Source organism: Neoroseomonas terrae, assembly GCF_018129025.1.
Taxonomy (GTDB): Bacteria; Pseudomonadota; Alphaproteobacteria; order Acetobacterales; family Acetobacteraceae; genus Neoroseomonas; species Neoroseomonas terrae.
In genome coordinates this window covers 56,125-111,331 of the sequence record NZ_JAAEDI010000009.1, presented here as the reverse complement: position 1 = coordinate 111,331, position 55,207 = coordinate 56,125, and the positions used below count along the sequence as shown (strand labels likewise).

The following is a 55,207-nucleotide window of genomic DNA, read 5'->3' as shown; positions in this document are numbered from 1 at the left end:
GCGACGGGGGCAGCAACCGCACGGGCCGGACGCGAGAGGCATCGCCGGGGTTCGGGGCTGTTGGGTTGCCGGGGCGGCCGGGACCCTTCGGACGATCTTGATCCTTCAGCGATCGAGATTGGAGGGGCTTTGCCCCTCCAAGCCGCCCCAGCAAAGGCCGAAGGGCCTTTGCAAACCTTCACTTGGCGTTGGGCGCCGCTGCCGGAATGATGCCCGAACCCGCCTTGTGCACCGCGCGCGCCTGGAGGGGTCAATGAGGCAGGGATGCCCGGCACAAGGAGATTGCGGTCCAGGTGCTCCAAGCACCTGGCGGGGTGGTTCGGAGGCTCATACTCCTTTATACCGAACTGGATTGTAGGGGAGATCTTAGCTCATACGAGCGAGCGACGGTGAACTTGGTCACCTTTCATTAGGCGATGGATGGTCAACGCGGGGCATCCGTCCCACGGATCTTTGCTTATGTTCGTGGTGGCGGATCGTCGTCGGCCGCGTCGCCTCGCTTACGGTGCAACCGACCTTAACGGCAACCGAGACGCTCGTTGCCCCAGCACTATCCGTGCGGCTCGCTCACGAACCTCCGGCGAAACCTTGTTGTTGGAATTTCCGACAATCCCCGAGCGGTTCACAACGGCTGCTGGGGCGGACGTCAGCAGCGGAGATTGGTGGCGATGCCGACGGTTTGGCGCTTGCGTCCCTCGATCGTCTTGCCTGAGCCTGAGCCGCGCGAACGGCCGCCTTCGGCGGTCCTTCACGCTTGTCGCCGCTGGCAGATGCGGTGCGATGAATCAGCCGTGGTCCTTAGCTCCGCAATGTCGGCCGCGACCATCTCTGATGCCAGTTCGGGGAGCTTGACGGTGTGCGACCAGTCGAGCACTCGCTTCGCCTTGGCGGCATTGCCGATCAGCAAATCGACCTCGGTAGGGCGGAAATAAGCAGGGTCGACCCGCACGACAACCTTCCTGGCCTCCTTGCCGGTGCCGGTCTCGCTCACGCCTTCTCCGCGCCAGTCGATGGTTATGCCGACCTCCGCGAAGGCGAGTTCACAGAAGTGGCGCACCGTGTAAGTCTCGCCGGTGGCGAGCACATAATCATCGCCCTGCTCCTGCTGGAGGATGCGCCACATGCCGTCCACAAAATCCCGCGCATGGCCCCAGTCGCGCCGCGCATCGAGGTTGCCAAGGTAGAGGCAATCCTGCTGTCCGAGACTGATCGCTGCCACCGCGCGCGTGATCTTGCGGGTGACGAAGGTCTCGCCGCGGCGCGGGCTCTCATGGTTGAACAGGATGCCGTTGGAGGCGTGGATGCCGTAGGCCTCGCGGTAGTTAACTACGATCCAGTAGCCATAAAGCTTCGCCGCGGCATAGGGGCTGCGCGGGTAGAAGGGCGTGGTTTCGTCCTGCGGCACGGCCTGCACCTTGCCATACAGCTCCGAGGTCGAGGCCTGGTAGAAGCGCGCCGTCTTCCCCATGCCGAGGATGCGGATCGCCTCAAGCATGCGCAGCGTGCCGAGCGCATCCGAATTCGCCGTGTATTCCGGCGTCTCGAAGGACACAGCGACGTGCGACTGCGCTCCGAGGTTGTAGATCTCAGTCGGTTGCACCTGGCCCATGATGCGGATCAGGTTGGTCGCGTCGGTGAGGTCGCCGTGATGCAGGCGGAAGGACGCACCCGGGACGTGCCGGTCATGGTATAGGTGGTCGATCCGGCCGGTGTTGAAGGAGGAGGAGCGGCGCTTTATGCCATGCACCTCGTACCCCTTCGCCAGCAGCAGCTCGGCGAGGTAGGAGCCGTCCTGGCCGGTAATGCCGGTGACGAGGGCGACCTTACGGTGATCTGACATCCTATTCCTCCCGTTGCGAGCCGCTTACGCGGTATCAATATTAAACCGTCTGTGTGCGGACTTTGACCCGCCAGCAGGCTTATTCAATCTGCTTTTTTTGAGATCAAAGCTATCTACCGCGCCGCCGCGCGAGATCGGCCTCGACCATCGCCGCGATCATCGCTTCGAGGTCGGTCTCTGGCGACCAGCCGAGGTTGAACGCGCCCGCGACGCATCGCCCGCCGTCACATCCAGGTCGGCAGGGTGTAGGAAGGCGGGATCGACGATGATGTGGCGGTCGTAGTCCAGCCCGACATGGCCGAGGCGGTCCGTCGCGCAATCCAGCATAGTCCAGAGAGCGTGAGGCCCTGGGCCGCCGCCACGGCGTCAACCCCAAGACCATCGCGAAGTGGCGGGCGCGAGCGGTGTTGCCGATCGGCGGACCGGGCCGACTGAGCCACGCTCCACTACCCCGTCGACCGAGGAGGAGGTCATCGTCGTCGCCTTCCGCCGTCATACCCTGCTGCCGCTCGACGACTGCCTCTATACCCTCCAGCTCACCATCCCGCATCTGACGCGCTCGGCGCTGCATCGCTGCCTCCAGCGCCACGGCATCTCACGCCTCCCTGACACCGATGGCGACAAGCCCAGTTCGCAGGCGCTTCAAGTCCTACCCGATCGGCTACCTCCACATCGACATCGCAGAGGTCAGGACCGAGCACGGCAAGCTCCACCTTTTCGTCGCCATCGACCGCTCGTCGAAGTTCGCCTTTGCCCAATTGCACCAGCGCGCCACCACGCGCATCGCCTCTGACTTCCCCCGCGCGCTACGGCAGGCCGTGCCTTACCGCGTGCACACCGTGCTCACCGACAACGGCCAGAACTTCACCACGCCCGGCAACTCCGCCTCCGCCGCACCGCTCATCCGTGAGGCGATGGACCGTGGCGAGATCTTCCGCGCTCACTCCTTCGAACTCGCCTGTGCCCAGAACCGCATCGAGCACCGCCTGACCAAGCCCTATCAACCGTGGACGAACGGCCAAGTCGAGCGGATGAACAGGACGCTCAAGGAAGCCACCATCCAGCGCTACCACTATGGCAGCCACGACGAGCTTCGCAGACACCTCGCGCTGTTTCTCGATGCCTACAACTACGCCAGGCGCCTTAAGACCCTGAAGGGCCTCACCCTACGATCTGCCGATCATGGGCCGCAAAGCCGCAAAGGTTCACGGCAGATTCGAACCACCAAATGCCGGGACCAAACACCTAAAGCCTGCTACCCCGCTCTGCAGCGTGCCAAGTCAGCCTCCACCATCTCCGCGATCATGGCTTCCAGGCTGGTTTCCGCCGTCCAGCCGAGCTTGTCCTTCGCATGCGTTGGATCGCCGACCGTCACGTCCACATCCGCGGGGCGGAGGAAAGCGGGATCGACGCAGACATGCTTCTCGAAGTCCAGCCCGACATGCGCGAAGGCGATGCGGCACAGGTCGCGGATCGATGCCGCGCGTCCGGTCGCGACCACGTAGTCGTCTGGTGCGTCCTGCTGCAACATCAGCCACATCGCCTGGACGTAGTCGCGCGCATGGCCGAAGTCCCGCCGCGCATCGAGGTTGCCCATCGGCAGATCGGTCGCGAGGCCCAGGCTGATGCGCGCCGCGCCGTCGGTAATCTTGCGCAGCACGAACTCGATGCCACGCAGCGGGCTGTCATGGTTGAACATGATGCCGTTGCAGCCGAACAGGCCAAAGGCGTCGCGATAATTCTGCACCAGGCAATGCGCGAAGACCTTGGCGGAGGCGTAGGGGCTACGCGGGTGGAAATGCGCGGCCTCGCTCTGCGCCGCGCCCTGGGCGCGGCCGAACATCTCCGACGAGCTGGCCTGGAAATACCGCGCCTTGGGTGAGGCGATGCGCACCGCCTCCAGCACGTTCGCCGTGCCAATCGCTGTCACGTGCGTCGTCAGCAGCGGCTGGTCCCACGACATGCGCACGAAGGACTGGGCAGCAAGATTGTAGATCTCGTCCGGCTTCACGCGATCGAGCAGGCGGATCAGGGATGACAGGTCGATCAGGTTGCCGTCGACCATGGTGACGGACCCAGGGCAGTTGAGCCGCCGGAGCCGCTCCTGCACTGCCTCCGAACCGCCATGCCGATGCAGCAGCCCGTAGACCTCATATCCCTTCCCGAGCAGCAAGGCCGCCAAATAGGCGCCGTCCTGGCCTGTAACCCCGGTGATCAGCGCGCGCGTCATCTCGTGAGCATCCGGCTTAGACTGGAGCACAACTCGCATCCGCCCAGGCTTACGCTGTCGCGGCCGTCACGCCCGAGACGTCGCGGCACAAATGAGCGATTGGGCTCGAGCGTCACTAACCGAACCACAAGTCGAAGTTCGTGGCGACCGCGATGGCCCAGCGAAAGGCGTGGTGGATCGATCAAGCGTTTCTGATCCTGCGCCGGACTTGGAGCGGTGATCCCGCTACGGAGGCGCTGGCGGCAGAGCGAGGCCCGAAGGTTCGCGCCCCAATGAGTGGCGCCCAGCGTCGCAAGCGCAAGCAGGTGACGCTCTCAGCGGGCTTAGGCGCCAATACTCCTTCCAATGAGATCTCCATCTCGCAGCGCACGCCGACAGACTCTACATCGGAAGCCACGACCCCTCCCGCACGCGCATCGATTGTCAAGACCCGCCACCCGCGCCCATTAAGCGCTCGTCAGCCGAAAGGGATATCGCAGCCGCGCCAGCCCGCCGCATGTCGCTGCTCCGCCGTCCAAGCCATCCGACTATCCTCACGAATCGTCCGTAAGGACAGCGAATCACAACTGATTCAACCCACGCAATCCCTTTCCGGATGGGGTTCAAGCCGAAGAATACCGCAGAAGATTTAGATAGTCTGGCACAGGGAAACGAGCCTGCGGTACGTGTGCCGGCTTCTGGGCCAGACTCCTCAGGATCGACGCCGCTGTTCCGACGTCAGGTTCAGCCCAGTGAGCGCCGCCGACCGCATAGGTTTCCTGCGGATCATATGTCGGAACGAGACTGTAAGGCACAGCGTAGGTACCCGGCCCGTGCATGAAATCCATATTGCCGGACCAACCGGTCGCTATTACTGCGCGGCCGACGGCCATCGCTTCGGCGATCGTGAATCCGAATCCTTCAGCGCGGTGTAACGAAATTAGGACATCACTGGCCAGCATTAGAGCCCACAGATCACGACGAGGGATGACATCGGTCAGCAGTCGAATATTCGGGCGCCCCGATATCGCCTCACGCACCTGTTGCCACGCCGATCCTGCGCTTCGGGTGTTGTGCGTCTTGATGACGAGGATACGGTCGGGGCGATCGTCGAATGCCACCCGATGCGCCTCAATCGCAGCAAGAGGATTCTTGCGGGCCAGCGAGGAGGTCGCATCGAATACGGATAGCACGACGAAGGCATCCTCGGGCAAGCCGAAATCGGCGCGGGAAAGCGGGGCCGGGTCCGGTTGCGGGACGTAATGGGGACAGATGCGGACCGGGGGCGAACCGGGACGCGAAAAGGCCGCGCCGGCGAAATGGCTCGGCGCCCAAATGGCGTGGCATGCGCGGAAGCCGCGATCCCAGTCGCTCGGAAGCACCGGAAGCTCCCAGTTCCAGTGCGCGATGATGCGCTTGCCGCGAAGCCGTCGTCGCCCCAGGACCAGCAGCGCCCAAGGAAGCATCGGCCCATTGACCGCGACGATGATGCTGCCTGGTCCTTCCTGGACGTTGGACGCCGACGAGGCAGGACCTTGCCAGAGCGCGCTGGTCAAATCCACTTCGTCGGGATCGAGCCCTGCCTTGCGCAGCCCCGTGCTCAAACGCCGCGCAGCGGCGCCGAGACCCGTCGACGCGCTCAGATAGCCCGCGACCGTCAGCGACCCGTGGCCATCGGGCTCAGGGCGGTCCGGGCTTGGCGCCAGGGTCGCCATTGTCGAAAACAGGGCCTCTCGTCGGGCACGACGCGGCAGTCGGCGCCAGAGCGCGTGCAATGGGTTCACTGGCCAGCCTGTTTCGCTGAATTCATCGGGAATGCACGAAACGGCGGTCTCGCTTGGCCATTACTGCCGCACGTCGTCACCACCCCAACGACGCGTAACGGAACGGAACCAGGATCGACGACATTCTTCATCTCCCGAAGTAGACATCAAAACCCGTATCAGGTTTGCCGGTCAAGGCCTCTCACAGAAACGAAAGCGCGCCGGACAATCAACGAGGCGACCGGCGGACCGAAAATCGTCTGTTAGACACAAAACCGACTGGTTGCGAGCATCAAAGAAGGACGATAGCAATATCATATGGCTTCATTCAACTCTCTCACCGAGATCAGACGGCATGGCGAGCGGTTGGTGCGGCTGTATCGCGTCGCCCTCGGACGCGACCCCAATAGGACAGAACTTCAGTCGGGCGTAGAGCGGCTGCAGGCGGGCGAAGTATTGCGCAGTCTTGCGGCCGATGTCATCTCGACTGCCGAGTCCACGCAACGCGCGGAACCGTCAGCGGCGCCGAAGAACATCTCCCTGGAGGTCAGCCTTTCGAACGCCGGACTTGACGGCGACCAGCGCATTGCCGCGATGAGGTTGCTTCAGGCGGCGATCGACTTTGGCGCGGACGAGGCGGAGGCCATCGCGATGCTTGCGGATTCGCCGCCGCTTCGCGCGTCGCTGCCGTTGCTGCCGGGCCTCGCACCCGGCAGCCCGCCGGATGACGATACCGCCTATCACCTGTGGGTTGCCACCTACGATACGCCAGCACCTGCCGGGATCGCTCCGCCGCCATCCCAGACGGGACCGGGCGTAATCATCGTCATGACCGCGAGCGACACGAGCATCGAAAGCGCGCTGCGGAGCGTGGAAAGCCTGTCGGGCCAGAGCTATCCCCATTGGCAACTCCACCTTGCCGCCAGGACGCTGTCACCATGGGCCGCCCAGGCCCTGGCCGCCGCTGCGGCGGCCGAGCCGCGGCTGGTCCTGAAAGCGCCGTCGCCGGACGGCCAGCCCTGGCCGCCTCCCGCTGCGGATGAGGCGCTGATCTGTTTCCTCGAGCCGGGCGACACGCTCGCGCCCTCCGCACTCCAGGAAGTGGTTGCGACGTTTCAGTCAAGCCCCGAACTTGAACTCGTCTACAGCGACGAGGATGTCGGCCGCGGGATCCACCGCCGCGCTCCGCGCTTCAAGCCGGATCTCTCGGCAGATCTTCTGCTCGTAGGCAATGCCATCGGCCAGTTGGCGATGTATCGCGCGAGCCTGCTGCGGCGTGTCCGGCGGCCGGTCGCCGCGCCCTTCGCCGCCTATGACCTCGCCTTGCAGGCGGTGGCTCTGATCGGGGTGGACCGCGTCGGGCATATCCCCGCCGTTCTTTGCCACCGGTCCGCGCCGCCGACCGATTGGCCGGCCCCCGCCACGACACCGCCGCGGCAGGCCCCCGGCCTCGTCTCGATCGAGCCGGGCGAGTGGCCCCGTCTGCGGTTCCGCCTGCCGGAGCCGCCGCCGCTGGTCAGCACACTGATCCTGACCCGCGATCGGCCGGAGCTACTTGCCGCCTGCATCCGCGGCCTGCTGGAGGCGACGGATTACCCGTCGCTCGAACTCATCATCGTCGACAATGGCAGCACCGACCCGCAGGCCCTGACGCTGCTCGACCGGCTTGCGGCGACAGCCCGCGCCTCGGTCCTGCGCCGGCACGAGCCCTTCAACTTCGCGGCGATGAACAATGTCGCCGCCGCCCGCGCCACCGGCGAGGTGCTGCTGCTCCTGAACAATGATGTGGAGCCGCTGCACCCTGATTGGTTGCGGGAAATGGTCTCCCACGCGATGCGCCCCGATGTGGGAGCAGTCGGTGCCAAGCTGCTCTATCCGGACGGCAGGCTTCAACATGCCGGATTGCTGCTCGGGCCCAATGGGTCGGCGACCCATGTCGGTCGCCACGCAAGGTCGGACGATCCGGGCTACGACGGACAACTCGCCTGCACGCGCGACCTTTCGGCCGTGACGGGCGCCTGCCTGGCCATGCGCCGCTCGGTGTTCGAACAGATCGGTGGCATGCAGGAGAAGCTGGCCGTCGCGTGGAACGATGTCGACCTCTGCCTGCGCGTGCGCGCCGCCGGCCTGCGGGTCGTTTGGACGCCGCATGCGACCCTGACGCATCGCGAACTGTCGACGCGCGGCGACGAGGCGCTCGACGCGACCAAACTGGCGCGCTTCCGCGCCGAGCAGTCGCTGATGCGGGAGTTGTGGGGACGCGCGCTCGATGAGGACCCCTTCCTCAATCCCAATCTGCTGGCCACCGAGGCCGGGCCGCTCGTCCTGACCCGTCCGCGCCGCGCGCGGCCGTGGGAAGCGTGAGGCATTGACCACGACATCGTCCGACAGCGGCGCGTGACAATCCCGGACCGAAAGCCAAGACCGATGCCAAATGCCGACACCGTCCCGCGCGAATCCGGCCCATCCCTGATGATGGACCTGCGCCCGTGCTACGAGGGCTTTGCAGGGATCCCGCAGGAGGCGCGCCTGCTCTTCGCGATGTTCTCCGAATTCCCGTTGCGGCGTTTCGCCGGGCTGGCCTCGGGCATCCACTACACCTCGCGCCGGCCGAAGATGCGAACCCCGTACGAGAAGGTGCTCGCGCAGACCCAAGTGCTGATCAGCCAGGACACCAAGAGGCAGCATTGGGCAAAGGGATTCGCCCAGCTGCCGGGCTTCGTCCGGCGCCGCCTGTTTCGCCCGTACCTGGCGCTGACGGAGGCGTTCCGGCGGGAGAAGCTCGACCTGCGGATCGATCCGGAGGTTTTCGACGACTATCTCTGGGTCAAGCTGTTCGACCGCACGCTCGCGCCCCAGGACCGTGCCATCCTTCCGCGCGCGGAGTACTACGCGACCGAGATGGGGCATGAATACGCCCGGTCGCTTACGCTGCTGCCCCGCGTTTTCGAGCGCAGGATCGAAAGTCATGAGTGGGACGTGTTCTTCGCCGCCACCGTCTCCCCCTACGCGCTCGCCCCGAATACCGCCAAGCTCGTTCGCTACTATGATGCACTGCCGCTAATCAGCCCCCATACGATCGGGGAGCCGTGGCCGCATGCGCTGAGCCATGGCCGGATGCTACAGCGGAACATCGAGGACGGCGCGATCCTCTACTGCGACTCGGAACCGGTCCGAGGAGACGTCCTTCGCCTGTTCCCGGAGGCCGAGAAGCGTGTGCACACCATCCCGGCCGTCGTCGCTCCGGAATACCGGCCGGATGTACGGTCTCAGAACGAACTGCGCACCATCCTCTCCCGCCGCGCCAGCGCCGCCACCGCGGCCAGCCGCCGCCCCGGGCCGGAGCCCGCCGAGTTGCCGCGGCTGTTCATCGCCGTCTCGACGCTGGAGCCTCGGAAGAACTACCTGAAGCTGTTCACTGCGTTCGAGATGGCGAAGCGCATGACGAAGCAGCCGATTCAGCTCCTGATCGTCGCCAATCCCGGATGGCGTTCCGACGCCGAACTCGCCGAACTGAAGATGCTTGTTCGGGAGGGAGCCTACCACCTGGCGGGCGTGCCGCTACCGGAACTCCGCGTGCTCTACTCGATGGCCCATTGTGTCGTCGCGCCAAGCCGGGCCGAGGGCTTCGACTATTCCGGCGTCGAGGGAATGGCGTGCGGCGCTCCGCTCCTTGCGTCGGATATTCCCGTGCATCGCTGGGTGTATGGCGAGGCCGCCGACTATTTCAATCCCTACGACGAGACCGAACTGGCGGCGCTGCTGGCCCGCAGCGCCGAACTCCCTCGCGACCAGGGGCATCTCGGCGAACTGGCGGAGCGTGGGCTCAGGCAGGCGGCGCTCTACACCCCGGCTGCCCTCGCGCCACGCTGGCAGGAAGCCATCGAACAGGTCGCGCGAGGGCATCCGAAAACCCGGCGATAGTGTCCTGCCAACGAAGTTCGCTGGATTGCCAACGAACGAAGCGGACAAGCAGCCCACTCAAAGAAAAGGTCAGTGGCCGGTGAGCGCAGGCCGCAGGACTTCGCGATCAGGACACCCGAGCAGCTCCCGATCAGATGGAATCATCTGATCGCGAACGACAATACGGACGGCCGCCATGGGGACCGTTGGCATCGGCTCTTCGTGCCCTCATGAGCCAGTCGTAAACCCCCTGTTAGCTGGGCTTTCGCCGGACCGCATTGGCGGCCCCTAACCGGCCAGGTGGCTGGTCCGTTGAGATTAATCGAATCGGCCACCTGCCCGGGTTTTCAGTCTGTTATAATTCGAAATCGAATCTATCATGATTTCAGTTTCGGCGCAGGAGGCAACTGGTGTCGGCCATCGACAGGTATTGGCGTGAGGGCTTTCCGCATGTCGAGGGTTGGGTTCATGGGGGCCTGCTCGCCTATCTCAAACTGGTCGACCAGATTCAGGCGGATGCCGGGATTGCCGGGCACGGAGCGGAGATTGGCGTTTTTCACGGCAAGTTCTTCATTGCGCTCGCCAGCCTGCTGCCGCCAGACGGGAAAATGACGGCGCTCGACGTGTTCGATGACCAGAGCAAGAACATCGACGGCGCCGGCGAGGGAAGCCTCGAGAAGATCAAAAGCAACGTTGCCGCCTATGGCCGGTGCGACATCGACCATGTCTACATCGCGACCGACAGCACGGCGCTGACGGCGCTGGATCGCGTCAATCTGGTCAGGGATCGCGGGCCGTTTCGTCTTTTCTCGGTCGATGGCTGCCATACGGTCGAACACACGCTCTCGGACCTGCGGACCGCAGAGGATTGCCTGTCGTCCGGCGGCGTGATCATCCTGGACGATTTCATGCATCCGCATTGGCCTGGTGTCACGCAAGCGGCCAGCCTTTTCTGTGCCGGCGTCCCGAGGGTCGCTCCGTTCCTCTATGCGCACCACAAGCTGTTCATGGTCGGCGTCGGCTGGCACGCGCATTTCGTCGACGCTTGCCGGAACACGCTAGCCCACCACGATTCGATGAAGATGACGACCATGTTCCACAGCAAGGTCGTCTCGATCTATCCCTGAACCGATCTACCGGCTCCATGATCACGCGGGAGGTGGGGGGCGTCCCTCGTGAGTGCTCGTGTTGTCATCAACCTGGCGGAGGGCCGGCCGGCTTGATCGCCTCGAAGACACGCAGGGGCGCGCGGCTGTCGCCGCCGAACACGCCCTGCTCATGCTCAACGAGCTGAAGACCGGCGCGGGCGACCAGCTCCGGCAGGTCGCGGCCGTACTCGGTGAAGACAAGGGCCCCCTCGGAGCGCACCGGATCGCCGTGATATTCCGGCGGAAGCACGTGCACCACGCCGTTCGGGCCGAGCGTGGCGCGGGTGGCACTCCGATCGAGATCGGGATCAAGCGGGACCGTGAAAAAATGCGAACCGCCAGGACGCAGCACCCGCGCCGTTTCGGCGAAGCCCGAGACCGGGTCCGGCACATGCTCCATCACGTCCTGGCTGACAATGATGTCGAAGCTTTCGTCATCGAAGGTCAGGCGCGTGACATCCTCGCAGCGCACGCCGCCGGGGCCTGAGGTGCCGACCGGCACATCCGAGAAGAACTCCGATTCCGAGTAGTTCGGAAGTCCGCGGAGGCTATCAGCGATGCCCCCGACGAACCCGAGCTCGTGCATGCGCAATCCGGGATGCGCCGCCATCAGCTCCGGCAGGCTCGTTTCGCCTTGCCGGGCAAAGCGCGCCAGGATCACCCGGGCCAGGGCCTCGCAGCGCGCCAGGGCGAAGCAGTCATGGCAGAAGAAGGATTCGCGGCCATCGCCCGTCGCGGGCGGTGGTGCGAGCTTCGTCGAGCCGCAGGACGAGCAGCGCCGCACGCTGAAAAGCGAATCCACCGTGGCGCGTGCCGCAGCGAGCGAGAAGCGCCTGGCGACCAGTGCGGCGCCAGCCGCCGACATTCGGGTGCAGCGCGCCGGATCGTCAAACAGGGCGAGGACGCCGGCGGCAAGCCCGGCCGCATCCTCCGCAACGATCGCTTCCTGATCCGGCACGATGCCGATGCCCTCGGCGCCGACCGCGGTCGTCACGACGGGAAGGCCGGCGCGCATCGCCTCGACGACCTTGCCCTTCACACCCGCGCCGTAGCGCAGCGCCGCAAGCATGACGCGGGAGCGCTCGAACCACGGCGCGAGGTCTGGAACCTGCCCGGTGACGACGATGCGGTCGCTGGCAAGGGCCTGGACCTCGGGTGGTGGCGCGTAGCCGACCAGGAGCAGCCGCGCGTCAGGCCGGACGCGCCAGACGAGCGGCATGACTTCCCGTGCGATGAAGAATGCCGCATCGACGTTCGGCGGATGGGGAAAGCCGCCGACGAACAGCACGTCGGTCAGGCCATTGAACTCCCCTGCGCTGCGCGCGCGGATTTCATGATCCTTGTAGGAGTAGGGCGGCACAGTCGTGACCTTGGCCGCCGGGACCAGGCGCACGATCATGTCGCCCTCCTCCGCACTCGGCGTGAGGACGCGATCGACGGACCGGAGCACGTCCAGTTCCATCGAGCGCATTCGCTCGGCGGCTTCGGCCATCTCCGCGCTGTCGTGCAGATCGGCCTCGCGCTTCATCCGCAGGAAATGCAGGTCGTGCGTGTAGTACGCGATGGGCGCATTCGTGGCACCTCGAATGGTGGCGAGCAGGTCGATCGCCAGGTGAGGGCGGCTGATCCACACCTGCCGGAGATGCCGCCCATGCGCCGCGAGCCAGCCGGCGATGGTCTGCGGCGCCCGGATCATCTCGATGCCGATCGCCTCGAGCGCCTCGCAGGGCAATCCTGCGGCGACGCCGCTATGCGGTCCGAAGACGACGCGCCATCCGGCATCGACGAGAATGCGCAGATAGCCCGCCATCGTCACGTCGCCCGCGTGCTGTTCGGGTACAGGAACGTCCTGGTCAATTACCAGGATGGTCGGCCGCTCCGGGCCGGCATGGCGAATCGTGAATTCGTCGGACAGATCGTTGGGCTGCTTGCGCAGAACGTCGGCGAAGCGCGCGGAGAACGTCGCGTGGTTGATCGTGGACAGCGCATCCCGCCGCTCCGCCCCGTAGGAGGCGCTGCCGAGATGAACAACACGGCTGGCCGGCTCGTAGATGACCTTGAGCCCTTTTCGCTTCGCGCGAAAGGCGAGGTCGAACTCCTCGTAGAACGCGGGCGCATAGGCGGTGTCGAAGCCGTCGAGGTCCTCCCATACGGCGCGCGGCACGCAGAAACACGCGCCGGTGACACAGTCGACGGCGCGGCGATGCGTGTATGCGCCATTCTGGGCATCGGTGCCGCGGCCGAGCGGGTGCCCCCAGCCGTTGCCCGCGATACGCCAGCCGGCATCCTGAATGGTTCCGTCCTGATTGAGCAGCATGCTGCCAGCGAGCGCTGCGCGCGGCGTTTCCTCCAGGGCCCGCACGAGGTGATCGAGCCAACCCCGCGTCACGATCGTATCGCTGTTAAGGAAGCAGAGGATGCGGCCGCGGGCCTTGGAAGCCGCGCGGTTGCAGCTCAGAAGGAAGCCGAGATTCTCCTCGTTCGCGATGCCGAGGAGGCCGCCGCTTCGCGGCACTGCCCACAGCACCGGATACTCGGGGCAGTCATCGATGACGATCACCTCGAATGAGGGGCTCCCCTGGCGAGCGGTGCTGATCGACCGCAGGCACGTCAGCAACTCGTCCAGATGCCGGTAGGCGGGGATGATGATGGAGACTTCAGGCTCGGCGACCGGGGGAAAGTAGATCGCGGCGGTGCCGTGGAGCGTCTGGAAGGCCAGGCGCAGATCCTTCGCCGCCATCGGCGTGGGGTCGGGGCTCAGCGGCGCCGCAGCCGCGCCGGGCAGCATCGGGAGCGCCGGCATGGGGGCCTGCGGCGCGTTCCGGTGCCGCCGCCAGAGCATGTATCGATAACCGATCTGCATCGACAGCGTCCACCAGACCACCTTCAAGCCGCGGCGCAGCAGGCGCGCGGTGGAAGGAAAGCGCCTGCCGGCGCGGCGGAACGGACCCAGAATGCGCCACGAGGTGCTGGACCACACCGCATTGAGGGCCTGCTCGGTCTGCGCCCGGCGTGCCTCAGACGCCGCGAGTTGGCGCTGCGCCTCATCGCGATCGTTGGCGATGCTGGCGGCCTGGGCGGCCGCCGCCGCATGCATCCCGACGGCGGAATCACGCTCCTTCAGGGCCATCTCCAGGTCGCGGTCGAGGGTGACGGCACGCGCGCGGCTCGCATCCGACGCCTGCAGTTCAGCGTGATGCGCGTCGCGAAGGCTTTCGATCTCGGCACGCGACGCCCGCAGCGCCGCCTGCTGGACGTTCCGGGCGTCCTCGATCTCCGCGCGAGCAGCCTGCAGCGCGCTCTGGTGGAGACGCCGCACTTCGTCGAGTTCCAGGCGGGCGGCTTGCAGCTCGTCCCGATCGGCTCGCCGGGCATCGTCGAGCCTCGCCTCCGCCGCTCCGAGTTCCGACTGGGCGGCAGCGAGCGCATGGCGAAGCGATGGGACGCTCAGAGCCTCCTGCACGACCTCATGGACGCGGCGCCGATCCGCGTACATGGACGGTCCGATCTCCGGCAGCGGCGCGTCGCTGGCGAGCGCCACGAGGTAATGGGCGCGCGACAATCCCGCCGTCGCTTCGATTCGATCCGCGCTCCGGCGTTCGAAGCTCCGCCAATTCTCCCCCGTTCCACCGGCCATGAGGGACCCGAGCAGCGGGCGTTGCTGCAGCATCGTATAGTTGCGGAAACTGGCGCCCAGCAGCCCGGCCAGTTCAGACGGCGTCAGCTCCAGGACGTGGTACGGGTTCGGTTCGCTGCCGGGAGCCGAGTATACCGTGCGATCCGGCGTGCTGACGATGAACAGGCCGCCGGGTCGCAGCACGCGCCGAACCTCGCGGATGAAGCGCGGCTGGTCGGAGAGGTGTTCCAGTGTCTCGAAGGAAATGACGGCATCGACGCTCGCGTCGCCGATCGGCAATGCCAAGGCGTCGCCCGGCAGGAACTGGAGCGTCGGGCCGCCATAGGCCGATTGAGCATGCGCGACGGAAGCAAGATCGATCTCGACCCCAACGACGCTTTTCGCGACGCCTGCCAGGAGCGCAGACCCGTATCCTTCGCCCGACGCGACATCGAGGACATCCAGCCCGTCGCAGAGATCCCGCGCCAGGCAGTACCGGTGAAAGTGCTCGAACTCGATCTGACCCTCCATAACGGAGGTCATGCGTTCGCCGGTGAAGGGCAGATCAACGCTTGGGCGGGGGACGACGAAGTTGCCGTCGGTACGTGCGCTTCGGCGCGCAATGGCGTCGGTCATCTGTTGGCTCACTCAGACGGAATGACGTGGATCGAGATGATGCGGTCCCCCAGCGTGCCGAAGCGCCTGGCCGGCCGGGCGGCAGCTCCGCCGCCCGTCATCGTTGCGGCGCCTTCGCGGCATTGCGAGGGAAGTAATCGGCCGCAGACAGCAGATCGTCGTCGGGAAGGACGATCGTATCCGGCGGTGCGGCATCCGCCTCGGCCCGGTCGGCGGGGATCAGGATCAGCGTGCCGATACCGGCTGCGCGCCCCGCCAGCATGTCGGTGGCACGATCGCCGATCATCAGCGACGATCGTGCATCGATCCTCATCCGGGCGCAGGCGTCCAGGATCATGCCCGGACCAGGCTTGCGGCGCGGGTTGTCTCTTCGGTAGGCGCCGATGCCGTGATCGGGGTGGTCGGGGCAGAACTCGACGCCCGCCAGCGCGATGCCGCGGTCGCGGAACTGCGCCAACATCCATTCCGTCAGGCGATGGAAATCGGCCTCCGTGTAGTAGCCGCGCCCGATGCCTGCCTGGTTCGTCACTACGACCAGCGACAACCCGGCTGCCTGCGCGGCCGCGCACAGATCGAAGATGCCGTCGCGAAAGCGGAAATCCTCGATACGGTAGACGTAGCCTGAATCGTCATTGATCACGCCGTCGCGATCCAGAAAAAGCGCGACCCGGCCGGTCATGATGCAGCCCAGCGGGGGATCAGTTCCTGCGCCAGGTCGAAATCCTCCGGCGTGCCGATATCCAGGAACGGCGCCGCGGTTCGATGCACCCGGATATCCAGCCCTTTCGGCTGCGCCAGCACATCCTGCTCCAGCGCGAAGGCGGATGGCATGGGGCGCCGCCGTGGCAGGTCGGTTCGGACGAGATAGGCGCCGCCATTCACGAGGCCCGGCCCGAGCAGTCCCTTCTCCTCGAGCGCCAGCAGGCGGTTGCCGTCGGCCTGCACGCTCCCGTAGCGCGCGCGGTCCGCGACGTCGCGGATCGCCAGGACGATGTCCGCCTGCGGTGCCTCGCCCGCGAGTGCGGCGATGTCGAGGCCAAGCCAGGTATCGCCGTTGAGCACGGCGACCCGGTCTTCCCGGCACTGGGCGAGCGCCGCCCAGAGCGCGCCGCCGGTGCCGAGCGGCGTGGCCTCCGGCGAGTAGGCGAGATCGATATCGGCATGGCGATCGCCGAGGCATTGCCGGATGAGATCCGCGCGATACCCGGTGGCGAGAACGACCCGCCTGATGCCCTGCTTCGCTAGCCCGCCGAGCAGCCAATGGAGAAAGGGCCGGCCGGCCACTGGCGCGAGCGGCTTCGGGACCTCCGTGACCACCGGCCGCAGCCTGGTGCCGAGCCCGCCGGCCAGTATGACCGCTTCCTGCACCATCACACGGTCTGCCGGGGAAAGATCGCGGCCTCGATCATCGCGCAAAGGGCGTGCCCCAGCACCTCATGCCCTTCCTGGATGCGGGGCGTGCTGCCGCTGGGGATCTGGATGCAGATATCGGAGAGCGCCGGCATGCGGCCGCCATCGCGGCCCGTGAAGCCGACCGTCGCGATGTCCTTCGCGCGCGCTGCCTCCAGCGCCGCGAGCACGTTCGGCGAGTTGCCGGACGTCGAGATCGCGATCAGCACGTCGCCCCGCGTGCCCAGCGCCTCGACCTGGCGCGCGAAGAGGCGATCGTTACCATAGTCGTTTCCGATGGCGGTTAGGATCGAACTGTCCGTGGTCAGCGCGATAGCCGGCAGGCCGGGCCGATCGTAGCAAAAGCGGGAGACGAGCTCGCCCGCCCAGTGCTGCGCATCGGCGGCGCTTCCGCCATTGCCGCAGAGCATGATCTTGCCGCCGGTCCTCAGCGCGGCGATGCAGGCGTCGACGGCGCGCGCCGTGGCCGCGCAGAGCGCGTCGTCGCCCGCCATCGCGGCCAGGAGTTCGGCCGTCTCCGTGATCGCCGCGCGGACGAACGTCACACCCGCCATGCGGTGGCCCCCTCCGCGGTGTATCGCACGGTCTCGGGTCGGAAGCCGGCCGCGTTCAGCCCATCCCATACGGCGCGGCGCCGGTCGAGCGGCACCAGGAACATGATGAAGCCGCCACCGCCGGCGCCGGAGACCTTGCCGGCGGATGCACCATGGAGGAGGGCCGTCTCGAGAGCACGCTCGATCCCAGCATTGCTGATACTGCCCGCCATGTCGCGCTTGTTCAACCAGCCCTGCGAGAGCGTGCGCGTCACGCCGTCGAGGTCGCCCTTGAGCAACGCATCCTTCATCTCGATCGCCGCATCCTTGAGGCGATGCATCGCCTCTATCGGCTTCGACTCGCCGTGCTGCACATTGCTCGCTTGCTCCGCGATGATGCTCGCGCTATCACGGCTGACGCCCGTGAAGCAGAGGATCGTGCGCGATTCGAGCTCGTTGATGATATCGCGCCGGATGCGCAGCGGGTTCACGATGACGTCGTCGTGCCCGCGGAATTCCATGAAGTTGAAGCCCCCGAAGGTCGCCGCGAACTGATCCTGCCGACCGCCCGCCAGGCCGAGATCCTCGCGCTCGATCATGTAGGCGAGGCGCGCGACGTCATACTCCCCGAGCGGAAGGTGAAGCAGTTCGGCCAGCGCCTGGACCATCGCGACGACGAGGGTGGAGGATGAGCCGAGGCCGGATCCCGGGGGTGCTTCGGAGAATGTCTTGATGCTCAGCGGGATCGGGCGCGCACCGCAGTAATCCGCGATGACGCGGTTGCACGTGGCCCTGTGGAGGCCGAGTGGGCCGTCGAGCGGCAGCAGCGTCGTGGCGGGAACGGTCTCAGCGTAACCTAGGTCGTGGCTCTCAAAATGCATTTCGCCGTCTTCGGCGATGGCGACGCTCGCGTAGATGTAACGATCGATGGTCGCGTTCATCACCGCGCCGCCATACAGCTCGGCGTAGGGCGAGACGTCGGTTCCACCGCCCGCGAGCCCCAGGCGTAGCGGCGCGCGGGCTCGGACTGAGGCACCGGCCGACACGCGTCGGCCCCGTTCCGATACCGAAGTGTTCATGCTGGAGCTTCAGCGCAACGCACCAAAGCCGGGTATTCCAACATTATACTACAATGGTCTATTTCGGACGTCATTGTAGCCCCTCACGTTACCGCGGAAGTATGCCGATCAAGCCGCATCGTGTGAAGTAACCAACGTGTCCTACGCGTCGTGCTGGACGTGCTAGGGTCTGTACCGACTGGACGCAAAGGTGAAGAGGTGATTCACCCTGCCGAATGGCGGGGTATGAACAGTGTGGCGTCTGTTCTGGCTGAACGACGCGCCGTGGGCGGCGATCGCGCCGCATCTACCGCCGGTCCACACCGGACCGCGGTGCGTGGACGACCGGCGGGTGATCAGCGGCATCGTCCATCGGCTGCGCGAAGGGTGCCGGTGGCATGCCCTGCCTCCGGAATACGGGCCGTACACAACAGTCTTCAATCGCTGTAACCGCGGCGGTCGTCGCCCGATCCACAATCCCCCTGCAAGCCATGCCATCCCAAAGAATCATTGTGCCTTCGGTTCCATTCCCCTGCAAGACCGACCAAACGGGTCGCGCGTGTCGGGGTGTTACAGGAAGATTTCCGGGCATGAAGGTATTCACAGGTACGCCGCCCCGGCATGGCCCTTGAACAGTCCTGGCCGGCGCCCGTAACCGCTGGTCCTATTCCATTCTACGGTGAATCAGCTGCAGCGCGGTCGATAGACAGGCAATGCGAACTGCGCCCCGCCCGATGTCGCCAAAGCGTCGTTCCTCCACGGCTATCGGACCGCCAAATCGGCCGATGCCAAAGAACACAAGGCCTGGCTCCCCGTCACCGCTGTCGTCGGTGTAGCCGGTTATCGACAGCGCGATATCGGCGTGCGACCGGGCAAGGGCGCCGAAGACCATTGCCTCCGCTACCTCTCTCGAGACGGCGCCGACCCGGTTCAAAAGATCCGGGGGTATCTCCAGCATCTCAGCCTTGGCCTCATCGGTGTATGAGACGAAGCCCCGCTCGAAGGCGTGCGAGCACCCCTCAATGTCCGTCAGCAGGGCTGCGAGCAGTCCGCCCGTGCAGCTCTCGGCGGTCGCAACCCGCAGGTTGCGGTCACAGGCTGCTTTCAGCACCTCGTACGCCATGTCTGCAATGTCCGACGGGATAGCAGGCGAGATGGTCTTAGGCGATGCGTTCATGGCAGCAGCTTACGGGTTCAGAAGCGGGGAGGAAGCCTCCTCCCCGCGCATCGTCTTCAATCAAGCAGTGGCCTTCTTCATGTCCTGCGCCCGCCGGTTCGCACCGTTCTTCGCGAGGGCGCTCAGATCCTTGTCCGTCTTGGTTTCCTCCTGGAGCGTCTCGTCGAGCAGCGCCGCCGCTTCAGGCTGCCCCAACTCCATCGCCCAGGCCTTCAGCGTGCCATAGCGGGTGATCTCGTAGTGCTCGACCGCCTGCGCGGCGGCGATCAGGCCGGCGTCCAGCGCCGGCGTGCCGGCGTACTCCTCCATGATCTCTTCGCCCTCGGCGACGATGCCCTCGATGGCATCGCAGGTTTTGCCGCGGGCGGGCTTTCCGATCGCCTCGAACACCTGCACGAGCCGGTCGATCTGCCCCTGCGTCTCGTCGCGATGCTTCAGGAAGGCTTCCTTCAGTTCCGGGGCTTCCGCCGCCCGAGCCATCTTCGGGAGTGCGCGGAGGATGCGCTTCTCGGCGTAGTAGATGTCCTTCAGCGTATCGAGGAACAGGTCATCCATCGTCTTAGTCTTAGCCATGGTGGCGTCTCCATTGAGGGTGGAAAGGTGGTCACGCGGTGTGAGCGGAGAGCTATGCAGAGGTGGCTTCAGCAGCGAGGAACTGCTCGACGATCTCCGGCGCCTTCTCTTCGAGCCAGGCCGCCATTTCGTCTTCCTCCAGCAGGATCCTGGAACAGATCTCGACGGTTTCGTTGTCACCGAGCCGGCGGGCGGCGGCGACGATGATGGAGTAGGCGGCCACCTCCATATGTTCGAAGGTGATCCCGGCCATGAGCCCTTTCACCACCTCGTCGGAGACGAACAGGCCGCTGACGCTTTGAGCTAAGGCGGTCGCCTTGCCCGCCATGTCCTTGAGGGCGGAGTTGCTCGTCTCGTATCGAGCGAGGCAGCTCTGAATGAGGCGCGCTTGGTCTCGCGTCTCGGTCTGGTGTTGCAGCAGGCGTTGCCGAAGCTCCGGGTACGCCTCCACGCGCTCCGCCGTGGAGCCGAGCATTTGCTCCGCCTGCTCCTCCATCGCGTGGGCATCGCGGAGCCATTGAGCCAAATAGTCGGCCTTGGTCGTCGCCATGCGCCTCTCCTCCGGCCCGCGCAGCGGGCACCGGACAGCGACAGAAGCGTCCGCAAGGGCAAAAGGTTCCTCGGCCGCGGGGACACGACCCCGGCAAGACTGGTGAGCGGGTGCGGTGAAGCTCTCAGGCATAGCCGTTTCAGAGCAAGTCTCCACTCACGTCTCGAACCTCCTCTCGCAGCGCTCCTCCAGGTTCATTCGGGCGGTCCGGGCACCTTCAGTCGCGCGGATCAACCCATCGCGCTTGACCTGTAGCGTCGGGGTTTCCCGGTTCTGCGACGACTGGATCAAGAAGACTGTCGGAAAGGTCACGATGCTGGTGCCGGTGTAAGTCCCCACCTGCCAGGGACGATCACGGCGAAGAGCCCCAGGGCAACGGTCTTGGCGCTGCCCGCCTGGCACCAGGCCCAGGTCGCGCGCCGTGTGAACACGTGGCGCTTTGTGGGCTGCTCCGACCTTGCCGCGCGATCCGAACCAGTAGCGTCGGGCTGCGTCAAAGCTGACACGGGAACCTCCTTGTGCGGCCGGGGCGAAGGAAACGGCTCTTTACGTGAGCCGGGTTGCAATGCCGCACGGGACAAATCTCCGCGCCGCGGCGCTCGCCCGTTGGACGAGAGGGCCGCAAGGCCTCGAAGCAGACCGGCCATCCACTCGACGCTCAGCCGGACAATCAACAGGCCGAAGTTCAATCAGGACGTCCATACGAGAACGGCCGAAGCGACGAACGGGTGTCCGGGAACACCGATCGCCGGGACAGCGCGCTGCATGGCCTGGGCGTGTGGGGCGTTGCCGTTGCCGTCTCCGCGCTGCTTGCAGGCATGGCCGCCGCCGGTTCGGCGACCGTCGCGACGAATGCGGCGGGCAACATCCTCGGCGGCGCGCTGCGGGGTGCCGGGGCCGCCGCCGGCGCGGCGACCCAGCAGGTCGATCCCAATGCGCTGACGCAGCGGGTCCGTTCCGCGCTATCGGCTCCCAATGACGTCGGCACCATGACCACAGAGCAGCGCGCCGCCGAGATCACCGCTATCGTCGGACGTCGCGTGGCCGATGGTTCCTTCGCTGCCGGCCAGCGGGATCGCCTGGCGGCCCTGACCGCGGCGGAAGCCGGGATCTCTACCGCCGAGGCCGATCAGCGCATCACCGCCTATGAACGGCAGGCACGAGAGGCGGCCCAGCAGGCCGAGCAGCGGGCCCGCGAGGCTGCCGACGCCGCCGCGACGGCCGCCGCCATTTCGGCCTTCTGGATGTTTGCCACGCTGTTGATCGGTGCCGCGGCGGCGGTACTCGGCGCAGTTCAGGGGGATCGTGACATGGCCGTGCAGCGCGCCGTCACGCGGCGGGTAGGAGTCTCCTCATGAAGGCCCTCACTTGGCACGGGCGCGGCGACATCCGCTGCGAGACCGTCCCCGACCCCGAGATCAAGGACGGCCGCGATGCGATCATCCGAGTGACCTCCTGCGCCATCTGCGGCTCGGACCTCCACTTGTACGGCGGCTTCGTTCCGCGGATGGAGAGTGGCGATATCCTCGGCCACGAGTGCATGGGCGAGGTCGTCGAGGTCGGCCGCGACAACAAGAAGCTCAAGCCCGGCGATCGGGTGATTGTGCCCTTCACCATCTGCTGCGGTGCATGCCGGTACTGCCAGGCCGGGCAGTGGTCGTTGTGTGAAACGACCAACCCGAACGCCAGCGAGCAGGCGCAGTCACTGGGCTATCCGACGGCGGGCATGTTCGGTTACAGCCACCTTACGGGTGGCTACAGCGGCGGCCAGGCGGAATATCTTCGTGTCCCGTTTGCTGATGTCGGGCCGCTAAAGGTACCGGCGGGTGTCCCGGACGATCAATTGCTGTTCCTGTCAGACATCCTGCCCACGGGCTACATGGCGGCCGAAAATTGCGACATCCAGCCGGGTAACATCATCGTCGTTTTTGGCTGCGGCCCCGTGGGTCTCTTCGCTATCATGTCAGCGTTCCTTCTGGGCGCAGAACGGGTCATCGCGATCGACGCGGTGCCGGAGCGCCTAGCGCTCGCGCGTAAGCTGGGTGCGGAGACGATCGACGACGGCGAGGAGGAGGTGCAGGAGCGGATCCTCCAGCTCACTCGGGGCTTAGGCCCTGACGCTGTCATCGAGGCAGTCGGAATGGAAAGCCATGGCCAGCAAACAATGATGCAGAAGGCGGCATCGTTTGTGGCCTCGCACACGGCGTCAGTCGAACGACCGTTCGCCTTGAATGCAGCGATCCTTGCCTGTCGCCCAGGGACGGTCCTGTCGGTCCCGGGCGTTTACATGGGCTCGGTGCCAGTGGCGTTTGGCGCCCTCATGAACAAAGGTCTCATCCTGCGGACCGGGCAGACCCACATGTTGCGGTACATGAAGCCCCTGCTCGATCGCATCGAAAGGGGCGAGCTCGATCCTTCGGTCATCATCACGCACCGCTTGGCGTCACTCGATGACGGTCCTGAGATGTATGACACTTTCCGGGACAAGAAGGACGGTTGCATCAAGGTGGTGATGCGGCCGCACGGCTAAGGCGCGTGTCGGGCGCTGATGTTTTGTGGCTGCTTCGCCCCTGTCTGCTGGCGCCAAAGCTGACACACGATCCCGTCGTTTCACCCGGTGCATAAGACGGGTGCCGACAGGGCCGAGTTGCTGATGCCGCAGGGGGAAAACCCCCGCGGCGCGGGAGCGTTTTGTCGCTAGAGGAACAGGTCTCGCCGGGCTTAGGAGCGCCAAGATGAGCGGTCGCGACGAAAGCACGGTCGGTCCTGCGACGACGCCGAGCGGCTGGTTCAAACGCTACGCCTATGCATGGATCACCCTGGCGTTCTTCCTCGTGTCCTTCGGGCTGCACTGGTGGTTCGGATGGAAGGCCTACCTGAACGACCAGGCGCAACACGGCGCGTCGCCTGACATCAATGGCTATCTCGTTGAGATGGCTCGGGACACCTTCGAGAACTGGCAGTCTGAGTTTCTGCAATTGCTGTGGCAGGTCGTCGGCCTCGCCTACTTTCTGTACATCGGCTCTCCCTCCTCAAAGGAGAACGATGATCGCATGGAGGCGAAGATCGACGCGCTGGTGCGGTTGGTTGGCAGGAGAAGGGCGCCGCCATCATCGCGGAGATCGACGAGCGGTACCTTCGGACCGGGGGGCCATCCGCAGCCACACGCGCACCAGGACACGTTGCGGCGCCCCTGAGGGACCTAGTGGACCTTGCGATCACCCTTATCGCCCTGGCCAGGCTTCGCGACCGTCTTTGCTTTCTTCCGGCGGTCGGCTGAGAGAGAGCGGCCAACATCGTCGACTTCCTTGAAGCGCCCTTTGTCGTCGCGGCGCACATAGCGCTTCTGGCTGCCGGTATCGATCAGCTCGCGCTTAGCGGGCATGGCGGCTCTCCCTCAAGGTTAGCCCCGTAACGTCGCAGTGTGGCTGAACGTTTCCGTTGAAAAGGCCAGGAAGGAACGGCGCCGAGCAAGGGACCCCCGCTGCTCGAGCGCGCAACCTGTCGCTAATCGTTGGCGTTCGCGCTTCGACCGACAGTTGCTGAAGGCCTCCCGCCGTCGAGCACTGTCGGCATTTCCTCAAGCAGGGAAGAAATGCCATGCGTGCCACTCTCCTAGCCAGCGCTCTGTTGGGCTCGGCGGCTCTCGCAAGCCCAACGCTCGCTCAAACTTCCCCGGCGCCGACAACGCCCTCCACAGTGTCCCCGTCCGCGCCGCCTGCAGCGGCTCCATCTCGCGGCAACGAACGCGCGACGGACGGCCGTGCGGAACGGACCGATGACCGGCCCGAGATCGTCGCGCTGTCGGCACTGGAGCAGGGCGCAAACAGCTTCACTGAAGGCCAAGCGCGCGGACGGTTCGAAGCAGCCGGGTTCACTGGCATAGATGGCCTCCGCAAAGATGATGCAGGGATCTGGCGCGGCCGCGGGATGCGGAATGGAGCGGCAGTAGAACTGGCGATGGACTTCCGTGGAAGGATCGCGCTTGCAAGCGGCGGTACGACCGCGCCGCCCGCGACCGTCGCGCCGTCCACGCCGGCCCCGGCGCAGCCGGGTGGTACGCCGCGGGCAGCAACGCCACCCGCTCGCTGATCGCCGAACACGAAACAGACCGACGCCGCCATCGCGCTGCGTCGGCAACGCAAGGGATTGGTCATGCCTATGCAAACCCGGACTTGGCTGTTTGACACTCATGCGGCGGCTACCGCCGCGGTTCGCGATCTGGAAGCCGCGGGCTTCACTGCAAACGAGGTCAGCATCGTCGCGAAACGCCCCGAAAGCGTAGGCACCACGGAAGTCGTGGATGATGGCACGAGCGGAGCAGGCGTCGGCGCATCTGTCGGCGGGGTTATCGGGGGCGGCGCGGGCCTCCTAGCCGGGATTGGGGTAATGGCCATCCCTGGCATCGGGCCCCTGGTCGCAGCGGGATGGCTTGCGACGGCTCTGGCCGGCGCCGCCGCTGGCGGGGCGACCGGCGGGATCATCGGTTCATTGACTGGCTCTGGCGTCGATGAGCGTGAGGCGCATGTGTATGCAGAAGGCGTAAGCCGCGGCGGTACCATCGTCACCGTCCGGGCAGAGGCCGCGCGGATTGCGCGTGCGGCAGACATTCTTGCGTCCCATGCCCCCGTGAACACCGTGACGCGGGAGTCCGACTATCGGGCAGCGGGGTGGAGCGGCTACGTCGATCGTGAGATGGCCGTTTCCGGGTCGCCCCCGGATGGTGCGCCGGGCAATCCGCCCGGCACCATGGCCAGCCGTGCGGTCGATGACATCGCCGGCACGAACATCAGCGGCGCACGGCCAGAGAACGAGTTACCCCGCCGTCGCTAGGACGCGCTGGGCGCCGGTTCAAAGAAACCCGGCGCCTGCGTGATCCTAGAAAAGCTCTGCGCGGCGCACGTAGCCGCGCAGGGTGTGGGGGGCACCTCCATCAGCTTGAACAGCGACGCGCCGCGCTCGGCGCTGGAGGTCGGGAAGCCGCTGCGCAGGCTGTGCCCGGCGAAGGCGGCGGGGTCGAGGCCAGCAGCCTGCGCGTGCTGCTTCACCACCAGCACGACAGCCTCGCCGGTTAGCCGGCCTCCAGCACACGATCGGCCTTGCTGATTCGGCGAAAATTGGGCCTTCCTCGATGCAGGCCGCGGCGAGGCATGCCTTCACCGCCTCCATGGGGTGGATGCGGCTGACGGCGGGGATGGCGATTTCCTGCGCGCTGCATTCCTGGTCGCTCTTGGAGTGCGCGATCCGCATCCGCAGCCCGTCTGGCGTCTCGATCAGATCCTCGACATTCAGTCCGACCAGCTCGGCGAGTCATCAGCCGTTTGGCATGGGCGGGCGGCTCCGCTTGAATCCGCTCGAACAACGGCACGGCCGGCGAGACGAGGGCGCGTGTGGCTATGCTGCTGGTGCGGGTGCTCGGCGCCGCCTGCGGGGCGAGGCAACAGGATGCGCGCGGCTGCCCGCCCGGGCAACCGACAGTCACGCCCGGCGATGAGCGCTGCGGCTGCGTGCCGGCCGGGCCGTCTCCCTGGTCGCCGCGCGCGGTGCCGGCACAAGACGCGGCAGCCGCCACCAGGTAGGTCGGCCGCTAACCGAGCTCCAAACGCGAACAAGGCGCGGGAGACCCCCCGCGCCTTGCCCGATCTTGCCGTTGTAAACGGCGACTAACGGCGCTGCTGCTGCTCCCGCTCGTTCTGGTTCTTGTTCTTCTCGTCGTTCTGCTGGCCGGGCTTGTCCTGCGTCTGCTGCCGTTGCTCGTCCTGACGCTGCCCGCCCTGCTGCTGATTCTTGTCGCGCTGGTTCTGGTCAGGATTCTGGTTGGGGCTCTGATTCTGGTTCTGGCTCATGTGTTGGTCCTCCGTGGGGTTATCGCGAAAGAACAACCCCGCGGATGCGCAGAAGTTCGCTTGCGGCCAGCGACTGAAACATCACGTTGATAGCATCGGGCCACCGGCCGCCGCTGCCAGGGATTGTGAAGGGGGATGCTGCGTTTGCCTCCAAACTGCTCGTCGACGCTCCGCGTTGGGCAGTCTCGATCAGACTGCTGATGGCGATGACACAGGGTGATCAAGAGGCCAGTGCGCTCGTTCGCGCGATCGAGCAGAAGGCTGCCGACTTTACCGCGAACCCCGCGAAAGCGAACCGGCTCGGCTACTTCCGCGGGCACGATCCAACCGCCGCAATGAGTGGAGAGAGCCCGCGAGCGAGTATTTACGATGAGTATGCCGCGTGGCTTCGCGCCGTGGCCGAGCGGGATCTGGCCGGCCGCGACTACCGGTTCGACGAAGCGCAGGGCGCGCCGGGCAGGATACGATTGGTACTGCTGCGGTAAGGCCGTCGAGTTATCGCCTTCTGTCCTGTATCGTGCTGCGCGGCCGCACGTGGTCGTCTAGGAGCACCATGGAAAAGATCGACGCGAAGATCCTCGGCATGGTCTCGGTGACGCTGCTGACGCGGCTCACCGGGCACCTGGAGCGCGAGGGGGGTGTTGCCGCGCGGATGGACTGCGACCGAACTGCGTGACATCGCTGCGACCGCCGAGACGAACATCCTCCGCGGCAGCGATCCTGAGTTCCACCACGCATTCGCCCGAGCGCTCCAGCGCATCGCTCAAGTGTGCCTGCAGCCGGTGCCGGAAGGCAGCCCTGAGGCGAAGGAGCCGGCCTAGGCAGCCCGCCGCCGCTCTGCCAACCTCACCGAACCGCGCGGTCACCCGTACCCGGGACCGGGACGGTCAGTCCAAACTTGCCCGCCGGCCTCCACCGCTCGGCGGGCTTTTCTTTCCCGGGCATATCACCCTCTTGCGAACCTCAGCCCCTTTGGCCGGCCTCCAGCGTTTGACCGCTAGCTGCGGACCGTTCCGACGGGAGGAGGGCGCAGTGAAAACCGTATCCGAACTGGAGTTCGAGCTGCTGCGGCACCAGGACGTTCTACGCCGCCTTGTCGCGGACGGTGAAAGCGGAGCGCAGCTTCATCGGGCCCTGGACAGCGTGCAGGAAATTCTAGCAACCCTCGAGGCGCATCGGCGAAAGGAGCTGAAGCCTGCAACGGGCAGAGTTCCAAGGCCGCCCGAGGTTTAATGCGACAACGGGCGCGAGCCTTCGGCGTTTTGATGCTCATGCGCAACGCTCCGCGCGATGACGCCGACTACCACCTTGAAATCGAGGCCCGCCGTCTTGCAAACGAAGCTGCGCGCGAGGAATACGGGGAGGGGGGTGTTTGCCTGCAGCTGGCCCGGATCGAAGGAACTCGCCGTTTTCGAGCATACATCGCCTATGAGGATGGGAATCCGGGCGTGCTGCTAGGGAAATCGATCGTTGTGTCCGTAAAAGTTTGATCGTCTGCGGCCATGGACAACCCATGGGGACTAGGCGCCGTTCTCCCAATTGGGCAAGGTGCTGGAACCGCATGGTTACCAAGCCCGGTGACCGTCACGGACAACCAACTTGCCCGCCGGCCTCATCCGCTCGGCGGGCTTTTTGTTGCGCCTGACAAAAAAGGCGCCCCGCCGCTCTGGCAGCGATCGGACAGCGGCGGGCAGAGTTCTGCCAAGCTATATGCCCACAGGGGGCACATGAAGAACGCGCCACGCCCCTTGAGGTTCGCATCACCGCCTAAGCCGCGTTAACCTGGGTTATTTCGCGGTGGTTCCAAATCGTCCAGTTTGCTGGTGCCTCGTCCCCTTTCGAGGCCATCTCAACCAGCAGCCCGCCAGCATTTGCCCCCGCTGGCGGGCGCACTTTTCCCCATCCTCCGCCAATCGGCCCCCTGCACGCCCCTTCATCCTTGCCGGAAGATTTGACGCGACGGCAGTCGCCGGCGAGGTAGAGTGCCGACGTTCGATCGCTAGTGACGTGATGTTTCACGGTATCAGACTCACCCGCCAGAGATGACTGGCGGGTTTTTTCTTTGTGCTGATGTAGTGTCATGCGTGCACCTTCTCGGCATACCGTCGAATAGAATCGACAGCGGGACGAAAAGCGCGCCGTGTGCCCCTGGCTCCGTCCTGATTAGTGCCTCGCCGACTTGGCCAAACCCACATTACCCGTGGAGAACCGCGATGGAACACAGCGCCTACTGGATTTGCGTCGGCTGCTATTGGGTGCCGCTCTCGCCGCTGTCTTCATTCCCTGCGGTAGCCCCACCGTCGCCACGCTGCGCCCGGGCCTCCTCCGCGGGCGTCAGGACTGCGCCGACAGCGGCCCACCCGGCCCGGTCGCGCTCGAAAACCAGATCAGAACCGAGTCCGGTCGTACCCTTCGTAGGGATCAAACGGGCGGTCCGCGGTGGCCACCGATGGCCTGCCCTCATCGTGCGGCCATAGGCTGACTATCGCCGCGGCGACCACCGCCAACAGGAGCAGCAATGCGATACCCGCTAATTTCATGCAGGCGCCGTATGTGCGGCGGATGGTGCGGGCAACTCACGTTTAGGAGGGGCGCCGTCGGAACCCGTACATAGAATTCCTCGTCCTTGCCGCTGCGAGAGTTGTGGAACACCAGCGCTATCAGCACCGAAGCCACGCCTGTGGTGAATAGGATGCCGAGGATAAGGGCAATACGGGCATGGCCCTCGACGCCGAGTGACTGAAAGCCGGTGACAGCCCACACCACGGCGAGTAGCCCGAGCGTGCCGGCCCAGCAGTAAGCGACGTAGCGCACCATCCATCGCATAGACTGGAGATGGACCGGAGAGAGGGGGCGGGCAAGGCTGGCTGGGCGGCCCTTTATCGCCAAGTCCGCCTGCATGATCAGCGCGTCTGCTGACGCAGGCGGACCTGGGCGAGGGCTAGGCGGGGCGTGGCTGCTCTGCCAACCTGCCCGGACCGCGCGGTCACCCGAACCAGGGATCGTGACGGACAGTCCAACTTGCCCGCCGACTTGCGCTCGGCGGGCTTTTTGCTGGGCGGCGGAGCGCCTCAGCTGCCGCCCCGCCGCCATGGCGGCCACATGCCGGTAGCTTCAGAAGGCGCAGGCGAACCCTTTGCTCCCCGTCTTTATGCGTGACTGCCGCGCAGCTGTCGGTCTAACCATCGCTTTCGTGATTACCCAAAATACAAACAAGTGCTGGGGGGCGTGGTGAATGACGGAATTGCGGGACGCATACCATCGTGCGTGCGTGGAGTTGGATGTTGCCGCGCGCGCACTGCAAGCCGCCGAGGCGAAGTTCCGCGCAGCTAAGATCCGATGCGAGGAGATCGAGAGCGCACTGGGAATGACCGCGCTAAGCACCTGCCCGTTTCCTGAAGTTCCCAAGTCGCGGTTTTCCGCATTGGGCCTCAAACGGACGAGCCCTCGCCTCGCTTCGTTTTCTCTGGGAGGCAAAAGCGTGCGGCTCCTGAACCGCCCCCCAGAATGGAGCGCTTTGGCAGCCAGCCTACTGATCGCAATGCTCCTATCGGTGGCGTATGTCAGTAGTTTGCTTTGGTCTGAGCAGAGGTACCAGGAAGCGTCGTTGAACCACGCGCCCCCCGTTGGACAGGGTGACGATAGTGTTTGGGCTAGTGTCGCCGCGATTTTCGGCCACGAGACCGCGGAGGCTCAGTAACGCTGTGGGTCACCGGCGGAACCCGGCCAGCTGCTGGTAAAAAAAGCCGCTCGTCGCGGGGAGCAACGGGCGGACCAAAGCGGTGAGACCTGCAGCACTCCGCGCTCGTTGAAGCCGCATGCGCCTCCCACTGGAGTTCTGGCCGCTGATCTGGTCCGCCGTCATCGCCGCGGTGCTTTGAGCGCCGGCGTGGATGATGTGAAAGGCTGGCTTTCCCAATGATTCGGGATAGTTTTTACGGAAGCGGGAGCCAGTAATGAGCTACGTTTACACGGTCCTACTGATCTTGCTGTCCCCACTTAGCTTTTTCCGCACCGGCGCGTGGGATTCGTGTGAAGGAGCGGCCATCATGGTGCGGAGGGAAGTAGATCGGCGCGCTCCGAACTGGCGCAGCATCCCGGCTGCCGGCGCGCTGATCTCGCCCGAAACCCTGGCGCGCGCTTGGCATGAGGCGCGCGCGCGGACAATCGAGTCGGGAGATAGCCCCGGACTGTGCCTTCGCATACTCGTTGGCCCCGGCGACCGAGCAATTCAACGGGCGGAGGGAGGCAACTAGGCGGCGCGTTCCGTCCGGGTGCTCGCATTCCTCGGCAGCGCTTATGCAATAGCGTGGTGGGCCGGCGTGATGACGGGCACCAGAGATGCTCCTCCTGCGGCTAGTGAATCGCAGATTCTGGAGCCGGCCTCCTACTGCAACGCCCCCGACCACGCTTGCACCAAACCCGCCTCGGCGATCGCAGCCTTGATCGCGGCCAGCGGTTCCGGGTGCCCGCACGGCGGCGTCAGGCACCGCCAACCCGCCGACAAGCGGAGGCCCGCATGAGCAAGCCCCCGGCGCAACGCGAGAGCGCCCCGACCAAGATCGACCGGCGCTTCGCGCTCGATCAGCCGCGCAGCGTCAGCGTCACGCACTACAGCGACGGCGCCGCGGTCCTGCACATCATGACGGCGGTCGGCCTGGATATCGTCCTGAACCTCACCCGCGAGGAAGCCGCCAGCTTCTCGGATATCCTCATGCCGCCGAAGCGCGACGCCTTCCACGACCAGAGGCTGGATCGCCATATTGCGGATTATGCGAACCACCAATTCTATAGCATGAGTTGGCAACCGCTTGATGCTCCCAGCGTTTGTGCGCGCGGAGGCATCCATGCGCAGATATTGCCGGTCAAACGCCCGTCGTACCCTGCGGGATCAGGACGTTCACCGAGCACGCGCGAGAATGCTGCGGCAAGGGCGCTCATACCGTCCGGCAATGCCATATCCTCTGCATCGGCAATATCCGGTTGCTGCCCGCGGGAAGTTACCGCCCTCGATCCTCGTGGAAGCGCAGCGCGACTGGCCGGAAAGCGTCTCAATGACTCAGTCTCGGCCAAACAGCAGTTTCGCTCGCGCCGCAGCTGAATATCTCGCCTGCCTGGCAATGGCCGGCGCATCCGTTTTCTGGGCGCTTTCTGGCGGATGAGCCGCGGCGGTTCATTAGATCCCACGGTCACTACTGCGGGATGCCGAAACCCGCGACTTCATCAATCCGTTCCTCAATTAGCCCCGCGAGGGCAAGGGTTCCCCCCATCCTATCTGCCCGCCGCGCGCCCCCCCCCTGCGCGGCGGGCTTCTCTTTTGCGCGATCAGCAAACCTGCCCGCCGGATCGTCGTTAGCTTCCGCGCGATGGATCACCAAGTACGGGCATTCCCATGAGCAGCAGGATTAGCGACCCCGGCGCGAAGACGCGGCGCGCGGCGGAAGACGCCGCCCTGGAAGCCGCAGCTCGCGACATGGCAGCAGCGCGGGCCCGCCAGGAGTACGGGGATAAGGGCTACTGCTTCCGGGTCCATAGGATCGCGGATACGCGGTACTTCCGCGCCTACATCGCGCATCAGACCGGGAAGCCCGGGCAACTGGTAGGAAAGACGGTGACGCTGCAGGTGGACGGCTGGGAGGGATGGTTTTCCTCAGGGCTCTCGCGGCTCGCTTAGATCCACGCCAGGCAGCCGAAGCTATCGCGCGATCACGAACGCGACCAGGAATCCCACCACCACCATCAGAAGCGATGCGCCCAGAACCCAGCGCATCACGCCGAGCGTCTTGCCCTGCCGCATGCGCGTCGTCGCGTCGCGGGCATCCGGCGGCAGCTGCTTTTCGGGACTAGGCATAGACGCCCCCTAATGTGTCGAGCCGCAACGCCGCGGCCGATGGGCAGTTGCCTCTACGTACTCGCGGCCGTCATCGCAGATGCGCTCAACTGCCACCTCGCAACCAGGCCACCGATCCGCCTGAGGGTTGAGTGGGCTGCGCAGTCCTGTTGGGCAGGCATCGGTTCGGCGTTAGTCGCGATAGGGCGACTCAGTGGGCTTCCCTGACGTGTCGATCCACAAGTCCCCATCCAAACACCTCAACCGGACGCATCGCTTCCCGCTGTCAGGGTAAGTGATTATGTCGGTGTCGGCTCGGGTCCCTACAACGAGATAACGGCAAGGGGCCGACGACCGGTTCTCCACGCAGTGCCCGACTGCGAGACCAGCGGGGAATGTCGCCGCATCGCCCGGCCGAAGGCTGGTCGCCACATCTCCCTCCACGACGGTTACCTCCCCAGACAAGACGTAGACCATCTCGTCTTCCGCCATGTGCCAGTGCTTCAGGGCAGACCTTGAGCCAGGAGCTAGACGTTCCTCGAGAACCCCGAACTGAGTCAGCCCGCCGGGATCACCGATCCAACGCACCTCCGAGGCACCACAGGGGCCATCATCGCCGTTTTGTTCAAGGGTCATCTGTCTGGAGTAATGATCGGCACGACGCCCCCCTCCAGCGCGGTCAATTACCTCCCGCGCCCGCACTTTACGCCTGAGCCACCGGCGGTGCGATCGGCGTTCCGGTCGCGACGGTGCGCAATTGGGAACAGCACCGCAACCAAGCTCGACCCCGCAGCCCGCGCGCTGCTGGTGATCCTCGATCGGGAGCCAAAGGCAGCCTTCCGCGCGTTGAAGGCGGCGTAAACGCGGCTTTCGCACCTGCACGCTCACCGGCTGGTGTTGGCGCATCGCAAGTGGCTTCGGCCGCGTTACAGCGAGACGGGAGCTGCTGCGCTGCGACCGTGGCAGCCGTCCCTGGGAATGCAACACGAGGGGACGGGTGTCTTTGGGCATACGCGACCGGCGAGGGCGTCCTCGCCGGAAGCCGGCCAATACCGTTGTGGCGGCCGTAGCGAGGGGACCATGAATTCGACCACGAACGGCGCTACCGACCTGGCGGAAAGCGTGGATGCTGCCCTCAAGGAGCACGAGAAAGCAAAGGACACGCTTCTTGAGTTGGCCGCGCCATCGCCCGGCGTGCTTGCTGCTGAGGTCGCCGCACTTCGCGAACAGGTCGAGAGCCTAGTGGCGCGCCGCACCGCCGCCGCGCGCCTGCGGCCTGCTGCGGACCAAGCCGAAGCGTTGGTGCGCCATGCGGGAATCACGATCCGCGATCAGCCGCTAGCGGCCCTCTGCACCGCATTCTTCGGCAGTATAACCCTCGGCCTTTTGCTGCGCGGCTGACGATGCGCCCGCTTCGGTTGCTCTCCGTGGCGGCCGAGGCTCAAGCCATCTACGTGCGAAGGAAAGCAGCCGCAGCCGCCGTATCCGCGGCATGGCTGGCCGCCGGAGCGGTGTTCGCGGTAGCGGCGCTCATTGCCCTTCACGTCGCGCTCGCAGCCTTGCTGGGCCAGCATTTCAACTTTGCAGCTGCCGTCGGGATAGTCGCTGCTATCGATATCGTGGTCGCGGGAGGCTTCATCGTCCTGGCCCGCCGTCGTGATCCGATTGCTGAGGAAGCACGGCAGGTGCGGCAGCAAGCGCTGATGGCTGCCAGGAAGGAGGTTCCGCTAGGGCTGGTGACCGGGGCCGCCCCGCTAGTCGTTCCGATCGCTGCCTCCGCAATCCGGCGCTGGGGGTGGCGTGGCCGCCGGTAGCCCACTAACCCCTCGCCGCAGCCGCCAACCTGATCCACGGTGGCAGGCATTGGTGGTCGAGCCACAAGTTGATCAGGTACGTGATCGTCCCCGGTGCGCCGAAGCCTGAACCGTCGAGGGGATGCCCGGCCATCCGCAGCACGCAAACATGCCCGCCGGGCTAACAGTCAATCAACGCGCCGCGGTGTGCGTAGGACGGGCCCCCGAGCGCCCCCACCTTCGGCCAGCTCGTCAGGATCGGGGCGGGCCGAGATATCGAGGGCCTGCGGGAAGGGGCGGATTTCGGCGGTCATGCGGGCGGCTTCCAGCGCGGCCGGCCGCGCGCCGCCGGGGTATCCCGGGACTAGAAGCCCGAGCGCCAGCAACCGCAGCGCCATTTTCTATCGCCCCATAACGGCCGCCAGCTACCCGCCGGCGGCCTCGCGCTCGAGCGCCGCCCGGTTCGCCTCGATCAGCTCGCGCAGGACGTTGGACACGCTCGGCCGCCCGCCGCCTTCCCGGTTCGCCCGCGCCACGGCCACCAGGCGCAACAGGTGCAGTTGCTCGCGGGGAATGTGCAGGGCCGTGGTGGCGCTGCGATCCGACAGGCTGCGGTCGCGTTTTGCGGGGCCTGGAGGGGCCGCCAGCGGCGCGGGCGTCTCGGCGGCTGGTGAAGGCTGTGAAGCGACCGGGGCTGCCTCGGGCGGCTGCGCGGTGCGCCCGGCGGCATCCTTCGCCGCCTTCATGGCTCCGACCAGGGACGGGCGCTTAGGCGGTGCCATGTTTCTTGCCTTTCAGAATGCGGGCGGCGACGGCCGCGAGGGTCGCGATTTCCTGGTGCGCGACGGAGCGGGGCGCATAGGCGCCGATCCAGCTTCCCCCCGACGCGGCATCCACGAAGGCGGAGCGCAGCCCGACCATGGGGCCGACAGGCTCGCCCATCTCATGCAACGCCGCCTCGATCTCGCGCCCGGCGGCCGTGCGCCGGTCCACCTTGGAAAGGATCAGCAGCGCCGCCGGTTTCCCGTCCTCGCGGGCCTCCCGCGCCTCGGTCAGCATGTCCAACGCCTTCGCCGCGGCCCGTATGTCCAGGGTGGAGGGGCCGATCGGCACAAGGAACAGGTCGGCCAGGATCAGCGCCGCCGCGGTCGCCGCTCCCGTGTGCGGCGGAAGATCCACAACGACTAGGTCGGCCGGGTTAGTGGTGATGCGCGCAATCCAGCCCGCGGCCTCGCCGGGGTCGTCCAGGGGAAGGGCTTCGCAGGTGAAGGGCAACCCGCCATCCAGTTGGAACCACTCGGTAGCGGATTCCTGCGCGTCGGCATCAACCAGATGCACCTTGCGCTTTCCCGCCAGCTCGGCGGCCAGGTTGACCGCCAGCGTCGTTTTACCAGTCCCGCCTTTCAGGTTCCCCACGGCCAGGATTTGCGGCGGCATCGGCGCGGCCTCTCTCTCACATTGGCCGCACTAAGCCCCGGCTCCCGTCTGATTGGCAATGGCCGCGATGGGCGAATTACCAATTCGGCTGGGGGATGAACCTTGCGGGCGCCAGCGCATCCGGCGCCTCGATACTGCGTTGTGAGGGCATGGATTGGGTTCTGGAAGCCCTGTTGCTCGTCTTAGGCGTCGCACTCGCCACCGGGCTTTGGTTTCTATTACTAAACCCAGGGTAGATATCCGCACGGATCTGTGAAACCTTGGCGCAGAAGGAGACCTCAATGCCGGAAACAGCTTGCGTCCGTCCTCCGCTGTCCCCCGCCGATCATCAGGCGGAGGTCGCACCTGCCCAGATCCGCCACGCCGCCGGGCAGGACATGCAGGGGTTTCATTCGGTCATTGCCCTACTTGATCGGCTCGAGAAGCCGGCCAAGGAAGGCTGAGCCCCGCGCGGGGCTGCGCGTACGGCGGGCAAATCCCTCGCGCGTCTGCGTAGGGTGCTGCGAAACCCGGCGGCGCCGTGATGAAGCCGGGCACCAATTCCCGGAATCATCACTTCCTCATCACTTCCGGGCGTTGGGCGCGAGGTCGGCTTTCACGCGGACGATGATGGCAGCGACCAGGCGGGCCTTGTCCGGCGCGGGCATATCAACGCCGGGCTCCAGCCGATCGGGCGACAGGGGCGGGCGCAGCTCCCACCGGCCGCCCCGCAGCATCGCCACGCCGAAGGTCAGCGTCATGGCGCCGATCTGCACATCAGCCAGCGCGAGCGGCACACGCCGCCGGCCTTCCTGCATCCACACCCGGTTGATTACGGGGGCGTCATCGTCGGCCGGGAGGTCGTCCGCTCCCGCCCCCCTCCGGAGCGCCGCCCCCACCCTTGCGGCTTCGCGGGCGTCTGCGCACGCGCGCGTCTGTCCCATGCCACCCGCGCCGCGCACCGCGCCACCCGTATTGCCTGCTGCTGGCCTACGCATGCCCTGGTCCCTTGTCCTGGCGCCCATGCCCGCGCCCCGACGGCGGCGGTGATAGGCTCACTCACCCTTTGGTCCGATTGCGGTCATCAGTCGCGATAACCATCATTCTCGCGAGGAATCCGCCCACGCCTCTTGGCGAACATCCGCTAAAATTCTGCCAATTGGCATTCTCTTCAATCGCGCGGCGCTCTGGCGACGCACCGCAACCATTCCGGCGGCCGGCGGTTAGTTTCGCTCAGCCAGGAGAGGAGCCGCCACCATGACCGAGGCACCCTAGCCGAAGTCCGATACCCGGAAGATCATCACGCCGCTCGATGACCAACTCGATGATTCCTTCCCGGCCAGCGATCCGCCCTCGCTGACCGATCCCAGCAAGAAGATCCTGCCGAAGGATCCGGTGCCGGCCGATGCGGAAGACCCAACGACCGAGCCGGGGCAGAAGGGGCCGCAGTCGTAGGTAGCGGCCTGGGCGATCAGGTAAGTCATCTGATCAGGGATTCGGGGGCGGGAGGTTCGGGCCGTGGGCGAGGAGCTTCCTGCGGCTGCGTTGCCTCGGGCCGTACCTTCTCCGCCGTCGCGGCGCTTGCCGGCGACAGGCGCTCCTAGACCGCGAGCGGTCCCGTGATCGCCTCCAGCACTGCGCGGCCGTTGCTGGCCGGGAGCAGGGCGAAGGGCCAGCGCCCCCTGCCTGCGCTCCGTCGATACCGGGCACGGACGAAGCCGGCGAAGCCGCGCAGTTGGTTCCGCTGCGGGTCTACCAGCGGGTGCGGGGCTACCGTGCCAATGGTGCGCTCTTTCTCGTGCTCGGCGCCCTTCACCGATTCCCAGACACTCGGGCGGGCCTTCACCATGTCGGCCGGGGCGAAGGGGATTAGCGGCGCCTTCCTCGATCGACCAGCGCAGTGCTTCGACCAGCTTATCGGGGTGGCGGTCGGTTTCGACGCGAACGCCCCGCCCGTCAGCAAGGCGCACCCCGCCTGCTACGACAGGCCAGCGGTTGCCTTCGTCGTCCAACACCAGGTCGAGGGGGCGACTATAGAGGATTACCGCCAGGCGTTCGCCATTGCGCCGGTTCGTGGCGGGGCGGCCTACAACCACGATCCGGCCGACACGGCTCCAGCGATCATCCCGGTCACGGCGTCATGATGCGCCGGGTGGCCGAGGGTGAGATCTCCGAACTCCATGTCGGGCTCAAGGGCACGATGGGGGCGCTGTATCTCAAGGACCTGGCGCAGAAGACCCATCGCGGTTTGGAAGGTCGCGCGCGGCAGGGGTTCGGGACCGGTCGTTTGGCCTATGGGTATCGCGCCATCCGCCAGTTCGGCCCGGATGGGGAGCCGCTGCGCGGGCTGCGCGAGGTGGATGAGGCCTGCGCGGTCGTCGTGCGGCGGATCTTTCGCGACTATGTCGGCGGCGCCAGCCCGTTGGCCATCGCCCGAGCGCTCAACGCCGAAGGCGTCCCCGGCCCCGAGGGCCGGCCCTGGCATGACTGGACGATCCGCGGGCGGCCGGGCCGCGAGAATGGCCTGTTGCGCAACCCGCTCTATGCCGGGGTCCAGGTCTGGAACCGGACCAGTCGCCGACGCGATCCCGTCCGCGGTGGCTGGGTCAGGCGCATCCATCCCAAGAAGGCCATGGTCGAGACGCCGGTGGAAACGCTGCGGATCATCGACGACGAACTCTGGCGGCAGGCGCAGGCCCGCCTCGCCAAGGAGGCGTCGCCGGTCGAGCAGAACCGCGGCAACTCCTTCTGGGACCAGCGGCGACCGAAGCACCTCCTCAGCGGCAAGGTGTTCTGCGGTTGCTGCGGGAAGGCGTTCTCGGCGGTGGGGCGGGACTACCTGGCCTGTCTCGCGGCCCGCGCGGGGCAGGGCTGCCGAAACCGCCAGACGGTCCGCCGCGTGACGCTCGAGGCGCGGGTGCTCGATGCGTTGGCCCGGCGGCTGATGCGGCCGGATCTGGTCGAGGCGTTCTGCAAGGCGTTCATCGCGGAATGGAACCGGCTGTCGGCCGAAGCCTCCGCGGGCGCCGAGATGCGTCGGCGCGAACTCCAGGCCGTCGAGCGCAAGATCGAGAACCTGGTTGAGGCGATCTCCGACGGGCTCAAGGCTGCCGGGGTCATGAAGAAGCTGTCCGACCTCGAGGCCCGCCGCGACGAGTTGGTAACGATGGCGTCCACCGAACCGGCCTCGCCGCCGGCCCTCATGCCGAACCTCGCGCAGGTCTACGCCGCGAAGGTCGCGCAGCTCCAGTCAGGTCTCCAGGCCGGCAAGGGCACGGAGGTCCTGGAAGCCGCCCGTGCCCTGATCGACAAGGTCATCATCACCCCCGGCGATGGGCCGGACGATCCGCCCGGCATCGAGTTGGTCGGGCACCTCATGGCCATGCTCCAGGCGGGCGGGGCCTTCGCGAACGGCGCCGATGAGACTAGCCGCAGTCTCATCAACGCCGTATCCAGCGGTTCGGTAAAGGGGACTATGAGGGGGCAGCGCCCCTCCGATCTCCGTTGGCCGAATCAGCCGCGTCACCGCGGCCGCAGCCTCTCCGCTGCCAGCGCGACCGCCGTCCCGGCCACCATCAGCAATGCCATCGGCCGCGGCGTGCCATCGGCCAGCGCCCCCACCAGTGCGCTGCCCAGTGCCGCGCAACTGAATTGCAGCGTGCCGAGCAATGCCGAGGCGCTGCCGGCCCGGGCCGGGTGGCGCGACAGTGCGCCGACCGCGGCGTTGGGGAAGACGAGGCCCATGACGGCGATCGCGACGGCGGCCGGGATGAAGATGCCGAGCAGCCCGCCGATACCGGAGACGGCGGCGGTGACCAGCACGGCAACGGCCACGGCGGATGCGCGCAGGGCGTAGGCGGGGACGCGCTCGGCGCCGAACCGGTTCAGCAGGAACGGGTTGAGCTGGGAGGCGGCGATGAAGCCCGTCGCGCTGATGGCGAAGAGCAGCCCGAAATAGGTCGGGTTGACGCCGAATTGCTCGATGTAGACGCCGGGGGCCCCGCCGATGAAGGCGAAGACAGAGAACATGGCGGCCGCGCCCATCAGGGAGTGGGTGATGAAGCTACGCTCGCGGGCGATCTGGATGAAATCGGCCAGCAGCGCCACGAAGGAGCGGCGGGCGCGGAACTCCGGCGGCAGGGTTTCCGGGAGCAGGCGCCAGGCTAGCAGGCAGGACAGGCCACCATAGGCCACGCCGAACCAGAAGATCGTGCGCCAGCCGCCGGCGCCGAGGAGAAGGCCGCCGAGGCTCGGTGCCAGGATCGGGGCCGCGCCCATGACCAGCATGAGCTTGGACATCAGCCGCGCGGCGCCGAGGCCGTCCGCGAGGTCGCGGACCATGGCGCGCGGGATGACGGCGCTGGCCGCGCCACCGAAGGCGGCGACGCAGCGCCAGAAGGCGAGGGTCGGCATGTCGGTCGCCATGGCGCAGCCGGCGGAAGCGATGGTGTAGATCGCGGTGCCGATCAGCAGCGGCCGGCGGCGGCCGAGCCGGTCGGCGAGCGTGCCCTGGACGAGCTGGCCGATGGCCAGGCCGACGAACCAGGCGGCGAGGGTGATCTCGACGCTGCCGCGCGCGGTACCGAGCTCCGCCTCGATCGCCGGGAAGGCGGGCAGGTACATGTCGGTCGAGATCGGTCCGACCGCGGTCAGGAAGCCGAGCAGCAGCGGTAGCCAGGCCGGCATGAGGACTCCGTTCGGGTGCGGGCCACCGGGCGGGCGCCGGCCTTGCGTCACGTGCAAGGCGGACGCCGCGCGGCACCCGATGGCTGATCCCAACCTTTCCTGGACGTCGTTTCCCTGATCCCCGGACCGGCCCCGCACCGATTCCGGGAAGGCGGGGCCTGGAAGGGCGCCGCCCGCCGCTACGCCGGGCCGTGGGCGGAACGCGGCCCGGCCGGGGCCGGACCGCGTGGTTCCAATCATGCTGGCCGCTGCGGCGCGGCCTGACAAGCGCGGCGCGCGCGCGGGTGGCGTGTTACTGCGGCATTGCGCCGGGCCGCCAGCCCAGCAGGCGCAGCGCGTTCAGCGTGACCAGCACGGTCGCGCCGGTATCCGCCAGGATTGCGGGCCACAGCCCGGTGACGCCGGCCAGCGTCGTGACCAGGAAGACGCCCTTGAGCCCGACCGCGACGGCGACATTCTGCTTCACGTTCAGCATGGTCGCCCGGGACAGGCCCACGAGCTCCGCGACGCCGGAGACGCGGTCCTTCAGCACGGCGGCGTCCGCGGTTTCCAGCGCGACATCGGTGCCGCCGCCCATCGCCACGCCAACGGTCGCCGCCGCCAGCGCCGGCGCGTCGTTGATGCCGTCGCCGACCATGATGACGTCGCCATCCTCACGCAGGGCGCCGATGGCGCGGAGCTTGTCGTCGGGCAGCAGTTCGGCCTTCGCGTCCAGCCCCAGGCCGCCTGCGATGGCGGCGGCGGTGCGGGCGTTGTCCCCGGTCAGCATGACCGCGCGGAGGCCGAGCGACGTGATGGCGGCGATGCCGGCGGCGGCGTCGGCGCGGGGTTCGTCGCGCAGGGCGATGATGCCGGCGATCGCGGCATCGGCAAGGACGACGGCGACCGTCTTGCCCTCACCTTCGAAACGGGCGACCGGCTCCTCCATCGCGCCGAGCGAGGCCAGTTCCTCGCGAGCATGGCGGGGGCTGCCGATGCTGACGCGGCGGCCGCCGACCACGCCGGTCACCGCGCGACCAGGGATCGCGGCCTGCGAATCGGCGGCCGGCACGGGAATACCCCGCGTTTCGGCCTCGGCCAGGATGGCGAGGGCCAGCGGGTGGGCCGAACCCTGCTCGACGGCGGCGGCCATCGCCAGCAGCGCCGAGGTGCCCGGGCCATCGGCTGCCAGGATGTCCGTCACGCGGGGGCGGCCTTCGGTCAGGGTGCCGGTCTTGTCGAAGGCGACATGACGGGCGTGGCCGATCGCCTCCAGCGCCGCCCCGCCCTTGATGAGCAGTCCGCGCCGGGCGCCGGCCGACAGCCCCGAGGCCATCGCCGCGGGCACCGAGATGACCAGCGCGCAGGGGCAGGCGATCAGCAGCACGGCGAGGCCGCGATAGAGGCTGGTTTCCCAGCCCCAGCCGAGCAGCAGCGGTGCGCCGAGGATGACGGCGAGCGAGACGATCATCGCGCCGGGCGTCCACCAGGCGGAGAAGCGCTCGATGAAGCGCTGGGTGGGCGCGCGGGAGGCGGTCGCTTCCTCCACCATGCGGATGATGCGAGCGATGGTGTTGTCGGCGGCGGCGCGGTCGACGCGGATGCGCAGCGCGCCGTCGGCGTTGATGCTGCCGGCGACGACGGGATCGCCGGGGCCGCGGGTGACGGGCACGCTCTCCCCGGTCACCGGGCTTTCGTCCAGGGCGGAGGTCCCGTCCTCGATGGTGCCGTCGCACGGGACGCGGTCGCCGGGGCGGACGAGGACCAGGTCGCCGATGGCGAGACGGTCCGCGGGGACCTGTTCCGTGGTGCCGTCCGGGCCGAGGCGCAGGGCGGTGCGCGGGATCAGCGCGGCCAACGCCCGGATGCCGGCGCGGGCACGGCCGGCGGCGACTCCTTCCAGCATCTCGCCAAGGGCAAAGAGCAGGACGACGACGGCGGCTTCCTCGGCGGCGCCGATGACCACGGCGCCGAACGCGGCGGTGACCATCAGCGTCTCGATGCTGAAGGGGCTGCCGGCCCGGGCCAGGGCGAAGGCGCGGCGGCCGAAGGGGATCAGCGCGACGAGCGTGGCGGCGAGGAAAAGCGGATAGGTGAAGCTGTGCGGCAGGGCGAGGGAGAGCGCATAGGCGCCAACCACCAGCCCGCCGAGCAGCCAGACGAGGCGCGCCTTGGCGGTGGCGTGCCACGGCTTGCCGGCATCGCCGGGGTCGTCGTGGTCGTGGCCGTGCGCGGCGGGAGCGTGGCCCTTCGCCGCGGGGGCTTCGCCATGGTGGTGGCCGTGCGCATGGTCGTGGTCGTGGGTGCAGCCGGAGCCGTGGCGGTGGGCCGGCTCGGTCGCGTCGGCCAGGGCGCTGATTTCATAGCCGAGGGAGCGGACCTGCGTCGTCACCGCCTCGGCATCGCCGGTGCCGGGGGCGAGGGTGGCGGTCAGCCGTTCCGCCATCAGGTTGACCGTGACGTCGGTGACGCCGGGCAGCCGCTCGACCGCCTTGGTGACCTTGGCGACGCAGGAGGCGCAATCCATGCCCTCGACGCGCCATTGCCGCCTGTTCTCAGCACCCATCGCCCTGGCTCCTTCAGCCGATGGGCAACGTATGGCACCTCCAGTCACTGGAGGTTCAAGAGGGGTCACTCCCCGAACAGCGCGTCGAACAGAACCTTCATGTTCAGCGCCAGGATCACCGCCGCGCAGGCCCATCCGAGCACGGCCTGCCAGCGCGGCGCGGCCAGTGCCCCCAGTCGCGACCTGTCGGTTGCGAACATCATCAGGGGGATGACCGCGAAGGGAAGCTGCATGGACAGGATGACCTGCGAGAGGATCAGCAGCTGCGCCGTGCCCGATTCGCCATAGTAGAAGGTGACGATGACCGCCGGGATGATGGCGATCAGGCGCGTGACCAGCCGTCGCAGCACCGGCGGCAGGCGAAAGCGCAGGAAGCCCTCCATGACCACCTGCCCGGCAAGCGTCGCCGTGACGGTGGAATTGATGCCACAGAGCAGCAGCGCCACCGCGAACAGCGTCGCGGCGATGCCGGTGCCGAGCAGCGGCGACATCAGGCGGTAGGCCTCCTGGATCTCGGCCACGTCGGTGTTGCCCGTGCTGTGGAAGACCGAGGCGGCGGTGATCAGGATCGCCGAGTTGATGAGCAGCGCGAAGGCGAGCGCGATGGTGCTGTCGAGCGTGGCGAACCTGATCGCCTCCTTCTTCGCGGGCTCGGTGTTCTCCCACGCGCGGGATTGGACCACCGCGGTGTGCAGGTAGAGATTGTGGGGCATCACCGTGGCGCCGAGGATGCCCATGGCGATGTAAAGCTGCGTGCGATCCGTGATGATGGTGGCCGAGGGGATGTAGCCCATCAGCACGTCCCCCCAGACCGGGTGTGACAGGGCGAGTTGCACGGCGAAGCAGCCGAAGATCAGCACGATGAAGCCGAAGATCAGCGCTTCGAGCCAGCGCACGCCCTTGTTCTGCAGCCAAAGGATGAGGAAGGCGTCCAGCGCCGTCAGCATGACGCCGAAGATCAGCGGGATGCCGAACAGGAGCTGCAGCGCGATGGCCGTTCCGATCAGCTCGGCGAGGTCGGTCGCGCAGATCGCCGCCTCGGCGAAGAGCCAGAGCGGGTAGGCGACGGGCTTCGGGAAGCGTTCGCGGCAGAGCTGCGCGAGGTCGCGGCCCGTGGCGATGCCGATGCGCGTGCAGAGCGCCTGGAGCAGGATCGCCATCAGGGAGGAGGTGAGCGCGACGGCGAGCAGCGTGTAGCCGAAGGCCGAGCCGCCAGCGAGCGCGGTCGCCCAGTTGCCCGGGTCCATGTAGCCGACGGCCACCAAATAGCCCGGGCCCATGAAGGCGAACAGCTTGCGCAGAAAGCCGCCGGCGTTCGGCACGGCCACGGACCGATGCACCTCCGGCAGGCTGGGCGGGCGGGCAGGGTGGGCGGCTGCGGCATCCGAGGGCGGCGGGTTCATGCCTCGTCTCCGAAAGTTAGTCTAGGCTAAGAAGTGTTCGCGCCTCTATCAAGGGATTCAGTCGCGTATCCAGGATATCGATGCCACGCCGCACCCTGCCTACCGCCGAGGATCAGGCCGCCCGTTTCGTCCGCCAGCGCGAGGCCGACCGGAAGGCGACGGCGGAGGATTACGTCGAGTTGATTGCCGACCTGCTGCGGGAGGAAGGGGAGGCCCGCGCGGTCGACCTCGCCCGGCGCATGGGCGTCTCGCAGGCCACCGTGACGGCGACGGTCGGACGGTTGCAGCGCGATGGGCTCGTGGAGACCAAACCCTATCGCGGGCTGTTCCTGACCGCGGCGGGGACGGCGCTCGCCGCCGAGGCCAAGGCACGCCACGACCTTGTCGTGCGCTTCCTGATCGCCGTTGGGCTCGACGCCGGCACGGCGGAGCAGGATGCCGAGGGCATCGAGCACCATGCGAGCGACAAGGCGCTCACGGCCTTCGCCCGCTTCCTGTCGGAGCGCGGCGACACCACATGATGGCGATGCTGTCGATCGGGGATCTGGCACGTGCCACCGGCGTGAAGCCCACCACCATCCGCTGGTACGAGCAGGAAGGCTGGCTGCCGCCTGCCGCGCGCACCGAGGGCGGGCACCGTGCTTATGGAGAGGCGCATCTGCGCCGGCTCGGCTTCATCCGCCATGCGCGGGAACTCGGGTTCGAAAGCGCGGCGATCCGTACGCTGCTCGATCTTGCCAGCCATCCGGAGGCCGATTGCGGGCAGGTGCATGAGCTGGCGACGGCGACGATCCTTGATATCGATGCGCGGCTGCGCCGGTTGACCGCCCTGCGGGCGGAACTGCAACGCATGGCGACGGGCTGCGCCGGCGGCGTGGTGGGCGAATGCCGCGTGATCGAGACGCTGTCGGATTTCGCGCATGGCCATTGCGACGACCCGAGCCACGGGGCGGGCCCGGCAACACGCGATTGAACAGATGCCGCACCGCCTGCGGCGGGCAGGATCTTCCACGGCCGTTGGCGCGTGGCCAAGATGGTTCGTGCGCTTGACAGCGTGAGGGTTCGGTTGGTGCAGTCCCGCGTGCAACAGCGGGGCGACCTTGATGATCCGACCGACGAGACGCGCAGTTCTGTTCTCAGCGGCTGCAGCGGCAGCAGCACATCCGGCACGCGCTGCGGAGGCCGGTGCGACGCTCGAGATGGCGGTTGGCGCGATCCCGACCTCGCTCGATCCGCAGTACCACACGCTCACGCCGAACAACGCGCTGGCGCAGCACTTCTTCGATCCGCTCGTCGAGCGTGACGCGCAGGCGCGGCTTGCGCCCGGCCTCGCGGAATCCTGGCGGCTCGTCGCCGACGACACCTGGGAGTTCCGGCTCCGCCGCGGCGTGACGTTCCACAATGGCGAGCCCTTCACGGCGCGCGACGTGGTCTACACGCTGGAACGCATCCCGAAGGTGGTGAACAGCCCCGGGTCCTTCGGCGTGTTCACCCGCGCGATCAAGGCGACGGAGGTGGTTGACGACCACACCATCCGCTTCCGGACCGAGGGCGTCTATCCGCTGCTCCCGGCGGATCTCTCGCAGATCGTCGTGCTGTGGCACGGCATCGGCGACAACAGCCAGACCGGGGATTTCAACAGCGGCCGCGCGGTGATCGGCACCGGTCCCTTCCGGCTGCGCAGCTATCGCCATGGCGACCGCGTGGAGATGGAGCGCAACGCGAACTACTGGGGCGACAAACCCGCCTGGGCGCAGGTGAATTACCGCTTCATCGGCAATGACGGCTCGCGCGTCGCGGCGCTGCGGGCGGGGGACGTCGCCTTCATCGACGCGGTGCCGACGACGGATCTCGGCCGGCTGCGGCAGGAGGCGCGCTTCCCGCTGTCGGAGACGGTCAGCCTGCGTTCCGTCTACCTGCGGACCGATTTCCGCGAGCAGAGCCCGTATGTTGCCGGGCCGAACGGGGAAGCGCTGACGACCAACCCGCTGCGTGACCTGCGGGTGCGCCAGGCGCTGTCGATGTCGATCAACCGTGCGGCGATCGCCGAACGGATCATGGCGGGGGCGGCGATCCCGACAGGGCAGTTCATGCCGCCGGACACCTTCGGCTACGCGCCCGACATCGCACCGCCCACCTTCGACGCCGACCGTGCAAGGCGGCTGCTGGCCGAGGCCGGCTACCCGCAGGGCTTCACCGTCACGCTCCATGGACCGAACGACCGCTACGTGAACGATGGGCCGATCTGCCAGGCGATCGGGCAGATGTGGGCACGCATCGGGGTGAAGGTGCGCGTCGATACCATGCCCTATGCCGCGTACTCGCAGCGCAATGCGCGGTCGGATACGTCGATCGGCTTCGGGGGCTGGGCGAATTCCTCGGGCGAGCCCTCCGCGGGGCTGCGCGGGCTGCTCGGCACGCGCGACGTCGCGCGGGGCTGGGGCACGGTGAACCGTTCCGGCTATTCGAACCCGGAATTCGACAGCACGCTGGCGCGCGCGCTGACGACCGCAGACGACAATGCGCGCGAGGCGCTGTTCCAGGAGGCGACGCGCATCGCCGTGCGCGACGTGGCGTGGATCCCGCTGCACATCCAGAAGAACATCTGGGCGATGCGGCAGGGGCTGACGCATACGCCGCGCGCGGATGAGATGACGCTGGCGCAGGATGTGCGGCCGGCTTGATGCGTGCGGGGCAGGGCGGGAGAGGGGCTGAGCCCCTCTCCGCGGCACCCGCGCCGCGTTATTCGCCGACCGACCCGAGCTCCTGCTTCACCAGGCTCAGCCAATACTGCACCCCGACCGGGATCGCATCGTCGTTGAAATCGTAGGTCGGCGTATGCAGCCCTTCCGACGAAGGGCCGCCCGCGCCGATGCCCATGAACATGAAGGATCCCGGGCGCGCCTTCAGCATCAGTGAGAAATCCTCGCCGCCGGTGACGGGGCCGGCATTGGCGTTGACCTTGTCCTCGCCGACGACGCCCGCCGCCGCCTTGGCCGCGATGCCGGTCTGTTCGACATGGTTCACCACGGCGGTGCCGCGGCGGTGATACTCGACCTCGGCAGTGCAGCCGAAGGAAGCGGCGAGGCCGGCGGCCAGTTCGCGCATCCGGCGTTCCATGATGTCGCGCACCTCCTCGGTGAAGGACCGCGCGGTGCCGCCGATCACCATCTCCGCCGGCATGACGTTGGTAGAGAGCAGCGAGCCGCCATGGATGGCGCCAACGCTGATGACCGCGGAATCGATCGCCGCGACGTTGCGCGAGATGATGGTTTGCACGGCGAGGATGAACTGCGCCGTCAGCACGGTGACGTCGGTCGCCATGTGTGGCGTGGAACCGCCATGCCCGCCGGTGCCGCGGAAGGTGACGACCCAGCGGTCGCCGGCGGCCATCGCGGGCCCCGGCTGGATCGCGAAGGTGCCGAAGGGGCGGTTCGGCTTGTTGTGCAGGCCATAGACGGCATCGACGGGGAAGCGGTCGAACAGCCCGTCCTCGATCATCGCCTTGGCGCCGCCGCGGCCTTCCTCGGCGGGCTGGAATATGAAGTGGACGGTGCCGCCGAAATCGGGGTCGTCCTTCAGCATCTTCGCGGCACCGAGCAGCATCGTCGTGTGGCCGTCATGCCCGCAGGCATGCATGACGCCGGGATTCCTCGAGGCATGCGGCAGGCCGGTCGCCTCGGTGATCGACAGCGCATCCATGTCGCAGCGCAGCCCGATCGCGCGCTGACCGGGCTGCCGGCCCTTCAGCGTCGCGACGACGCCGTACTTGCCGACGCCTTCGGTGACGTTGAGGCCCCACCCGCGCAGCTTTTCCGCGACGAGGGCCGAGGTGCGGACCTCCTCCATGCCCATTTCCGGGTGGGCGTGGATGTCGCGTCGGATGGCGACAAGTTCGGGCTGGAGCGCGTCGAGACGGGCTTTGGCGTCGTCGTTCATGGCTGGCGGGTTCCCCATGCGGCCTGGCGATGGGGGATGCTGGGCCTGCTGCGCGCCGCTGGCAACGGCGCCCGGCCGGGATGCTCGCCGGGCGGGCGGGTTCGCTACAGGGAGCAGGCGGCGTCGAGGAAGGCGCCGCCCAGCGTGCCAGCCTCGGCCGGCTGGAAACCGCCGCGCGGGCGTTCGGCGTGCACCGGTTCCTGCGCGTTCGGGCGGGCGAACCAGGCACCTTCCACCGGGCGCCACTCGCGCTGCGCGCAGCGATACTCGCCGACGAAGCGCACCGACCGGGCATTGCCGCCGGTTTCCGGGATCGGGATGGACTCGCGCAGGTTCAGCAGGATCCAGGCGCGGCGGACCGCGCCGGTGGTGACCAGGCCACGCTCCTGCACGAAGCCACTGCTGATCATGCCGCCGGTGCTCAGCGTGCCGATCGGCTGCCAGCCGACTGGCGGCGGCGGCGGCGGCGGCTCTGGCGGCGGCGGAGGCGGGGGCTCCGCCGCGCAGCCGGCCAGGATCAGCGCGAGGAGGAGCGCGTGACGGGCCGCCATCAGGCCATGTTCACCATGATGGTCTTCTTGTGCGTGAAGTGCTCGAGCATCGCTTCCAGCGACGCCTCCTTGCCGAGGCCCGAGGACTTCACGCCGCCATAGGACAGGTTCGCCTGGACGACGAGGTTCTGGTTGATCTGAACCAGCCCCGCTTCCAGCCGGTGCGCGAGGTCGAGGCCGACCTTGAGGTTGTTGGTCCAGAGCGAGGCGGCGAGGCCGTAGTCGGAATCATTGGCTTCGGCGAGCACGGCTTCCGGTGTGTCGAAGGGCTGGATCACGGTGACCGGGCCGAAGATTTCCTCCTGCACTAGGCGGCTGTCCTTCGTCAGGCCTGTGAAGATCACGGGCTGGATGAACAGCCCCTTCTTCAGCGCGGGGTCCTTCGGCATGGCGGAACAGACATGCGCCGTCGCACCCGGCGTCGCGGTGCCCTCGGCGATGAAGCCCTTCACCTTCTCCATCTGGCCTTCGCTGACGATGGTACCGATGTCGGTCTTCTCATCCAGCGGATCGCCCATGACCATGCCGTTCACGGCATCCGTCATCGCCTTCACGAAACGGTCGAAGATCGGGCGCTCGACATAGATGCGCGACGCCGCCGTGCAGGACTGGCCCTGGCGGGTGAAGCGCATCGAGGTCAGCGCGCCGGACACCGTCTTGTCGAAGTCGCAATCCGCGAAGACGATCATCGGCGACTTGCCGCCGAGTTCGAGCGTGACGGGGATCAGCTTCTCGGCAGCGGCGCGGGCGACGATCTTCCCGGTCTCGACCGAGCCGGTGAACGTCACCTTGCGGACCAGCTTGTGCTCGACGAGCGGCGCGCCGCATTCGGGACCGAAGCCCGAGACCATGTTGAACACGCCCGGCGGCAGCACGCGGTTCATGATCTCGCAGATGCGCAGCACGGCGAGGGGGGCTTCCTCCGCCGATTTCACGACGACGCTGTTGCCGGCCACCAGCGCGGGCGCGACCTTCAGCGCCATCAGCAGCATCGGCACGTTCCAGGGGATGATCGCGCCGACCACACCGAGCGGCTCGCGCACCGTCACCGACAGCACCTTCGGGTCGAAGGGGACGGATTCACCCTTCAGCTCGGAACCGAGGCCGCCGAAGAACTCGAAGACGTCGGCGACCACGCCGGCCTCGACACGGGATTCCGTGCGCAGCGCCTTGCCGGTTTCCAGCGCAATCAGCCGGCCGAGCTCATCCACATGCTCCTTCAGGAGCTGGGCGCACTGATGAACGAGCGCGCCGCGCTTGCGCGCCGGGACCTTCGCCCATTCCTTCTGCGCCTTGGCCGCGTTTTGCACGGCCGCATCGACATCGGCGGCATCACCCTCGGCGGCGCGGGCGACTTCGGCGCCGGTCGCCGGGTTCACCACGGCGAAGGTCTTGCCCGACCGCGCCGGGACATAGGCGCCGCCGATGAAATGAACGCCGGAAAGAGCCTTGGCGAGCGCGAAGGGGTCGGTGGAGGGCGCGGCCGGGGTCGGGTGCGGGCGGTCGAGCATGGGTTGTCCTCCCGGAACGGTTCTGGGGTCTATGATCGGGCCGGACCATGCGCCGTGGGGCTGGCCGGAGCAAGCGCCCCCCGGATCAGGCCGTGGTGTGGTCGGGCTGCTCGAGCGCGCAGGATCGAGACGGACTCGAATACCAAAGCCCGGCACCGCAGCAGCCGCTGAGGGTGAGGAGGGTGGCGGTAAGGAGCAGGACGGTTCGCAGCATCGTGGGTCGTTCCGGCAGTTGCCGAAGCATCGACCGCGGAGGGGTGGTAGCGCCAGTGATCTCTGTCGCGCGCCGGGTTGCCCGGCACCGATGTGCCGATTAATCACCACCCAGCCCAAGGGAGTTCCCAATGTCCAGCCCAGCCGGCCCGCTTTCGGGCCTTCGCGTCCTCGACCTCACCCGTGTCCTTGCCGGGCCGACCTGCACGCAGATGCTGGGCGACCTCGGCGCCGAGGTGATCAAGATCGAACGCCCCGAGGCCGGCGACGACACCCGCGGCTTCGCGCCCCCCTTCTGGCCCGAGACGAAGGAGAGCGCCTATTTCATCGGCGTGAACCGCAACAAGAAGTCGGTCACGATGGACATGGCGAAGCCGGAGGCGCAGGCGATCCTGCACCGGCTGCTCGAATCCACCGACATCCTGGTGGAGAACTTCAAGGTCGGCGCCCTGGCGAAGTACGGCCTCGGCTGGGAACAGCTGAAGGACCGCTATCCGCGGCTGATCTACTGCTCGATCACCGGCTTCGGGCAGACTGGTCCGTATGCACCGCGCCCGGGCTATGATGCGCTGATCCAGGCGATGGGCGGCGTGATGTCGCTGACCGGCGAGCCCGCCGGATCGCCGCAGAAGGTCGGCATTCCGGTCGCGGACCTGTTCGCGGGTCTTTATGGCTGCATCGGCATCCTCGCCGCGCTGAACCATCGCACTGCGACGGGGCAGGGGCAGCAGATCGACATCGGCATGCTCGACACGCATGTCGCCTGGCTGGCGAACCAGGGCATGAACTACCTGAGCACGGGGGAGAACCCGGCGCGGCTCGGCAACCAGCACCCGAACATCAGCCCGTATCAGGAATTCCCGACGAAGGACGGCTACATCATCCTCGCGGTAGGCAACGACCCGACCTTCGAGCGGTTCTGCAAGGCCTTCGGGCAGGAGCACCTGCTCGCGGATGAGCGCTTCGCGACCAACCCGAAGCGCGTCGCCAACCGTGACTTGGTGACCCAGACGCTGACCCCGGTGATGAAGACCCGCACCACGGTCGAATGGGTGGAAGCGCTGGAGGCGCAGAAGATCGGCTGCGGCCCGATCAATACCCTGAAGGACGTTTTCGCCGACCCGCACGTCCAGGCGCGCAACATGACCCTTGAGATGGATCATGGCAGCGGCGCGACTGTGAAGGTTATCGCAAATCCCGTTAAGCTCAGCGCGACGCCGCCCACCTATCGGTCGGCGCCGCCCGTGCTGGGCGAACATACCGACGCGGTGCTGTCAGGCATCCTCGGCATGGGCGAGGCGGAGATCGCCGCGCTGCGCGCCAAGGGGATCCTGTAGCCGGCAGCCGCCGGCCGGAGAGGGGTTGGGATGATGCGCGACGGCGCGGTGCGGTGGCTCTCGCCAGCCGGATTCTCCACCATGCGCTGGTGGGAATGGGGCCCCGAGACCGGTGCCCCCGTCGTCTGCGTCCATGGCCTGACCCGCTGCGGCCGCGACTTCGACGTGCTGGCGGAGGCACTCGGCCGCGCCGGGCGCCGGGTGATCTGCCCGGACCTGCCGGGGCGCGGCGCGTCGGATTGGCTGCCCGACGCCGCGCTGTACCAGCCGCCGCACTACATCACGGCGCTGTCGCACCTCCTGGCGCGGCTGGACGGCCCGGTGGACTGGGTCGGCACCTCGCTGGGCGGCATCTGCGGGATGGGCATCGCCGCGACGCCGGGCCATCCGATCCGCCGCATGGTGCTGAACGATGTGGGCTGCTTCGTGCCGCAGCAGGCGATGGCCCGCATCCGCGACTACATGCTAGGCGAGCCGCCTGTCTTCGCCGACATCGCGGCGCTGGAGGCGCATCTGCGGGAGGTGCACGCGCCCTTCGGCAGGCTGACCGATGCCGAATGGCGCCACCTCGCCGAGACCTCCGCGCGGCCCTGCAAGGATGGCGGGCTGATGCTGCACTATGACCCCGCGATCGCAGTGCCGATGCGCGCGCAGGAAGCGCAGGCGCTGGACATGAAGGCGATGTGGGGCCTCGTGGCGGTGCCCGTCCTGCTGATCCGCGGCGCGGAGAGCGACCTGCTGCTGGAGGACACCGCGCGGTCCATGGCGACGCGCGCGGGTGTCCGGCTCGCGGAGATCAACGGCGCCGGCCATGCGCCGGCACTGATGGATACGGCGCAGGTCGCACTGGTGGCGGAGTTCCTGGCTCAGTAGCCGGGGCGCGGCGTCAGTTCCATCACGACCTGGTCGAGCCCGCCATCCACCAGCAGCGCCGCCCCGTTCACATAGGCGGCGCGTGGGCTGGCCAGGTAGGTGACCGCGTCCGCGATGTCCTGCGGCGTGCCGACGCGGCGGTTCGGCACCATGGCGGACCGCCGTTCGAGGATGCCTGGTGCCTGGTAGAAGGATTCCGACAACGGCGTGCGGATCATCCCGGGGCTGACGACGTTGCTGCGGACGCCCTCCGGGCCCCATTCCAGCGCGAGCTGGCGCGACAGCATCGCCACCCCCGCCTTTGACGGGCTGTAGGCGCCACTGCGCGGCTGCGGGTTGGTCGCGGCGATGGAGGCGATATGCACGATGGCGCCGCCGCCGGCTTTGAGCATCTGCGGCCGGGCCGCCTGGGCGCAGATCAGGTAACCCGTGAGGTTGACCGCCAGCAGTGCGTTCCAGGCATCGATGTCGATCTCGGCGAGCGGACCGGGCCGGAGGATGCCGGCGTTGTTCACCAGGATCGTGGCCGGGCCGATGGCGTCCCTGGCGGCGGCGAAGGCGGCGGCGACGCTCGCCTGGTCCGTCGTGTCGCAGCCGGCGGCGAAGACGGTCGCTCCCGTCGAACGCAGGGCCTCGGCCGCTTTGGCGGCGCCGTCCGAATCCCGGTCCAGCAGCGCGACCTTCGCTCCGGCGGCTGCGAGCTCGGCCGCCACCGCACCGCCAATGCCGCCCGCGGCGCCGGTGACGAGCGCGACGCGGCCTGTCAGGCCAAGCCAATCTGATGCCATGTGATCGGTTCCTCCCGGGGGTGGAGGGTCGCGCCGTTTGGGTGGCCGGTCCAGGGCGGCGGGGCGGAGAGGGGCTTTGCCCCTCTCCGGACCTCACCCCACCAAAGGCCGAAGGGCCTTTGGAAACCTCGCTTTGGTGCTCGGCGGGGTGGGCGCTGCGCACACGGGGAGGTCGCGTCGTGCGCCATGACGATGCTTACATCGCACAGCTTCAGCGATTTGCGGTCCAGGCGTCCAACCCCGCTGGTGGGGTGAGGCTTGGAGAGCGGCGGCGCCCCTCTCCAAGCATCCGCTTCACCGCCGCCCGAACCCCAGCCGTCGCCGCAGCCTCTGCCACCCCGACAGCGCACCGGCGGGCGTCGGCGGGAGCGGCGGCAGTTTCGCCGCGTCCTCTGCCGGCATCAGTGCGACACGCTTTTCCCGCAGTGTCGCCACCCGGCGCCAGGCGCGCGCCTGTTCCGCGGAACCGGCCGCGGTGCGGCGAAAGGCGATCAGGGCATCGACTTCGACGCGATGCAGACGGATAGCGGCGACGCCGGGATCCTCGATACGGTCGGACGCCCCGTGCCACGGGCGGCGAAGCTCGTCGGGGAGAGGCCGGCCTTCAGCCATGGCGCAACCGTTCAGCGGCATCGACGGCGAAATAGGTCAGCACGCCGTTGGCACCGGCACGCTTGAAGCCCATCAGGCTTTCCATCATCGCGCGCTCATGCTCGATCCAGCCGTTTTGCACGGCGGCCATGATCATCGCGTACTCGCCGGACACCTGATAGGCGAAGGTCGGCACCGCGAAACGGTCCTTCACGCGGCGGACGATGTCGAGATAGGGCATGCCCGGCTTGACCATGACCATGTCGGCGCCCTCGGCGAGGTCGAGCGCGACCTCGCGCAGCGCTTCGTCGCTGTTCGCCGGGTCCATCTGATAAGTCTTCTTGTCGCCGCGCAGTGCCTTGCCGGAACCGAGCGCGTCGCGGAACGGGCCATAGAAGGCGGAAGCGTACTTCGCCGCGTAGGACATGATGCGCGTGTCGATGAAGCCGTCGGCATCGAGCGCGGCGCGTATCGCGCCGATGCGGCCGTCCATCATGTCCGAGGGCGCAATGACGTCGATGCCGGCCTCGGCCTGGTTCAGCGCCTGGCGGACCAGGATCGCGACGCTGTCGTCGTTGTGGACGTAGTCGCCGGTCCGGGTCTGGCGGATCACGCCGTCATGGCCGTGGTCGGTATAGGGATCGAGGGCGACGTCCCCAACCAGGCCGACCTCCGGAAACTGCTTCTTCAGTTCCCGCGCCGCGCGGCAGATCAGATTGTTCGGGTTCAGCGCCTCGCTGCCCTCGGCGTCCTTCGCCTCGATGGGTGTCGCGGGGAAGATCGCGATGGCGGGAATGCCAAGCGCAGCGGCCTTCTCCACATGCTTCGCCACACGGTCCACGGTGACGCGGAGCTGGCCCGGCATGGAGGCGACGGGCCGCTCCTCGTTGCTGCCCTCGATGACGAAGATCGGCCAGATCAGATCGTCGATCGACAGGGTGTTTTCCGCCACCAATCGGCGCGTCCAGCCGTCGCGCCGGTTCCGCCGCAGGCGGATGGCGGGATAGGCGCCCGGCGCGGCCGGGGCCGCGATGGCTCCCGGCGCTGCGACGGAGAAGGGCGCGCCAGGGCGGCGGTCAGCGTTCATTCCGCGGCAGCCCTGAGGCCGGTGCCGGTCGCGGCAGCGAGCGCCTGGTCGAGGTCGGCGATGATGTCGTCGATGTGCTCGATGCCGATGGACAGGCGAATGTAGCCCGGGGTCACGCCGGAGGAGGCCTGCTCGCCCTCGGAAAGCTGGCTGTGGGTCGTCGTCGCCGGGTGGATCGCAAGGCTGCGGGCGTCGCCGATATTGGCGACGTGGTAGAACATCTTCAGGGCCTCGATGAACTTCTGGCCGGCGTCCTTGCCGCCCTTCAGTTCGATGCCCATCAGGCTGCCATAGCCGGCCTTCAGCATCGCATCGGCACGGCGCTTGGGCTCGCCCGTCATCAGCGACGGATGGATCACCTTCTCGACCGCCGGGTGTTGCG

The 55,207-nt window shown here is 67.2% G+C and carries 54 protein-coding genes and 2 pseudogenes (1 of these 56 cut by a window edge); 24 read left to right on the top strand and 32 right to left on the bottom strand.

Annotation, left to right across the window (positions count from 1 at the left end; genetic code table 11):
- Positions 1-748: 748 nt before the first annotated feature.
- Positions 749-1,840 (bottom strand): GDP-mannose 4,6-dehydratase, encoded by a 1,092-nt coding sequence (gene gmd, locus GXW78_RS09995; RefSeq protein ID WP_211868377.1) that lies wholly within the window; start codon positions 1,838-1,840, stop codon positions 749-751.
- Positions 1,841-2,134: 294 nt separating this feature from the next.
- Between gmd and GXW78_RS09990 the strand changes: the two are divergent.
- A pseudogene (locus tag GXW78_RS09990) lies at positions 2,135-3,089 on the top strand (IS481 family transposase).
- Between the two features lie 6 nt (positions 3,090-3,095).
- Here the strand turns inward: GXW78_RS09990 and GXW78_RS09985 are convergent.
- Positions 3,096-4,070, bottom strand: a complete 975-nt coding sequence (locus GXW78_RS09985; protein WP_211868375.1) for a GDP-mannose 4,6-dehydratase — start codon at positions 4,068-4,070, stop codon at positions 3,096-3,098.
- 602 nt (positions 4,071-4,672) lie between these two features.
- On the bottom strand, positions 4,673-5,764 hold the full coding sequence (locus GXW78_RS09980) for a glycosyltransferase (RefSeq protein WP_211868373.1): 1,092 nt from the start codon (positions 5,762-5,764) through the stop codon (positions 4,673-4,675).
- Between the two features lie 366 nt (positions 5,765-6,130).
- Here GXW78_RS09980 and GXW78_RS09975 point away from each other — a divergent pair, with 366 nt between their 5' ends.
- The 3 genes from GXW78_RS09975 (at position 6,131) to GXW78_RS09965 (ending at position 10,842) form a co-directional block, all read left to right on the top strand.
- Complete coding sequence (locus GXW78_RS09975; RefSeq protein WP_211868371.1) at positions 6,131-8,176, top strand: glycosyltransferase family 2 protein; 2,046 nt, start codon at positions 6,131-6,133, stop codon at positions 8,174-8,176.
- A 63-nt stretch (positions 8,177-8,239) separates the two neighbouring features.
- The gene (locus GXW78_RS09970) at positions 8,240-9,736 is read left to right on the top strand and encodes a glycosyltransferase family 4 protein (RefSeq protein ID WP_211868369.1); all 1,497 of its coding nucleotides are present in this window, start codon (positions 8,240-8,242) and stop codon (positions 9,734-9,736) included.
- A 389-nt stretch (positions 9,737-10,125) separates the two neighbouring features.
- Positions 10,126-10,842 (top strand): class I SAM-dependent methyltransferase, encoded by a 717-nt coding sequence (locus GXW78_RS09965; RefSeq protein ID WP_211868367.1) that lies wholly within the window; start codon positions 10,126-10,128, stop codon positions 10,840-10,842.
- Between the two features lie 67 nt (positions 10,843-10,909).
- Here the strand turns inward: GXW78_RS09965 and GXW78_RS09960 are convergent, their stop codons facing one another.
- From GXW78_RS09960 to GXW78_RS09940, 5 genes are all read right to left on the bottom strand, one after another.
- Positions 10,910-15,115, bottom strand: a complete 4,206-nt coding sequence (locus tag GXW78_RS09960) for a methyltransferase domain-containing protein (protein WP_211868365.1) — start codon at positions 15,113-15,115, stop codon at positions 10,910-10,912.
- A 97-nt stretch (positions 15,116-15,212) separates the two neighbouring features.
- Positions 15,213-15,794 carry a D-glycero-alpha-D-manno-heptose-1,7-bisphosphate 7-phosphatase gene (locus GXW78_RS09955; RefSeq protein WP_211868363.1) on the bottom strand — a complete coding sequence of 194 codons (582 nt, stop codon included), beginning with the start codon at positions 15,792-15,794 and terminating at the stop codon, positions 15,213-15,215.
- Positions 15,791-16,486, bottom strand: a complete 696-nt coding sequence (locus GXW78_RS09950) for a nucleotidyltransferase family protein (RefSeq protein WP_211868361.1) — start codon at positions 16,484-16,486, stop codon at positions 15,791-15,793. The genes GXW78_RS09955 and GXW78_RS09950 overlap by 4 nt, the downstream gene beginning before the upstream one ends.
- Positions 16,486-17,079 carry a D-sedoheptulose-7-phosphate isomerase gene (locus GXW78_RS09945; protein ID WP_211868360.1) on the bottom strand — a complete coding sequence of 198 codons (594 nt, stop codon included), beginning with the start codon at positions 17,077-17,079 and terminating at the stop codon, positions 16,486-16,488. The genes GXW78_RS09950 and GXW78_RS09945 overlap by 1 nt, the downstream gene beginning before the upstream one ends.
- Positions 17,067-18,137 (bottom strand): GHMP family kinase ATP-binding protein, encoded by a 1,071-nt coding sequence (locus GXW78_RS09940; protein ID WP_211868358.1) that lies wholly within the window; start codon positions 18,135-18,137, stop codon positions 17,067-17,069. The genes GXW78_RS09945 and GXW78_RS09940 overlap by 13 nt, the downstream gene beginning before the upstream one ends.
- 232 nt (positions 18,138-18,369) lie before the next feature.
- Here GXW78_RS09940 and GXW78_RS28615 point away from each other — a divergent pair, with 232 nt between their 5' ends.
- Complete coding sequence (locus tag GXW78_RS28615) at positions 18,370-18,771, top strand: transposase (RefSeq protein WP_211868356.1); 402 nt, start codon at positions 18,370-18,372, stop codon at positions 18,769-18,771.
- Positions 18,772-18,780: 9 nt separating this feature from the next.
- Here GXW78_RS28615 and GXW78_RS09930 read toward each other — a convergent pair whose 3' ends face one another.
- From GXW78_RS09930 to GXW78_RS28610, 4 genes are all read right to left on the bottom strand, one after another.
- Entirely contained in the window at positions 18,781-19,293 is a 513-nt protein-coding gene (locus GXW78_RS09930; RefSeq protein ID WP_246522015.1) for a CinA family protein, read from the bottom strand.
- Between the two features lie 60 nt (positions 19,294-19,353).
- On the bottom strand, positions 19,354-19,866 hold the full coding sequence (locus tag GXW78_RS09925; RefSeq protein ID WP_211868354.1) for a YciE/YciF ferroxidase family protein: 513 nt from the start codon (positions 19,864-19,866) through the stop codon (positions 19,354-19,356).
- 52 nt (positions 19,867-19,918) lie between these two features.
- The gene (locus GXW78_RS09920) at positions 19,919-20,416 is read right to left on the bottom strand and encodes a ferritin-like domain-containing protein (RefSeq protein WP_211868352.1); all 498 of its coding nucleotides are present in this window, start codon (positions 20,414-20,416) and stop codon (positions 19,919-19,921) included.
- A gap of 156 nt (positions 20,417-20,572) precedes the next feature.
- Positions 20,573-20,755 (bottom strand): low affinity iron permease family protein, encoded by a 183-nt coding sequence (locus tag GXW78_RS28610; protein ID WP_408904175.1) that lies wholly within the window; start codon positions 20,753-20,755, stop codon positions 20,573-20,575.
- A gap of 389 nt (positions 20,756-21,144) precedes the next feature.
- Here GXW78_RS28610 and GXW78_RS09910 point away from each other — a divergent pair, with 389 nt between their 5' ends.
- The 3 genes from GXW78_RS09910 to GXW78_RS09900 all read left to right on the top strand — a co-directional run bounded on the left by GXW78_RS09910 (position 21,145) and on the right by GXW78_RS09900 (position 23,613).
- Positions 21,145-21,774 carry a hypothetical protein gene (locus GXW78_RS09910; RefSeq protein ID WP_211868350.1) on the top strand — a complete coding sequence of 210 codons (630 nt, stop codon included), beginning with the start codon at positions 21,145-21,147 and terminating at the stop codon, positions 21,772-21,774.
- Complete coding sequence (locus GXW78_RS09905; protein ID WP_211868349.1) at positions 21,771-22,946, top strand: zinc-dependent alcohol dehydrogenase; 1,176 nt, start codon at positions 21,771-21,773, stop codon at positions 22,944-22,946. The genes GXW78_RS09910 and GXW78_RS09905 overlap by 4 nt, the downstream gene beginning before the upstream one ends.
- Before the next feature lie 205 nt (positions 22,947-23,151).
- Positions 23,152-23,613: a DUF6766 family protein gene (locus GXW78_RS09900; protein WP_211868348.1), complete on the top strand. Its 462-nt coding sequence runs from the start codon at positions 23,152-23,154 to the stop codon at positions 23,611-23,613.
- Positions 23,614-23,618: 5 nt separating this feature from the next.
- Here GXW78_RS09900 and GXW78_RS09895 read toward each other — a convergent pair whose 3' ends face one another.
- Entirely contained in the window at positions 23,619-23,801 is a 183-nt protein-coding gene (locus tag GXW78_RS09895) for a hypothetical protein (protein ID WP_211868347.1), read from the bottom strand.
- Between the two features lie 770 nt (positions 23,802-24,571).
- Between GXW78_RS09895 and GXW78_RS09890 the strand changes: the two genes are divergently transcribed.
- On the top strand, positions 24,572-25,249 hold the full coding sequence (locus GXW78_RS09890) for a hypothetical protein (RefSeq protein ID WP_211868346.1): 678 nt from the start codon (positions 24,572-24,574) through the stop codon (positions 25,247-25,249).
- Here the strand turns inward: GXW78_RS09890 and GXW78_RS09885 are convergent.
- Together GXW78_RS09885 and GXW78_RS09880 are read right to left on the bottom strand one after the other, a co-directional pair.
- Positions 25,246-25,473, bottom strand: a complete 228-nt coding sequence (locus GXW78_RS09885) for a site-specific integrase (RefSeq protein ID WP_211868344.1) — start codon at positions 25,471-25,473, stop codon at positions 25,246-25,248. The genes GXW78_RS09890 and GXW78_RS09885 overlap by 4 nt on opposite strands.
- Before the next feature lie 606 nt (positions 25,474-26,079).
- Complete coding sequence (locus GXW78_RS09880) at positions 26,080-26,262, bottom strand: hypothetical protein (RefSeq protein WP_211868342.1); 183 nt, start codon at positions 26,260-26,262, stop codon at positions 26,080-26,082.
- A 200-nt stretch (positions 26,263-26,462) separates the two neighbouring features.
- Between GXW78_RS09880 and GXW78_RS09875 the strand changes: the two genes are divergently transcribed.
- The 3 genes from GXW78_RS09875 to GXW78_RS09870 all read left to right on the top strand — a co-directional run bounded on the left by GXW78_RS09875 (position 26,463) and on the right by GXW78_RS09870 (position 27,752).
- On the top strand, positions 26,463-26,747 hold the full coding sequence (locus GXW78_RS09875) for a hypothetical protein (protein ID WP_211868340.1): 285 nt from the start codon (positions 26,463-26,465) through the stop codon (positions 26,745-26,747).
- Between the two features lie 68 nt (positions 26,748-26,815).
- Positions 26,816-26,938, top strand: coding sequence for a hypothetical protein (locus GXW78_RS28270; protein WP_272876822.1), 123 nt, complete (start codon positions 26,816-26,818; stop codon positions 26,936-26,938).
- Between the two features lie 589 nt (positions 26,939-27,527).
- Complete coding sequence (locus GXW78_RS09870; protein ID WP_211868338.1) at positions 27,528-27,752, top strand: hypothetical protein; 225 nt, start codon at positions 27,528-27,530, stop codon at positions 27,750-27,752.
- 970 nt (positions 27,753-28,722) lie between these two features.
- Here the strand turns inward: GXW78_RS09870 and GXW78_RS09865 are convergent.
- On the bottom strand, positions 28,723-29,079 hold the full coding sequence (locus GXW78_RS09865; protein ID WP_211868336.1) for a hypothetical protein: 357 nt from the start codon (positions 29,077-29,079) through the stop codon (positions 28,723-28,725).
- Positions 29,080-30,781: 1,702 nt separating this feature from the next.
- Between GXW78_RS09865 and GXW78_RS09860 the strand changes: the two genes are divergently transcribed.
- Together GXW78_RS09860 and GXW78_RS09855 are read left to right on the top strand one after the other, a co-directional pair.
- A complete protein-coding gene (locus GXW78_RS09860; protein WP_211868334.1) occupies positions 30,782-31,363 on the top strand; it encodes a hypothetical protein in 582 nt (193 codons plus the stop codon).
- Between the two features lie 291 nt (positions 31,364-31,654).
- Positions 31,655-31,936: a hypothetical protein gene (locus GXW78_RS09855; RefSeq protein WP_211868332.1), complete on the top strand. Its 282-nt coding sequence runs from the start codon at positions 31,655-31,657 to the stop codon at positions 31,934-31,936.
- 21 nt (positions 31,937-31,957) lie between these two features.
- Here GXW78_RS09855 and GXW78_RS09850 read toward each other — a convergent pair whose 3' ends face one another.
- Both GXW78_RS09850 and GXW78_RS28605 read right to left on the bottom strand, forming a co-directional pair.
- Entirely contained in the window at positions 31,958-32,113 is a 156-nt protein-coding gene (locus GXW78_RS09850; protein ID WP_211868330.1) for a hypothetical protein, read from the bottom strand.
- 171 nt (positions 32,114-32,284) lie between these two features.
- Positions 32,285-32,728: a cupin domain-containing protein gene (locus tag GXW78_RS28605; protein WP_211868328.1), complete on the bottom strand. Its 444-nt coding sequence runs from the start codon at positions 32,726-32,728 to the stop codon at positions 32,285-32,287.
- A 444-nt stretch (positions 32,729-33,172) separates the two neighbouring features.
- On the opposite strand from GXW78_RS28605, the gene GXW78_RS09840 reads away from it, so the two are divergent.
- Both GXW78_RS09840 and GXW78_RS09835 read left to right on the top strand, forming a co-directional pair.
- Positions 33,173-33,493 carry a hypothetical protein gene (locus tag GXW78_RS09840; RefSeq protein WP_211868326.1) on the top strand — a complete coding sequence of 107 codons (321 nt, stop codon included), beginning with the start codon at positions 33,173-33,175 and terminating at the stop codon, positions 33,491-33,493.
- A 26-nt stretch (positions 33,494-33,519) separates the two neighbouring features.
- A complete protein-coding gene (locus GXW78_RS09835) occupies positions 33,520-33,906 on the top strand; it encodes a hypothetical protein (protein ID WP_211868324.1) in 387 nt (128 codons plus the stop codon).
- Between the two features lie 404 nt (positions 33,907-34,310).
- On the opposite strand, the gene GXW78_RS09830 is transcribed toward GXW78_RS09835, so the two are convergent.
- The gene (locus GXW78_RS09830) at positions 34,311-34,667 is read right to left on the bottom strand and encodes a hypothetical protein (RefSeq protein ID WP_211868323.1); all 357 of its coding nucleotides are present in this window, start codon (positions 34,665-34,667) and stop codon (positions 34,311-34,313) included.
- Complete coding sequence (locus GXW78_RS09825; protein ID WP_338147720.1) at positions 34,654-35,301, bottom strand: ParA family protein; 648 nt, start codon at positions 35,299-35,301, stop codon at positions 34,654-34,656. Before GXW78_RS09825 ends, GXW78_RS09830 begins: the two co-directional genes overlap by 14 nt.
- Before the next feature lie 302 nt (positions 35,302-35,603).
- Between GXW78_RS09825 and GXW78_RS09820 the strand changes: the two genes are divergently transcribed.
- Positions 35,604-35,765, top strand: a complete 162-nt coding sequence (locus tag GXW78_RS09820; protein ID WP_211868319.1) for a hypothetical protein — start codon at positions 35,604-35,606, stop codon at positions 35,763-35,765.
- Between the two features lie 120 nt (positions 35,766-35,885).
- Here the strand turns inward: GXW78_RS09820 and GXW78_RS09815 are convergent, their stop codons facing one another.
- The gene (locus GXW78_RS09815) at positions 35,886-36,062 is read right to left on the bottom strand and encodes a hypothetical protein (RefSeq protein WP_211868317.1); all 177 of its coding nucleotides are present in this window, start codon (positions 36,060-36,062) and stop codon (positions 35,886-35,888) included.
- Positions 36,063-36,572: 510 nt separating this feature from the next.
- Positions 36,573-36,785 (bottom strand): hypothetical protein, encoded by a 213-nt coding sequence (locus GXW78_RS09810; RefSeq protein ID WP_211868314.1) that lies wholly within the window; start codon positions 36,783-36,785, stop codon positions 36,573-36,575.
- Between the two features lie 297 nt (positions 36,786-37,082).
- Here GXW78_RS09810 and GXW78_RS09805 point away from each other — a divergent pair, with 297 nt between their 5' ends.
- Positions 37,083-37,445, top strand: coding sequence for a hypothetical protein (locus tag GXW78_RS09805; RefSeq protein WP_211868312.1), 363 nt, complete (start codon positions 37,083-37,085; stop codon positions 37,443-37,445).
- Positions 37,442-38,221 (top strand): annotated as a pseudogene (locus tag GXW78_RS27890) (recombinase family protein); the annotation flags it as partial. The gene GXW78_RS09805 and the pseudogene GXW78_RS27890, both read left to right, overlap by 4 nt.
- A 602-nt stretch (positions 38,222-38,823) precedes the next feature.
- Here the strand turns inward: GXW78_RS27890 and GXW78_RS27885 are convergent.
- The 3 genes from GXW78_RS27885 to GXW78_RS09790 all read right to left on the bottom strand — a co-directional run bounded on the left by GXW78_RS27885 (position 38,824) and on the right by GXW78_RS09790 (position 43,935).
- Positions 38,824-39,987 (bottom strand): multidrug effflux MFS transporter, encoded by a 1,164-nt coding sequence (locus tag GXW78_RS27885; RefSeq protein WP_246522014.1) that lies wholly within the window; start codon positions 39,985-39,987, stop codon positions 38,824-38,826.
- Positions 39,988-40,279: 292 nt separating this feature from the next.
- Positions 40,280-42,532 carry a heavy metal translocating P-type ATPase gene (locus GXW78_RS09795; RefSeq protein WP_246522013.1) on the bottom strand — a complete coding sequence of 751 codons (2,253 nt, stop codon included), beginning with the start codon at positions 42,530-42,532 and terminating at the stop codon, positions 40,280-40,282.
- 65 nt (positions 42,533-42,597) lie between these two features.
- On the bottom strand, positions 42,598-43,935 hold the full coding sequence (locus GXW78_RS09790) for an Nramp family divalent metal transporter (RefSeq protein ID WP_211868310.1): 1,338 nt from the start codon (positions 43,933-43,935) through the stop codon (positions 42,598-42,600).
- 80 nt (positions 43,936-44,015) lie between these two features.
- Between GXW78_RS09790 and mntR the strand changes: the two genes are divergently transcribed.
- The 3 genes from mntR (at position 44,016) to GXW78_RS09775 (ending at position 46,619) form a co-directional block, all read left to right on the top strand.
- Positions 44,016-44,456, top strand: a complete 441-nt coding sequence (gene mntR, locus GXW78_RS09785) for a manganese-binding transcriptional regulator MntR (RefSeq protein WP_211868309.1) — start codon at positions 44,016-44,018, stop codon at positions 44,454-44,456.
- Positions 44,453-44,908 carry a MerR family transcriptional regulator gene (locus GXW78_RS09780; RefSeq protein WP_211868308.1) on the top strand — a complete coding sequence of 152 codons (456 nt, stop codon included), beginning with the start codon at positions 44,453-44,455 and terminating at the stop codon, positions 44,906-44,908. The genes mntR and GXW78_RS09780 overlap by 4 nt, the downstream gene beginning before the upstream one ends.
- A gap of 130 nt (positions 44,909-45,038) precedes the next feature.
- Entirely contained in the window at positions 45,039-46,619 is a 1,581-nt protein-coding gene (locus GXW78_RS09775; RefSeq protein ID WP_211868307.1) for an ABC transporter substrate-binding protein, read from the top strand.
- Positions 46,620-46,677: 58 nt separating this feature from the next.
- On the opposite strand, the gene GXW78_RS09770 is transcribed toward GXW78_RS09775, so the two are convergent.
- From GXW78_RS09770 to GXW78_RS09760, 3 genes are all read right to left on the bottom strand, one after another.
- Positions 46,678-47,874: a M20 aminoacylase family protein gene (locus tag GXW78_RS09770; RefSeq protein ID WP_211868305.1), complete on the bottom strand. Its 1,197-nt coding sequence runs from the start codon at positions 47,872-47,874 to the stop codon at positions 46,678-46,680.
- Between the two features lie 104 nt (positions 47,875-47,978).
- The gene (locus GXW78_RS09765; protein WP_211868303.1) at positions 47,979-48,425 is read right to left on the bottom strand and encodes a surface-adhesin E family protein; all 447 of its coding nucleotides are present in this window, start codon (positions 48,423-48,425) and stop codon (positions 47,979-47,981) included.
- A complete protein-coding gene (locus GXW78_RS09760) occupies positions 48,425-49,936 on the bottom strand; it encodes an aldehyde dehydrogenase family protein (protein ID WP_211868301.1) in 1,512 nt (503 codons plus the stop codon). Before GXW78_RS09760 ends, GXW78_RS09765 begins: the two co-directional genes overlap by 1 nt.
- Positions 49,937-50,280: 344 nt before the next feature.
- Between GXW78_RS09760 and GXW78_RS09755 the strand changes: the two genes are divergently transcribed.
- Together GXW78_RS09755 and GXW78_RS09750 are read left to right on the top strand one after the other, a co-directional pair.
- Positions 50,281-51,486, top strand: coding sequence for a CaiB/BaiF CoA transferase family protein (locus GXW78_RS09755; RefSeq protein WP_211868299.1), 1,206 nt, complete (start codon positions 50,281-50,283; stop codon positions 51,484-51,486).
- 30 nt (positions 51,487-51,516) lie between these two features.
- Positions 51,517-52,359 carry an alpha/beta fold hydrolase gene (locus GXW78_RS09750; RefSeq protein ID WP_338147717.1) on the top strand — a complete coding sequence of 281 codons (843 nt, stop codon included), beginning with the start codon at positions 51,517-51,519 and terminating at the stop codon, positions 52,357-52,359.
- On the opposite strand, the gene GXW78_RS09745 is transcribed toward GXW78_RS09750, so the two are convergent.
- The 4 genes from GXW78_RS09745 to GXW78_RS09730 form a co-directional block, all read right to left on the bottom strand.
- Entirely contained in the window at positions 52,353-53,147 is a 795-nt protein-coding gene (locus GXW78_RS09745) for an SDR family NAD(P)-dependent oxidoreductase (protein WP_211868297.1), read from the bottom strand. The two genes, GXW78_RS09750 and GXW78_RS09745, sit on opposite strands and share 7 nt — an antisense overlap.
- Before the next feature lie 294 nt (positions 53,148-53,441).
- Positions 53,442-53,759 (bottom strand): hypothetical protein, encoded by a 318-nt coding sequence (locus GXW78_RS09740; RefSeq protein WP_211868295.1) that lies wholly within the window; start codon positions 53,757-53,759, stop codon positions 53,442-53,444.
- Positions 53,752-54,825 (bottom strand): porphobilinogen synthase, encoded by a 1,074-nt coding sequence (gene hemB / locus GXW78_RS09735; protein WP_211868293.1) that lies wholly within the window; start codon positions 54,823-54,825, stop codon positions 53,752-53,754. The genes GXW78_RS09740 and hemB overlap by 8 nt, the downstream gene beginning before the upstream one ends.
- Positions 54,822-55,207 carry the 3' end of an O-acetylhomoserine aminocarboxypropyltransferase/cysteine synthase family protein gene (locus tag GXW78_RS09730; protein ID WP_211868291.1) on the bottom strand. It continues 940 nt past the right edge of the window, so only the last 386 of its 1,326 coding nucleotides appear in the window; its start codon lies beyond the right edge, outside the window — the gene reads right to left on this strand; it ends in the stop codon at positions 54,822-54,824. Before GXW78_RS09730 ends, hemB begins: the two co-directional genes overlap by 4 nt.

Bases quoted from the DNA above. Each gene is read 5' to 3' on its own strand.
- gmd (WP_211868377.1), bottom strand. From the start codon at position 1,840: ATGTCAGATCACCGTAAGGTCGCCCTCGTCACCGGCATTACCGGCCAG.
- GXW78_RS09985 (WP_211868375.1), bottom strand. From the start codon at position 4,070: ATGACGCGCGCGCTGATCACCGGGGTTACAGGCCAGGACGGCGCCTAT.
- GXW78_RS09980 (WP_211868373.1), bottom strand. From the start codon at position 5,764: ATGGCGACCCTGGCGCCAAGCCCGGACCGCCCTGAGCCCGATGGCCAC.
- GXW78_RS09975 (WP_211868371.1), top strand. From the start codon at position 6,131: ATGGCTTCATTCAACTCTCTCACCGAGATCAGACGGCATGGCGAGCGG.
- GXW78_RS09970 (WP_211868369.1), top strand. From the start codon at position 8,240: ATGCCAAATGCCGACACCGTCCCGCGCGAATCCGGCCCATCCCTGATG.
- GXW78_RS09960 (WP_211868365.1), bottom strand. From the start codon at position 15,115: ATGACCGACGCCATTGCGCGCCGAAGCGCACGTACCGACGGCAACTTC.
- GXW78_RS09955 (WP_211868363.1), bottom strand. From the start codon at position 15,794: ATGACCGGCCGGGTCGCGCTTTTTCTGGATCGCGACGGCGTGATCAAT.
- GXW78_RS09950 (WP_211868361.1), bottom strand. From the start codon at position 16,486: ATGGTGCAGGAAGCGGTCATACTGGCCGGCGGGCTCGGCACCAGGCTG.
- GXW78_RS09945 (WP_211868360.1), bottom strand. From the start codon at position 17,079: ATGGCGGGTGTGACGTTCGTCCGCGCGGCGATCACGGAGACGGCCGAA.
- GXW78_RS09940 (WP_211868358.1), bottom strand. From the start codon at position 18,137: ATGAACACTTCGGTATCGGAACGGGGCCGACGCGTGTCGGCCGGTGCC.
- GXW78_RS09930 (WP_246522015.1), bottom strand. From the start codon at position 19,293: ATGAACGCATCGCCTAAGACCATCTCGCCTGCTATCCCGTCGGACATT.
- GXW78_RS09925 (WP_211868354.1), bottom strand. From the start codon at position 19,866: ATGGCTAAGACTAAGACGATGGATGACCTGTTCCTCGATACGCTGAAG.
- GXW78_RS09920 (WP_211868352.1), bottom strand. From the start codon at position 20,416: ATGGCGACGACCAAGGCCGACTATTTGGCTCAATGGCTCCGCGATGCC.
- GXW78_RS09905 (WP_211868349.1), top strand. From the start codon at position 21,771: ATGAAGGCCCTCACTTGGCACGGGCGCGGCGACATCCGCTGCGAGACC.
- GXW78_RS09900 (WP_211868348.1), top strand. From the start codon at position 23,152: ATGAGCGGTCGCGACGAAAGCACGGTCGGTCCTGCGACGACGCCGAGC.
- GXW78_RS09895 (WP_211868347.1), bottom strand. From the start codon at position 23,801: ATGCCCGCTAAGCGCGAGCTGATCGATACCGGCAGCCAGAAGCGCTAT.
- GXW78_RS09890 (WP_211868346.1), top strand. From the start codon at position 24,572: ATGCCTATGCAAACCCGGACTTGGCTGTTTGACACTCATGCGGCGGCT.
- GXW78_RS09880 (WP_211868342.1), bottom strand. From the start codon at position 26,262: ATGAGCCAGAACCAGAATCAGAGCCCCAACCAGAATCCTGACCAGAAC.
- GXW78_RS09875 (WP_211868340.1), top strand. From the start codon at position 26,463: ATGGCGATGACACAGGGTGATCAAGAGGCCAGTGCGCTCGTTCGCGCG.
- GXW78_RS28270 (WP_272876822.1), top strand. From the start codon at position 26,816: ATGGAAAAGATCGACGCGAAGATCCTCGGCATGGTCTCGGTGACGCTG.
- GXW78_RS09870 (WP_211868338.1), top strand. From the start codon at position 27,528: ATGCTCATGCGCAACGCTCCGCGCGATGACGCCGACTACCACCTTGAA.
- GXW78_RS09865 (WP_211868336.1), bottom strand. From the start codon at position 29,079: ATGGTGCGCTACGTCGCTTACTGCTGGGCCGGCACGCTCGGGCTACTC.
- GXW78_RS09860 (WP_211868334.1), top strand. From the start codon at position 30,782: ATGAGCAAGCCCCCGGCGCAACGCGAGAGCGCCCCGACCAAGATCGAC.
- GXW78_RS09855 (WP_211868332.1), top strand. From the start codon at position 31,655: ATGAGCAGCAGGATTAGCGACCCCGGCGCGAAGACGCGGCGCGCGGCG.
- GXW78_RS09850 (WP_211868330.1), bottom strand. From the start codon at position 32,113: ATGCCTAGTCCCGAAAAGCAGCTGCCGCCGGATGCCCGCGACGCGACG.
- GXW78_RS28605 (WP_211868328.1), bottom strand. From the start codon at position 32,728: ATGACCCTTGAACAAAACGGCGATGATGGCCCCTGTGGTGCCTCGGAG.
- GXW78_RS09840 (WP_211868326.1), top strand. From the start codon at position 33,173: ATGAATTCGACCACGAACGGCGCTACCGACCTGGCGGAAAGCGTGGAT.
- GXW78_RS09830 (WP_211868323.1), bottom strand. From the start codon at position 34,667: ATGGCACCGCCTAAGCGCCCGTCCCTGGTCGGAGCCATGAAGGCGGCG.
- GXW78_RS09820 (WP_211868319.1), top strand. From the start codon at position 35,604: ATGCCGGAAACAGCTTGCGTCCGTCCTCCGCTGTCCCCCGCCGATCAT.
- GXW78_RS09815 (WP_211868317.1), bottom strand. From the start codon at position 36,062: ATGACGCTGACCTTCGGCGTGGCGATGCTGCGGGGCGGCCGGTGGGAG.
- GXW78_RS09810 (WP_211868314.1), bottom strand. From the start codon at position 36,785: ATGACTTACCTGATCGCCCAGGCCGCTACCTACGACTGCGGCCCCTTC.
- GXW78_RS09805 (WP_211868312.1), top strand. From the start codon at position 37,083: ATGGTGCGCTCTTTCTCGTGCTCGGCGCCCTTCACCGATTCCCAGACA.
- GXW78_RS27885 (WP_246522014.1), bottom strand. From the start codon at position 39,987: ATGCCGGCCTGGCTACCGCTGCTGCTCGGCTTCCTGACCGCGGTCGGA.
- GXW78_RS09795 (WP_246522013.1), bottom strand. From the start codon at position 42,532: ATGGGTGCTGAGAACAGGCGGCAATGGCGCGTCGAGGGCATGGATTGC.
- GXW78_RS09790 (WP_211868310.1), bottom strand. From the start codon at position 43,935: ATGAACCCGCCGCCCTCGGATGCCGCAGCCGCCCACCCTGCCCGCCCG.
- mntR (WP_211868309.1), top strand. From the start codon at position 44,016: ATGCCACGCCGCACCCTGCCTACCGCCGAGGATCAGGCCGCCCGTTTC.
- GXW78_RS09780 (WP_211868308.1), top strand. From the start codon at position 44,453: ATGATGGCGATGCTGTCGATCGGGGATCTGGCACGTGCCACCGGCGTG.
- GXW78_RS09775 (WP_211868307.1), top strand. From the start codon at position 45,039: ATGATCCGACCGACGAGACGCGCAGTTCTGTTCTCAGCGGCTGCAGCG.
- GXW78_RS09770 (WP_211868305.1), bottom strand. From the start codon at position 47,874: ATGAACGACGACGCCAAAGCCCGTCTCGACGCGCTCCAGCCCGAACTT.
- GXW78_RS09765 (WP_211868303.1), bottom strand. From the start codon at position 48,425: ATGGCGGCCCGTCACGCGCTCCTCCTCGCGCTGATCCTGGCCGGCTGC.
- GXW78_RS09760 (WP_211868301.1), bottom strand. From the start codon at position 49,936: ATGCTCGACCGCCCGCACCCGACCCCGGCCGCGCCCTCCACCGACCCC.
- GXW78_RS09755 (WP_211868299.1), top strand. From the start codon at position 50,281: ATGTCCAGCCCAGCCGGCCCGCTTTCGGGCCTTCGCGTCCTCGACCTC.
- GXW78_RS09750 (WP_338147717.1), top strand. From the start codon at position 51,517: ATGATGCGCGACGGCGCGGTGCGGTGGCTCTCGCCAGCCGGATTCTCC.
- GXW78_RS09745 (WP_211868297.1), bottom strand. From the start codon at position 53,147: ATGGCATCAGATTGGCTTGGCCTGACAGGCCGCGTCGCGCTCGTCACC.
- GXW78_RS09740 (WP_211868295.1), bottom strand. From the start codon at position 53,759: ATGGCTGAAGGCCGGCCTCTCCCCGACGAGCTTCGCCGCCCGTGGCAC.
- hemB (WP_211868293.1), bottom strand. From the start codon at position 54,825: ATGAACGCTGACCGCCGCCCTGGCGCGCCCTTCTCCGTCGCAGCGCCG.